52 protein-coding genes and 3 riboswitches (2 of these 55 cut by a window edge) are annotated in these 55,619 nt (G+C 70.4%); of the genes, 17 read left to right on the top strand and 35 right to left on the bottom strand.

Annotation, left to right across the window (positions count from 1 at the left end; genetic code table 11):
* A protein-coding gene (locus DIE12_RS13320) for a D-2-hydroxyacid dehydrogenase (protein ID WP_124521750.1) crosses the window boundary here: on the top strand, nt 1-535 show its 3' portion. The gene continues 431 nt to the left of window position 1, outside the view; only the last 535 of its 966 coding nucleotides appear in the window; its start codon lies beyond the left edge, outside the window; its stop codon occupies nt 533-535.
* Nucleotides 536-877: 342 nt separating this feature from the next.
* On the opposite strand, the gene DIE12_RS13315 is transcribed toward DIE12_RS13320, so the two are convergent.
* From DIE12_RS13315 to DIE12_RS13260, 12 genes are all read right to left on the bottom strand, one after another.
* Nucleotides 878-1,090 carry a hypothetical protein gene (locus DIE12_RS13315; RefSeq protein ID WP_044843526.1) on the bottom strand — a complete coding sequence of 71 codons (213 nt, stop codon included), beginning with the start codon at nt 1,088-1,090 and terminating at the stop codon, nt 878-880.
* 277 nt (nt 1,091-1,367) lie between these two features.
* Entirely contained in the window at nt 1,368-1,805 is a 438-nt protein-coding gene (locus DIE12_RS13310) for a hypothetical protein (protein ID WP_124485474.1), read from the bottom strand.
* Nucleotides 1,806-2,034: 229 nt separating this feature from the next.
* On the bottom strand, nt 2,035-2,958 hold the full coding sequence (locus DIE12_RS13305; RefSeq protein WP_124521752.1) for an ABC transporter permease: 924 nt from the start codon (nt 2,956-2,958) through the stop codon (nt 2,035-2,037).
* Nucleotides 2,958-3,830: an ABC transporter permease gene (locus tag DIE12_RS13300; protein WP_044843529.1), complete on the bottom strand. Its 873-nt coding sequence runs from the start codon at nt 3,828-3,830 to the stop codon at nt 2,958-2,960. The genes DIE12_RS13305 and DIE12_RS13300 overlap by 1 nt, the downstream gene beginning before the upstream one ends.
* A gap of 145 nt (nt 3,831-3,975) precedes the next feature.
* Nucleotides 3,976-5,055: an ABC transporter ATP-binding protein gene (locus DIE12_RS13295; protein WP_124521754.1), complete on the bottom strand. Its 1,080-nt coding sequence runs from the start codon at nt 5,053-5,055 to the stop codon at nt 3,976-3,978.
* Nucleotides 5,056-5,104: 49 nt separating this feature from the next.
* Nucleotides 5,105-6,271: an ABC transporter substrate-binding protein gene (locus DIE12_RS13290; RefSeq protein WP_044843531.1), complete on the bottom strand. Its 1,167-nt coding sequence runs from the start codon at nt 6,269-6,271 to the stop codon at nt 5,105-5,107.
* A gap of 280 nt (nt 6,272-6,551) precedes the next feature.
* Nucleotides 6,552-7,127: an alpha/beta hydrolase gene (locus tag DIE12_RS13285; protein ID WP_124485477.1), complete on the bottom strand. Its 576-nt coding sequence runs from the start codon at nt 7,125-7,127 to the stop codon at nt 6,552-6,554.
* A gap of 22 nt (nt 7,128-7,149) precedes the next feature.
* Nucleotides 7,150-8,478, bottom strand: coding sequence for an MFS transporter (locus DIE12_RS13280; RefSeq protein ID WP_124521756.1), 1,329 nt, complete (start codon nt 8,476-8,478; stop codon nt 7,150-7,152).
* A 164-nt stretch (nt 8,479-8,642) separates the two neighbouring features.
* Nucleotides 8,643-9,698: a 3-keto-5-aminohexanoate cleavage protein gene (locus DIE12_RS13275; protein ID WP_044843535.1), complete on the bottom strand. Its 1,056-nt coding sequence runs from the start codon at nt 9,696-9,698 to the stop codon at nt 8,643-8,645.
* Nucleotides 9,699-9,818: 120 nt separating this feature from the next.
* Nucleotides 9,819-10,667: a TauD/TfdA family dioxygenase gene (locus DIE12_RS13270; RefSeq protein WP_124521758.1), complete on the bottom strand. Its 849-nt coding sequence runs from the start codon at nt 10,665-10,667 to the stop codon at nt 9,819-9,821.
* 10 nt (nt 10,668-10,677) lie between these two features.
* Nucleotides 10,678-11,658, bottom strand: a complete 981-nt coding sequence (locus tag DIE12_RS13265; protein ID WP_124485480.1) for a quinone oxidoreductase — start codon at nt 11,656-11,658, stop codon at nt 10,678-10,680.
* Between the two features lie 33 nt (nt 11,659-11,691).
* The gene (locus tag DIE12_RS13260) at nt 11,692-12,645 is read right to left on the bottom strand and encodes a universal stress protein (protein ID WP_124521760.1); all 954 of its coding nucleotides are present in this window, start codon (nt 12,643-12,645) and stop codon (nt 11,692-11,694) included.
* Nucleotides 12,646-12,899: 254 nt separating this feature from the next.
* Here DIE12_RS13260 and DIE12_RS13255 point away from each other — a divergent pair, with 254 nt between their 5' ends.
* The 3 genes from DIE12_RS13255 (at nt 12,900) to DIE12_RS13240 (ending at nt 18,046) form a co-directional block, all read left to right on the top strand.
* Nucleotides 12,900-15,593: a LuxR C-terminal-related transcriptional regulator gene (locus tag DIE12_RS13255; protein WP_124521762.1), complete on the top strand. Its 2,694-nt coding sequence runs from the start codon at nt 12,900-12,902 to the stop codon at nt 15,591-15,593.
* A 300-nt stretch (nt 15,594-15,893) separates the two neighbouring features.
* A complete protein-coding gene (locus tag DIE12_RS13250) occupies nt 15,894-17,018 on the top strand; it encodes a porin (RefSeq protein WP_124485483.1) in 1,125 nt (374 codons plus the stop codon).
* Between the two features lie 323 nt (nt 17,019-17,341).
* Nucleotides 17,342-18,046 (top strand): glutathione S-transferase N-terminal domain-containing protein, encoded by a 705-nt coding sequence (locus DIE12_RS13240; RefSeq protein ID WP_124521766.1) that lies wholly within the window; start codon nt 17,342-17,344, stop codon nt 18,044-18,046.
* 151 nt (nt 18,047-18,197) lie between these two features.
* Here DIE12_RS13240 and DIE12_RS13235 read toward each other — a convergent pair whose 3' ends face one another.
* The gene (locus DIE12_RS13235; RefSeq protein WP_124520773.1) at nt 18,198-18,704 is read right to left on the bottom strand and encodes a MarR family winged helix-turn-helix transcriptional regulator; all 507 of its coding nucleotides are present in this window, start codon (nt 18,702-18,704) and stop codon (nt 18,198-18,200) included.
* Between the two features lie 135 nt (nt 18,705-18,839).
* Here DIE12_RS13235 and DIE12_RS13230 point away from each other — a divergent pair, with 135 nt between their 5' ends.
* Entirely contained in the window at nt 18,840-20,024 is a 1,185-nt protein-coding gene (locus DIE12_RS13230; protein ID WP_124521768.1) for an MFS transporter, read from the top strand.
* A 264-nt stretch (nt 20,025-20,288) separates the two neighbouring features.
* On the opposite strand, the gene cobM is transcribed toward DIE12_RS13230, so the two are convergent.
* Genes cobM through cbiE form a run of 4 tightly spaced genes read right to left on the bottom strand, consistent with a single transcriptional unit; the run spans nt 20,289 to nt 24,113 of the window.
* Complete coding sequence (cobM, locus tag DIE12_RS13225) at nt 20,289-21,017, bottom strand: precorrin-4 C(11)-methyltransferase (RefSeq protein ID WP_124485487.1); 729 nt, start codon at nt 21,015-21,017, stop codon at nt 20,289-20,291.
* A gap of 44 nt (nt 21,018-21,061) precedes the next feature.
* Nucleotides 21,062-21,793 carry a cobalt-precorrin-6A reductase gene (locus tag DIE12_RS13220; RefSeq protein WP_124521770.1) on the bottom strand — a complete coding sequence of 244 codons (732 nt, stop codon included), beginning with the start codon at nt 21,791-21,793 and terminating at the stop codon, nt 21,062-21,064.
* Nucleotides 21,790-22,878, bottom strand: a complete 1,089-nt coding sequence (locus tag DIE12_RS13215; protein ID WP_124485489.1) for a cobalt-precorrin-5B (C(1))-methyltransferase — start codon at nt 22,876-22,878, stop codon at nt 21,790-21,792. The genes DIE12_RS13220 and DIE12_RS13215 overlap by 4 nt, the downstream gene beginning before the upstream one ends.
* The gene (gene cbiE, locus DIE12_RS13210) at nt 22,878-24,113 is read right to left on the bottom strand and encodes a precorrin-6y C5,15-methyltransferase (decarboxylating) subunit CbiE (RefSeq protein WP_124485717.1); all 1,236 of its coding nucleotides are present in this window, start codon (nt 24,111-24,113) and stop codon (nt 22,878-22,880) included. Before cbiE ends, DIE12_RS13215 begins: the two co-directional genes overlap by 1 nt.
* 226 nt (nt 24,114-24,339) lie before the next feature.
* A riboswitch (cobalamin riboswitch) is annotated at nt 24,340-24,532 on the top strand.
* A 106-nt stretch (nt 24,533-24,638) separates the two neighbouring features.
* On the opposite strand from cbiE, the gene cobG reads away from it, so the two are divergent.
* The 4 genes from cobG to cobJ are packed head-to-tail and all read left to right on the top strand — an operon-like array spanning nt 24,639 to nt 29,086.
* Nucleotides 24,639-26,000 carry a precorrin-3B synthase gene (gene cobG, locus DIE12_RS13205; protein ID WP_260426909.1) on the top strand — a complete coding sequence of 454 codons (1,362 nt, stop codon included), beginning with the start codon at nt 24,639-24,641 and terminating at the stop codon, nt 25,998-26,000.
* On the top strand, nt 25,993-26,619 hold the full coding sequence (locus DIE12_RS13200; protein WP_044843547.1) for a precorrin-8X methylmutase: 627 nt from the start codon (nt 25,993-25,995) through the stop codon (nt 26,617-26,619). The genes cobG and DIE12_RS13200 overlap by 8 nt, the downstream gene beginning before the upstream one ends.
* The gene (locus tag DIE12_RS13195) at nt 26,616-27,350 is read left to right on the top strand and encodes a precorrin-2 C(20)-methyltransferase (RefSeq protein ID WP_044843548.1); all 735 of its coding nucleotides are present in this window, start codon (nt 26,616-26,618) and stop codon (nt 27,348-27,350) included. Before DIE12_RS13200 ends, DIE12_RS13195 begins: the two co-directional genes overlap by 4 nt.
* Nucleotides 27,347-29,086 carry a precorrin-3B C(17)-methyltransferase gene (cobJ, locus tag DIE12_RS13190; RefSeq protein ID WP_124521774.1) on the top strand — a complete coding sequence of 580 codons (1,740 nt, stop codon included), beginning with the start codon at nt 27,347-27,349 and terminating at the stop codon, nt 29,084-29,086. Before DIE12_RS13195 ends, cobJ begins: the two co-directional genes overlap by 4 nt.
* 246 nt (nt 29,087-29,332) lie before the next feature.
* Here cobJ and DIE12_RS13185 read toward each other — a convergent pair whose 3' ends face one another.
* The 4 genes from DIE12_RS13185 to DIE12_RS13170 all read right to left on the bottom strand — a co-directional run bounded on the left by DIE12_RS13185 (nt 29,333) and on the right by DIE12_RS13170 (nt 34,016).
* Entirely contained in the window at nt 29,333-30,076 is a 744-nt protein-coding gene (locus DIE12_RS13185) for an IclR family transcriptional regulator (RefSeq protein ID WP_124520777.1), read from the bottom strand.
* Nucleotides 30,077-30,128: 52 nt separating this feature from the next.
* Nucleotides 30,129-31,295 (bottom strand): acyl-CoA dehydrogenase family protein, encoded by a 1,167-nt coding sequence (locus DIE12_RS13180; protein WP_124485495.1) that lies wholly within the window; start codon nt 31,293-31,295, stop codon nt 30,129-30,131.
* Nucleotides 31,296-31,400: 105 nt separating this feature from the next.
* Nucleotides 31,401-32,702, bottom strand: coding sequence for a CitMHS family transporter (locus tag DIE12_RS13175; RefSeq protein WP_124520779.1), 1,302 nt, complete (start codon nt 32,700-32,702; stop codon nt 31,401-31,403).
* 117 nt (nt 32,703-32,819) lie between these two features.
* On the bottom strand, nt 32,820-34,016 hold the full coding sequence (locus DIE12_RS13170) for a CaiB/BaiF CoA-transferase family protein (protein ID WP_124521777.1): 1,197 nt from the start codon (nt 34,014-34,016) through the stop codon (nt 32,820-32,822).
* 272 nt (nt 34,017-34,288) lie between these two features.
* Between DIE12_RS13170 and DIE12_RS13165 the strand changes: the two genes are divergently transcribed.
* Both DIE12_RS13165 and DIE12_RS13160 read left to right on the top strand, forming a co-directional pair.
* The gene (locus tag DIE12_RS13165; RefSeq protein WP_124521779.1) at nt 34,289-34,531 is read left to right on the top strand and encodes a hypothetical protein; all 243 of its coding nucleotides are present in this window, start codon (nt 34,289-34,291) and stop codon (nt 34,529-34,531) included.
* A gap of 145 nt (nt 34,532-34,676) precedes the next feature.
* Nucleotides 34,677-35,105 carry an NUDIX hydrolase gene (locus tag DIE12_RS13160; RefSeq protein WP_124521781.1) on the top strand — a complete coding sequence of 143 codons (429 nt, stop codon included), beginning with the start codon at nt 34,677-34,679 and terminating at the stop codon, nt 35,103-35,105.
* A 15-nt stretch (nt 35,106-35,120) separates the two neighbouring features.
* Here the strand turns inward: DIE12_RS13160 and DIE12_RS13155 are convergent, their stop codons facing one another.
* The 8 genes from DIE12_RS13155 to DIE12_RS13120 all read right to left on the bottom strand — a co-directional run bounded on the left by DIE12_RS13155 (nt 35,121) and on the right by DIE12_RS13120 (nt 44,484).
* Nucleotides 35,121-35,447 (bottom strand): low molecular weight protein tyrosine phosphatase family protein, encoded by a 327-nt coding sequence (locus DIE12_RS13155; RefSeq protein ID WP_124485499.1) that lies wholly within the window; start codon nt 35,445-35,447, stop codon nt 35,121-35,123.
* Nucleotides 35,448-35,483: 36 nt separating this feature from the next.
* Nucleotides 35,484-36,056, bottom strand: a complete 573-nt coding sequence (locus tag DIE12_RS13150; protein WP_124485500.1) for a DUF1993 family protein — start codon at nt 36,054-36,056, stop codon at nt 35,484-35,486.
* 128 nt (nt 36,057-36,184) lie between these two features.
* Nucleotides 36,185-36,637 (bottom strand): YaiI/YqxD family protein, encoded by a 453-nt coding sequence (locus tag DIE12_RS13145; protein ID WP_124521783.1) that lies wholly within the window; start codon nt 36,635-36,637, stop codon nt 36,185-36,187.
* 93 nt (nt 36,638-36,730) lie between these two features.
* Nucleotides 36,731-37,339, bottom strand: coding sequence for a VWA domain-containing protein (locus DIE12_RS13140; RefSeq protein WP_124521785.1), 609 nt, complete (start codon nt 37,337-37,339; stop codon nt 36,731-36,733).
* A 68-nt stretch (nt 37,340-37,407) separates the two neighbouring features.
* A complete protein-coding gene (locus DIE12_RS13135; protein ID WP_124521786.1) occupies nt 37,408-38,496 on the bottom strand; it encodes an ATP-binding protein in 1,089 nt (362 codons plus the stop codon).
* Nucleotides 38,493-42,305 (bottom strand): cobaltochelatase subunit CobN, encoded by a 3,813-nt coding sequence (gene cobN, locus DIE12_RS13130; RefSeq protein ID WP_124521787.1) that lies wholly within the window; start codon nt 42,303-42,305, stop codon nt 38,493-38,495. The genes DIE12_RS13135 and cobN overlap by 4 nt, the downstream gene beginning before the upstream one ends.
* 6 nt (nt 42,306-42,311) lie before the next feature.
* Nucleotides 42,312-43,400: a cobalamin biosynthesis protein CobW gene (gene cobW, locus DIE12_RS13125; protein WP_124521788.1), complete on the bottom strand. Its 1,089-nt coding sequence runs from the start codon at nt 43,398-43,400 to the stop codon at nt 42,312-42,314.
* A 25-nt stretch (nt 43,401-43,425) separates the two neighbouring features.
* Entirely contained in the window at nt 43,426-44,484 is a 1,059-nt protein-coding gene (locus tag DIE12_RS13120; protein ID WP_124521789.1) for a HoxN/HupN/NixA family nickel/cobalt transporter, read from the bottom strand.
* Nucleotides 44,485-44,668: 184 nt separating this feature from the next.
* A riboswitch (cobalamin riboswitch) is annotated at nt 44,669-44,932 on the bottom strand.
* Nucleotides 44,933-45,063: 131 nt separating this feature from the next.
* A riboswitch (cobalamin riboswitch) is annotated at nt 45,064-45,300 on the top strand.
* A 109-nt stretch (nt 45,301-45,409) separates the two neighbouring features.
* Here DIE12_RS13120 and cobA point away from each other — a divergent pair.
* Genes cobA through DIE12_RS13100 form a run of 4 tightly spaced genes read left to right on the top strand, consistent with a single transcriptional unit; the run spans nt 45,410 to nt 48,538 of the window.
* Entirely contained in the window at nt 45,410-46,219 is an 810-nt protein-coding gene (cobA, locus tag DIE12_RS13115; RefSeq protein WP_185500366.1) for a uroporphyrinogen-III C-methyltransferase, read from the top strand.
* A complete protein-coding gene (locus tag DIE12_RS13110) occupies nt 46,216-46,593 on the top strand; it encodes a cobalamin biosynthesis protein (protein WP_124485507.1) in 378 nt (125 codons plus the stop codon). The genes cobA and DIE12_RS13110 overlap by 4 nt, the downstream gene beginning before the upstream one ends.
* 34 nt (nt 46,594-46,627) lie before the next feature.
* Nucleotides 46,628-47,230, top strand: a complete 603-nt coding sequence (gene cobO / locus DIE12_RS13105; RefSeq protein WP_044843565.1) for a cob(I)yrinic acid a,c-diamide adenosyltransferase — start codon at nt 46,628-46,630, stop codon at nt 47,228-47,230.
* A gap of 3 nt (nt 47,231-47,233) precedes the next feature.
* Nucleotides 47,234-48,538, top strand: a complete 1,305-nt coding sequence (locus tag DIE12_RS13100) for a cobyrinate a,c-diamide synthase (RefSeq protein WP_124521790.1) — start codon at nt 47,234-47,236, stop codon at nt 48,536-48,538.
* A 35-nt stretch (nt 48,539-48,573) separates the two neighbouring features.
* On the opposite strand, the gene bamE is transcribed toward DIE12_RS13100, so the two are convergent.
* Together bamE and DIE12_RS13090 are read right to left on the bottom strand one after the other, a co-directional pair.
* Complete coding sequence (gene bamE, locus DIE12_RS13095) at nt 48,574-49,113, bottom strand: outer membrane protein assembly factor BamE (RefSeq protein WP_124521791.1); 540 nt, start codon at nt 49,111-49,113, stop codon at nt 48,574-48,576.
* Nucleotides 49,114-49,364: 251 nt separating this feature from the next.
* Entirely contained in the window at nt 49,365-50,528 is a 1,164-nt protein-coding gene (locus DIE12_RS13090; RefSeq protein ID WP_124485510.1) for a M20 aminoacylase family protein, read from the bottom strand.
* 354 nt (nt 50,529-50,882) lie between these two features.
* Between DIE12_RS13090 and DIE12_RS13085 the strand changes: the two genes are divergently transcribed.
* Together DIE12_RS13085 and DIE12_RS13080 are read left to right on the top strand one after the other, a co-directional pair.
* Nucleotides 50,883-51,953, top strand: a complete 1,071-nt coding sequence (locus DIE12_RS13085) for a type IV toxin-antitoxin system AbiEi family antitoxin (RefSeq protein ID WP_124485718.1) — start codon at nt 50,883-50,885, stop codon at nt 51,951-51,953.
* Nucleotides 51,922-52,827, top strand: coding sequence for a nucleotidyl transferase AbiEii/AbiGii toxin family protein (locus DIE12_RS13080; RefSeq protein WP_124521792.1), 906 nt, complete (start codon nt 51,922-51,924; stop codon nt 52,825-52,827). The genes DIE12_RS13085 and DIE12_RS13080 overlap by 32 nt, the downstream gene beginning before the upstream one ends.
* Before the next feature lie 42 nt (nt 52,828-52,869).
* Here the strand turns inward: DIE12_RS13080 and DIE12_RS13075 are convergent, their stop codons facing one another.
* The 4 genes from DIE12_RS13075 to DIE12_RS13060 all read right to left on the bottom strand — a co-directional run.
* Complete coding sequence (locus tag DIE12_RS13075) at nt 52,870-53,292, bottom strand: PIN domain-containing protein (RefSeq protein ID WP_124521794.1); 423 nt, start codon at nt 53,290-53,292, stop codon at nt 52,870-52,872.
* A complete protein-coding gene (vapB, locus tag DIE12_RS13070) occupies nt 53,289-53,555 on the bottom strand; it encodes a type II toxin-antitoxin system VapB family antitoxin (RefSeq protein ID WP_124521795.1) in 267 nt (88 codons plus the stop codon). The genes DIE12_RS13075 and vapB overlap by 4 nt, the downstream gene beginning before the upstream one ends.
* A 275-nt stretch (nt 53,556-53,830) precedes the next feature.
* Entirely contained in the window at nt 53,831-54,847 is a 1,017-nt protein-coding gene (locus DIE12_RS13065; RefSeq protein WP_124485515.1) for a GNAT family N-acetyltransferase, read from the bottom strand.
* Nucleotides 54,847-55,619: the 3' portion of a formyltransferase family protein gene (locus DIE12_RS13060; protein WP_124485516.1), read on the bottom strand. Its footprint extends 67 nt past the window's final position; 773 of the gene's 840 nt are visible here — the last part of the coding sequence; the start codon falls outside the window, past its right edge — the gene reads right to left on this strand; its stop codon occupies nt 54,847-54,849. The genes DIE12_RS13065 and DIE12_RS13060 overlap by 1 nt, the downstream gene beginning before the upstream one ends.

Below are 55,619 nucleotides of genomic sequence, written 5' to 3'. Positions count from 1 at the left end.
CGATCATCCGATCCGCGACCTGGCCGGCGCGACGCTCGGGATCGTCGGCGACGGCGTGCTCGGCCGTGCGCTGGCCGGCATCGCCCGCGCGCTCGACATGCGCGTGCTGTTCGCCGCGCACGGCGCTGCGCGGGGCGCCGGGCATGTGCCGCTCGACACGCTGCTGCGCGACAGCGACGTGATCACGCTGCACTGCCCGCTCACGCCGGGGACCCGCGGCCTGATCGACGCGGCCGCGTTCGCGCGGATGGCGCGCCGGCCGCTGCTGATCAACACCGCACGCGGCGGGCTCGTGGATGAAGGTGCACTCGTCGACGCGCTGCAGTCGGGGCAGATTTCGGGCGCCGGCTTCGACGTGGTCACGCAGGAGCCGCTGCCGGCCGCGCACCCGTTCCACGCGATCCTGTCGCATCCGGCGTTCATCCTGACGCCGCATGTCGCGTGGGCGAGCGACGAGGCGATGCGGGCACTGGCCGATCAGCTCGTCGACAACGTTGCCGCGTTTGCGCGCGGCGAACCTCGGCAGGTGGTGTGACGCCGGTCGCTGCGGACCGAACCTGCGGACCGCGCGAATTCGGGCCGTGCAGTCAGGGCCGTGTAAATGGGGCGCGCAGATCGACCGCGCAAATGGAGCGGCCCCGCTCGATTGCTCGAAGCGGGGCCGACGGAATGGGGGCTGCTTACGCCAGCGACTCGGCACGGTACGGGTTCGTACATCCGCCCTGTCTTGCGGCCGGTTTCCGAATTCCTGATGGGCGCTACTTCAAGGAAATCAGGCCGCCAAATCTGTAGGACGAGTCCAAAACTGATGAAACGGTGCCCCGGACACCGTTCGCTGCCGCGCCGACCGGCGCGCGAGCCTCGACGCGAAGATCGATCAGTAAGCGGACATCTCGACGCAAGGATCGACCTTGGACGGCGAGCAGATGACCGAATACTTGGCGCTTTCGCGCATCAGCGCTTCGCCTTCGTGCAGCGCGATCTTGATCTCGGGGTGACGCTCGTACGCGAGGAACGCGGAGCAGAAGACCGCGGACATCACGACCAGGGAAAACACAAATTTTTCAAGGGATTGGAGACGTTCGGGCATGGTTCGACCTTTCTTCTAGGTCGTGATTATAGCTCGAATTAAGGGTTTTCCCTATATTCCGATCCGCATACCGAGGATGGGTTCGGTCGATACCCGGTCGCGTTTGCGCCCTTTTTTGCCGCTAATCCGGGCCCGAGCACGGGTCGAACAAGATGGGGCACCGCCGCGGTCGCGGCACCGTTCGCGCAGTCCGCCAGCGGTCCGTGGAGAACGGTACGGTTCCGCGCGCCGGGAGCGTCCTCTGAAGAAAGCGCGACGAAGCCCGTCGCCGGCCGCGTCACTGCGGCGCTGACGCACCGCTCGCCGCGTTGCCGGGCCACGCCTTGCCGATCCGGTCGATCAGCGATTTGGCGGCGCCGGTCGCGATGGCCGCGTCGACGCCCGAGGTCTGCCACGAACCGTCGGCGGCCTTGACGAAGGTCAGGTTCGCGCGCGACGGCGCGTAATCGTGGTTGCGCCACGTGACCACGACGTCGCACGTGTAGGTCCGTTCGCCGACCTTCCTGCAGTCGCCGTCGGGTTTCGCCGAGATCACGTCGGCCGACACGGGCAGCGGCTGGCCGAACAGCGCGTTCAGGCCGCCGTGGTTTTCCGCTTCGAGCGCGCGGCGCACCGCGGCATCGACGTCGCTCGATCCGGGGCCGTCGTGGAGCAGGTTGCAGGCGGCAAGCAGCGTGGCCGCACAGCCGAGCGTGAGCAGCGTGGGAAACTTCATGGAACTCCGCGAATCGGGTGAACGTCGGGCGGCATGCGGCGATGCGAGCGAACGTATCGCCGGGCCGGTACGCTGCGTAGTCTGCAACGTCCGTGCACGGTTCGCGGTATCCATTTGTAACCAATTGCACGGATGGCGCGCGCAAGCATCGGCAGGACCGCCTGCATCGCTGCGCCGCCGCTGTCCTTCGCGTTGAGTCGCGTTAACGCACGCCGCCACACGTGGACGCCTATTGCCGCTCCTGCTTCACGCGACTCACGAGCTGCGTCGGGCTCACGAACTGCAGCGCGATCACGACCCACACGAGCGTGATGGCCATGTAGATCATCGCCATCGCGTCGATCGACTGCGGCGCGCGCACGCCGGTCGAGAACACCGCGTAATACAGCGCGACGACGAGCGTCTGCGTGCTCGGGCCCGCGGTGAAGAAGGTCAGCTCGAACATCCCGATCGTGCGCACCAGCACGAGCAGCCCGGCCGCGAGCATGCCGGGCACCAGCAGCGGCAACAGCACGTAGCGGAAATAGCGCCACGTGTTCGCGCCGAAGATGCGCGCGGCGGCTTCGAGGTTCGGATCGATCTGCTCGATGAACGGCGTCATCACGAGGATCACGAACGGCAGCGCCGGTACCAGGTTCGCGAGGATCACGCCCGGCAGCGTGCCGGCGAGCCCGACCTTGTACATCACGGTCGCCATCGGGATCCCGTACGTGACGGGCGGCACCATCAGCGGCAGCAGGAACACCAGCAGCGCGAAGCGCTTGCCGCGGAATTGCACGCGCGCGAGCGCATAGGCGGCCGGCACGCCGAGCGCGACCGACAGCAGCACCACCGCGCCGACCACTTCGACCGTCACCCACAGCACGCTCGCGAGCTGGAAGTCTTCCCACGCCTTGGCATACCAGTGCAGCGTGAAGCCCTGCGGCAGCGGCGTGCCGAACCAGCGCGTCGCGACCGAGTTCACCGCGACGGTCGCGATCAGCAGCATCACGTTCAGCAGGAAGAACGCCATCAGCCCCCACACGAGCGCCTTCCATGCACGGCCGGCGAGGCTGCCGCGCAGTTTGCGCGGCTTCATCGCGTTGACCGGCTGCGCGCCGGGCGGGCTGTGCTTCGGCGGCCACGCCGGCGCGGCATGATTGTCGGTCGCCATCAGCCCTTGCCTCCCGTGACCGGACCGGTATAGAAGAAGCGGCGCGCGCCGAGCATCGACGCGACCACCAGCAGCTGCACGAAGCCCATCACGATCGCGATCGCCGACGCGAGCGAATAGTCGTAGCTCTCGAACGCGGCTTCGGCGGCCGCGATCGAGATCACTCGCGTCGGCCCGGCCGGCGCGCCGAGCAGCACGGCTGACGGGAACACCGAGAACGCCTGCACGAACGACAGGCACGCGGCCATCGTGAGCCCCGGCACGAGCAGCGGCAGGTAGATCCGCCGGAACTGCTGCCACGGGTTCGCGCCGAGCGTGGCCGCGGCGCGCGCGAGCGTCGGGTCGATGCCGCTGATGTACGACAGCATCAGCAGGAACGCGAACGGAAAGCCCGACACGATCAGCGACAGCAGCACGCCCCAGTAGTTGTGCGTGAGGCGCACCTCGTCGGTGTACAGGTGCAGCCCTTGCAGCGCCTGCGGGAACCAGCCGTTCGGGCCGAAGTACGTGAGCATCCCGTCGGCGACGAGCACCGTGCCGAGCGTGACGGGAATCACGAGCAGCGTCGTGACGAACTTCTGGTACGGCGAGTTGCGGCGCAGCGCGAACGCGACAGGCACCGCGATGCCGACGTTGATCAGCGTCGCCGGCACCGCGAGCTTCAGCGTGACGAGCACGGTCGGCCACATCGCCGTGTCGGTGAAGAACTGCACGTAGTTCGCGAGCACGCCGCCGCCGTTCGTCGGCTGGAACGACAGCACGAGGCCGTACGCGAACGGATAGATGAACAGCGCGACGATGAACGCGAGCGCGGGCGTGACGAGCCACGCCTTCGCGTCGCGCGGCGCGCCGCCGGTCGCGAGCGTGCTCATGCGGCACCGCCCTTGCAAGTGCTGTTTCGACAGTGCCCGACAGAAGCATTCCGTTGCGCAAGAATGTGCGTCCGGCGGCGATCGGGGATGGTTTTCATGCTGGCCTCCCGGGGGCGCGCTGCCGCGCACGCGGCGCCGCGGCCGTTCATCGCGCGTCTCCCGCATAGACGAGCGTGCGCGCCGGGCTCACGCGCAGCCGCAGCCGTTCGCCCTGCGCGAATTCGCCGGCGACGCGCGCCCAGATCGGGCCGAACGGCGTGATCGCGCGAATGAGCGAGTCGCGGCCGCCGTATTCGACCGTTTCGACGGTCGCGTCGAATGCGTTGTCGGCGCCTGCTTGTGCGCGCTCGATGTCGTCGGGGCGCAGCGCGACCACGACGTCCTTGCCGTCGAAGCCCGCCATCGGCACGCCGGTGATGCGCACACCCGCGGCGGCGACGTTCACGTAATCGCCGGCCATGCCTTCGAGCGTGAACGGCAGCACGTTGCGATAGCCCATGAAGCGCGCGACGTGCAGGTTGTGCGGGCGCGTGTACACGTCCTTCGGCGACGCGACCTGCTGCACGACGCCCTCCTTCATCACGACGATCCGGTCGGCCATCGACAGCGCCTCGTCCTGGTCGTGCGTCACGTAGATCGTCGCGCGTTCGAGTTGCGTGTGGATGCGGCGGATCTCGGCGCGCATCTCGATGCGCAGCTTCGTGTCGAGGTTCGACAGCGGCTCGTCCATCAGCACCAGCGGCGGCTCGATGACGATCGCGCGCGCGATCGCGACGCGCTGCTGCTGCCCGCCCGACAACTGCCCGGGCAGCTTGCCCTCGTGGCCGACGAGCTGCACGAGTTCGAGCGCCTGCTGCGCGCGCCGCCGCGTTTCCTGCTTCGGCACGCCGCGCATCTTCAGCCCGAAGCCGACGTTTTCGAGCACCGACATGTGCGGAAACAGCGCGTAGTTCTGGAACACCATGCCGAAGCCGCGGCGCTCGGGCGGCAGCACGTCGATGCGCGTGTCGTCGAGCCAGATGCCGCCGCTCGTGAGCGGCTGCAGCCCGGCGATGCAGTTCAGCGCGGTCGACTTGCCGCAGCCCGACGGGCCGAGCAGCGCGACGAACTCGCCGCGCCGGATGTCGAGATCGAGCCCGTTCAGTGCGGCGACCTGCGCGCCCTCCGCATTGGTGAAGCTGCGGCACACGCCGTCGAGCCGCAACCGTTCGAAACTGTGCTTCATTACGCGAACTCCGTCGGCGCGGGCGCCGCGGCGCCCGCGGGTTCATCCGTCATTTCGACTTCTGCGACCCGATCTCGCGGTCCCACTTCTGGAACGCGGCCACCATCGCCTGCGCGTTGAGCGGCTGCACGTGCGGACGTTCCGCGAGCAGCTTCGCGTACTCGGGGCGGCCGAACTTCCTGATCACTTCCTGGCTGTGCGCGGGCGCCATCTCGAGCGTCACGCCCTTCACCGCCGGGCCCGGATAGAAGTAGCCGTCGTCGTAGGTCATCGCCTGCTGCGCCGGTTCGAGCAGGAAGTTCATCAGCTTGAACAGCACGTCGAGCTTGTCCTTCGCCACGCCCTTCGGAATCACCATGTAGTGCGCGTCGTTGACCCACGTCATGTTGTCGAACGCCTGGATCCGGAAGTCGGCCGGCACGATGCCGAGCGCGCGCGGGTTGAGGTCCCAGCCGGTGACGGTCACGGTCATGTCGCGCGTGCCTTCGCCGAGCTCCTTCATCACGGCCGACGTGCCGCCCGGGTAGTACGGCACGCAGTCGTTGAGCTGCTTCAGGAACGCCCAGGTCTTGTCCCAGCCGTTGATCGGATCCTGCGGGTTCTTGTCGCCCAGCACGTACGGCAGCCCCATCAGGAACGTGCGGCCGGGGCCCGAGTTCGCCGGGCGCGCGTAGATCAGCTTGTTCGGATGCGCCTTGCACCACGCGAGCAGCTGTTCGGGCGTCTTCGGCGGGTCGGCGACCTTCGCCGGGTTGTATTCGAGCAGCGGGCCGGCCGGCATGTAGGTCACTTCGAGGCCGAAGCCCTGCGCGACATCCTGCATCTTGCGCGGGCCGGGCGCGTACCGGTCGAGCACGCCGGGGAACGCGCCCGCGTTGTCGGGCAGCAGCTTCAGCCACAGGTTCTGCTCGATGCCGGCGGCCAGCGCGTCGGTGCCGGTCAGCACGAGATCGATGTCGGCGCGCCCCGCCGCCTGCATCGCCTTGATCTTGCCCGGCAGCTGCGGCGCGGGCGCGTTCGTGAACGTGACGTTCGCGACGAGATTCGGGTTCTTCTCCTTGAACGCCTCGATGGCCTTCTGCGTGAGCTGCAGGTTGCCCGCGACGTCGACGACGTTCAGCGATACGGGTGCGGCAACGGCTGCCGCGGCCGACAGCGTGAAACCCAGCGCGAGTGCGATCCGGCGGACACGGCGAGCGATCGGGGTGGCGTTCATGTCTCCTCACTTCGGTCGGTGGATGGGACCTTTCTTTTCAGGAAATCATGACGGCGTTATACGATGTCGGTCAACAAAAAACCGACTGGCGCGGGGCGGGAATTTCCCTAACAGAAACCTTCCGTTTCCCGAGGATTTGTAGATTGAACGATTTGGCGCCGCGACACGGCGACGGGCACGCGGCGTGTTAGGACGTCGTATGTCGCTGGGCGCTCAAATGGAATCGGTTCACGTTGACGCGCCGGCAGGGAATTCATGCGCGGCGCGTTGCCGATGGCGCTCAGGCCGCACCGAGCGCGATCACCTCCCCGATCAGCCGCTCCGCATCCCGCCACTCGCCGTACCCGGACGCCGGATTCAGATGCCCGACTTCGCCGAGATCGACGAGCTTGCTGCCCCACCCGGCCGCCAGCAGTTCGACGCGTTCGAAGCGCGCGAGCGGATCGTTGCGGCTAGCGGCCACGACGCTCGGAAACGGCAGCCGCCCGGTCGGTACCGGGGTCCAGCCGTTCGCGGCGATCGCGTCGGGCGCCGGGTAACCGGCGGGCATCGGCGTGTCGAGATCGGCCGGTGCCGCGAGCAGCGCGCCGTGGATCTTGCGCGTGGCCTGCCGTGCCCAGTGCACCGTGATCATCACGCCCGCGCTGTGCGCGACCAGAATCACGGGGCCGTCGATCGCGGCGAGCGCCGCATCGAGTGCCGCGACGCGCGCGGCGCGGCTCAGCTTGTCGGCTTCGAGCGGCGCGACGGACCGTGCGTTCGGCAGGCGTCGTTGCAGATGCGTCTGCCAATGGTCTTCGACGTGATCGCGCAAGCCGGGCACGATCAGGATGGTGGGCGCGGTCGCCAGGGTCATGCAGCCTCCGGGAGGGTTCGGTTCAGGAAAGGTGGGACGCGCGCCGTTCGCGTTCGACGCGCGCGAGATCGGCCGCGTAGCTCGCGCGTCCGATCGCGAACAACACGGCGGCCGCGAGCGGCACGACGGGAATCCATTGCAGTGCGCCGACGAGGCCGGCGCGATCGGCGACCCACCCCGTCAGCAGCGGGCCCGGCGCCATGCCGAGCAGGTTGTTGGCGAGCGTGAGCGTCGCGAACGCCGATGCATGGATCGCGGCGGGCGTCAGGTTCGCGACCATCGCGCCCGATGCGCCGGACGCGCCCGCACCGACCAGCATGCCCGCGCAAATCAGCGCGAGTTGCAGCGGCCCGGGCGGCAGCCGGAACGCGGCCGCGAGGCACACGCCCGTCAGCACGCAATACGCGATCGCGGTCAACCACTTGCGCTTGCCGTCGGTTTTGCCGACACGGTCGGTGACGATCCCGCAGCCGACCATCCCGACGCCCGACAGCAGCACGAAGCCGGCCGCGAGCACCGCGGCGCGGTCCGGCGCCATCGCGTAATAACGGTTCAGGTAGCTCGGCAGCCACGCGAACAGCGCGCCGGGCACGAACAGGTGCAGCCCGCTGCCGACATACGCGCAGATCACCGAACGCGATGCGAACAGCCCCGACATCAGCGCGCGCACGCTGCCGCGCAGGTCGCGCGGCGCATCGGCATGGGGCCGGCACGGTTCGACGCGGCAGGCCGCGAGCCGCCGTTCGGTGACCACGCCGCGGTACGCGACGAGCAGCACGATGCCGAGCGCGGCCATCACGCCGAACGACCAGCGCCAGCCGAGATGCGCGCCGACGAGGCCGCCGAGCGCCATCCCGAACACGGAGCCGAACGCGCCGCCGGCCATGAACGCGCCGGTCAGCGTCGCGCGCAGCCGGGCCGGAAAGATGCTGAGGATCAGTGCGACGCCGACGCTGCCGTACGCGGCTTCGCCGAGCCCGACGAGGCCGCGCGACACGAGCATTTGGGCGTAGTTGGTCGACAGCGCGCAGCCGAGCGTCGCGACGCTCCACAGCGCGGCCATCAGCACGATGCTGCGCACGCGGCCGAAGCGGTCGGCGAGCACCGACAGCGGGAACGTCAGCAGGCCGACCAGCAGCGCGACGACGCCGGAGAGCGAGCCGAGCTGCGTGTCCGACAGTCCCCACGCGTGCTTGAGGAGCGGAAACACGGCATTGAGCACCTGCCGCGACATGTAGTCCGACAGCAGCAGGCCGACGGTCAGCCCGAACACGAGCCAGGCATAGGCCGGCGCGCGCCGCCCGGTGGCCGCCACGTCCTGCAGCGACGGCTCGACGTGATGAATCAGCATGCGTGTCTCCTCCGGCACCGGTGCGGCAACGCGCCGGCGCGGCTTGCGCGGCCCCGCTCCGTTCGTCGGAGCTTGCCTCGCGCACGGCGCGAGGGTGGGTGCCGCGCCACATCGATCGGCGGGCGGCGCTCGCGGGCCGCCCGGTTGCACGGTCGCCCGGTGCGTCAGGCCGCGCGCAGCGGCACGCTCAGCTGGCCCGGCCGGCGGTTCGGCGCCATCCCGAGCTGCGCGAGCGTCTCGTCGACGCCGTCGTACTGCACGCCGATCCGGTAGATCGCCTTCGCCTCCTTGCCGGTGGCGATCTCGCGCCCGAGTTCGCGCGCGATCCGCGCGCACTGCTCGACCTGCTGCACCGACGTCATCCGGTTGCCCTTCTGGTCGATGATCGTGTCCTCGATCCCGCAGCGCGGATGCAGGCCCAGCGCCATCGCGACCGTGTTGATCGGCAGCACGTTCTTCATCAGCGATTCGAGCGTGATGCACGCGCCGTCCGGGCAGCGCCGCACGAATTCCATGAAGTTGTACGGATTCGGGCCGTCGAAGCCGCCGCCGATGCCGACCCACGTGACGTTCAGCGGCCCGCGATAGACGCCGCGGCGGATGATCCGCTCGAGCGTCTCGAGCGCGTGCATGCCGGTGAGCTGGAAATGCGGCTGGATGCCGGCCGCCTGCAGCCGGCGCAGGTGCTCGTCGACCCAGCCGGGGCCGGCCGGCACGGTCATCTCGCGGTACGCGTCCCACAGCGCGGCTTCGTTCAGCGAGGTGCCGGCGATGTCCTTGCGGTTCATCAGCTCGGTGATGTTCATCTGCACGGTGTTGATCGCGACCGTCACCTGGTCGGGCTTCGGCGTCAGCTCGGCGAGCATGTGGCGCGTGTCGTCGGACAGCCATTTCGCCTCGGCGCCGTCGCCTTCCGGCGCGAACGAGATCGAGCCGCCGACCTGCAGGATCATGTCGGGCACCGCCTCGCGCAGCCGGCCGAGCAGCTCGTTGAATTTCGACAGCCGCTTGCTGCCCTTGCCGTCGAGTTCGCGCACGTGCAGGTGCAGCACCGTCGCGCCCGCGTTGTAGCAGTCGACGGCCTTCTGCACGTGCTCGTCCATCGTCACCGGAATGTCTTCCGGAAAGTCGGCGGGCATCCATTCGGGGCCGTACGGCGCGACCGTGATGACTACCTTGTCCTGGTTTTCCGGGTGCAGCGAATCGTCGAGAAATTGCATGTCGTCCTCCAGTGGGAATCGTTTTAGTGCAGGCGTACGGGCGTGCGTATCCCGCCGCGCCGGGCGGCTGGCCTGGCGCGTCGTGTACAGGGTTGCGAGTCGGTTAAGGTGCGGGCGCGCTCAGAACGGCACGTCGCCGACGATGCCCGCGCGCTCCATCCTGCGCACGCACGGCGGGTAGTCCATCACCGCGTAATGCTGGGTGCTGCGGTTGTCCCAGATCGCGACGCTGTTCTTCTTCCAGCGCCAGCGCACCTGGTATTCGGGGATGTAAGCCTGGCTGATCAGGTATTGCAGCAGCTGGCCGGCGCCCGGATTCGCGTCCTGCCCGAAGCGCACGCGCCCGGGCGTATGGAAGTTCGTGAAGTGCGTCGTGAACGCGTTCACGTACAGCACCTTCTCGCCGGTTTCGGGATGCGTGCGCACGACCGGATGCTCTGCGTCCGGATACTGCGCCTTCAGCGCGAGGCGCTTGTCGACCGGCATCGCCGCGCCGAAGCTCGCCTCGATGCTGTGGCGTGCGCGCAAGTCTTCGATCTGCTGCTTCACGTGTTCCGGCAGGTTCTCGTATGCGAGCACCATGTTCGCCCACATCGTGTCGCCGCCAACCGGCGGACCCTCGATGCAGCGCAGCACACAGCCGAGCGGCGGCGCCACGCGCCAGCTCGCATCGCTGTGCCACGCATTCTCGTAGCGGTCGTTCGGCTGGTCGGGCGACTTGTAGATCCGCACGAGCCCCGGGTGCTCGGGATCGCTGCCGGCGACCGGATGATCCTCGAGCTCGCCGAAGCGGCGTGCGAACGCGACGTGCTCGGCGCGCGTGATGTCCTGGTCGCGCAGGAACAGCACGCGATGGCGCAGCAGTTGCGTGCGGATCTCGGCGAACAGGCCGTCGTCGTGCACGGCGTCGGCGAGGCTCACGTCCAGCAGCTCCGCGCCGATCGCACAGGTCAGGGGTTCGACTCGCATGCGCGTCTCCTCAGACGATGAATACCGACGAGCCGGTCGTCTTGCGCGACTCGAGATCGCGGTGCGCCTGTGCCGCGTCCTGCAGCGCGTAACGCTGGTTGATCTCGATCCGGATGCGGCCGGCCGCGACGTGCGCGAACAGCTCGCCGGCTAGGTCGTTCTTCTCGGCCGGATCGGCGATGTAGTCGGCCAGCGCCGGGCGCGTCAGGTACAGCGAACCCTTCATCGCGAGGCGCTGCGGGTCGAACGGCGGGATCGGGCCCGACGCGGTACCGACGCAGACCATCAGCCCGCGCCGCTTCAGCGAATCGAGCGAGCCCTCGAAGGTGTCCTTGCCGACGCTGTCGAACACGACGTCGACGCCCGCGCCGCCGGTCAGTTCGCGCACGCGCTTCGCGACGTCCTCGCGGCTGTAGTCGATCGTATGGTCGCAGCCATGCGCGCGGGCGATCGCGGCCTTGTGCTCGCTCGACACGGTGCCGATCACCGTCAGCCCGAGCAGCTTCGCCCATTGCGACACGATCAACCCGACGCCGCCCGCGGCCGCGTGCAGCAGGATCGTGTCGCCCGGCGCGAACGCGTGGATGCGGCGCAACAGGTACGCCGACGTCAGGCCGCGCATCGTCATCGCCGCGGCCGTTTCGCAGGCGATCCCGGCCGGCAGCTTCACGAGCGGCGCGGCGGCGATCAGCCGTTCGGTGCTGTACGCGCCGAGCGTGTTCAGGAAGCCGGTGTAGGTCACCCGGTCGCCGGCGGCGACGTTCGTCACGCCGGGGCCGACGGCCTCGACCACGCCGGCGGCCTCGACGCCGATGCCGGCCGGCAGCGGCACCGGATACAGGCCGCTGCGGAAATACGTGTCGGCGAAGTTCAGGCCGACGGCCTCGTGCCGCAGGCGGACCTGCCCCGCGCCCGGGTCGCCGACTTCGACCGCTTCCCAGCGCAGCACGTCGGGGCCGCCGGTTTCGTGGAATCGCACTGCATGTGCCATCTGGTTCTCCGTAGGGTTTCAGTCGGATGCGCGTCACGCATCGTCGGGTTCGTCCGCGTCCGGCGTCGTCGCGGCTGAGCCGCTCGCCGGAGGCGCGTCCAGTTCGGTCCAGTCGGCGTCGCTCAAATAGCGCCGCGCGGCCGGGAAAATCACGCCTTCCATGCGCCCCATCTGCTCGAACGCGCCGCGCGCATAGACGGCGAGCGCTGCATCGAACGCGGCCGACGGCAAGCCGTCGGCGGCGAGCCGCGCCAGCGCGTCGAGCGCGTGCGCGTCGCGGCGCCGCTGGCGGTCGAGCTCGTCGAGTTCGGCCGCGGTGCTCTCCGCCCGTCTGCGCAATGCCGCGCACAGGCGTGCTTCGGCGGACGGCCCGGAACGCGCGTCCTGCAGCGCCGCGAGCGACGCCAACGCGGCGTGCACCGCGAGCGCGCGGTCTGCATCGGCGGCCGGCCGCGTTGCCGAGTCCGGGGCTTCGCTCGCGAGCGTCGGCGCCTGCAACTGCGTCAGCGCCTGCAACTGCGCGCCGAGCGCGCGATGCGCGGCGAGACAGCGGGCCATCACGCGCGCCTCTGCCGGCGCACGCCGCGCCGGGCACACGAGCACCGGCACGCCGCTCGTCGCCAGCAGCAACCGCCGTTGCGCGGCCGCGCCGGCATCGGCATCGTGCGGCAGCGCCGCGACGCCGATCAGGTCGCAGCCGAGTTCGCCGGCGAGCGTGGCGGGCGACGTGCCGCCGGCCCCCGGATCGCCGGCCCCCGCGATCGCATGGGACAGGCCCTGCGCCCGGGCGGCGGCTTCCACTTTCGCACCGTGTTCCGGCATCCGCGCTCCGGATAAACGCGAGTCGGAGCCAGGCGATTGCGGCGCCGCGCCGGACAGCACGAACGTGACCCGCGCGCCGACCGCACGCGCCAGTTCGAGCGCATGGCCGATCGCGTCGATGCCGCCGGGCACGCCGTCGACCGTCACGAGCAGATGGCGATACATCGTGCCGCTCCGTTTATCCGGCGCTCGCCGCGCTGCGGCGCGCGCCGGTCGATACGATGTTCATGGCCCCTCCCCGTTGCATTCGTCAATCGCGTTCGTCACGCCTCGGAATCCATGCTATCGGCCGGGAGGCGGCGCGGCCCCACTCGCCGCGGGGGGGATTGACGCGCGAACGCGGTTCGGCCGATCCTTCCCCCCACGCCCACCCCGGACGCCGGCCTGCACGGCAGCGCCGGATTCCGACTGCTGCCCCGATGGCTCACCCACCCGAACGCGCCGACGCGCCCCCGACCGAACTCGTGCTGAAGACGACCGCGCCGCGCGTGCCGGCGCAGTTGCTCGCGCGCGCGCGGCTGAGCCTTGCCGCGGCGGCGTTCGACGCCCGGCCCGTCACGCTCGTGCAGGCGCCGGCCGGCTACGGCAAGACCTCGCTGCTCGCGCAATGGCGGCGCGAATCGCTCGCGCTCGGCCGCGCGGTCGTGTGGCTGTCCGCCGACGAGCGCGACGACGCGCCGCGCCTGCTGCAGGGGCTCGTGCAGGCGGTGCGCACCGGTTGCGCGCGGCCCGCGTTCGGGCGCCTGATTCCGGACGGCGCGGCCCGCGCGCTGGAGGGGCTGACCGCGTGGCTGGCCGAGGTCGCGCAACTGTCGATCGACGCGCTGCTGATCGTCGACGATGCGGAGCGGCTGCCCGCCGCCGGCCTCGACGCGCTGACCTACGTGCTGCACAACGCGCCGCAGAACCTGCGGGTGGTCGTCGCGGCCCGGCGCGGGCTCGATCACGCGGCCGGCGACCTGCTCGCCGGCGGGCAATGCACGCTCGCGGGCCCCGACTGGCTGCGCTTCACGCTCGACGAGACGATCGCGCTGGTCGGCGCGCGCTTTGCGCAGCGGGTCGACGCCGACGCGTGCGCGCGGCTGTTCGAGCGCGTCGACGGCTGGCCTCTCGGACTGCAGCTCGCGATGGCCGCGATGGCGCGCTCGGCCGATCCGCGCCAGGCCGTCGATGCGCTCGCCGCACGCATGGACGGCACGCGCGACCGGCTCGTCGAACTGCTGCTCGCGAATTTGTCGGCCGACGACACCGCGTTCCTGACCCGCACGAGCGTTGCCGACCGCCTGCATCCGTCGCTGTGCGCCGCGCTGCTCGACGACGCGGCCGCCCCCGACCGGCTCGCACGGCTCGCGCGCGACACGCCGCTGTTCATCGCGTCCGACGCTTCCGACTGGTGCCGGCTGCATCCGCTCGTGCGCGATACGCTGCGCGACCGTCTGACGACGAGCGCCGAAGCAGACCGCAGCGCGCTGCACGCACGCGCGGCCGCGTGGCTCGACGCGCACGGGATGACGGAGGAAGCGGCGCGCCACGCGTATGCGGCCGGCCAGTTCGAGACGGCATACGCGCTCGCGCAGCGCTGCCTCGAGGACGCGATCAAGCAGGGCCGCATCAACGACGTGCTCGACTGGCTCGCGCTGCTGCCCGATGCGGAACTCGACAAGCGCCCGACGCTGCGGATCGCGGTCGCGTGGGCGCTGGCGCTCGGCGAGCGCCATGTCGAGGCGCGGCGCCAGATCGCCGGCATCCTCGCCGACCCCGGCACGCCGGCCGCGATGCGCTACGAATGCGCGCTGATCCTCAGTGCGGCGGCCTACTACGCGGACGAAATCGACCATTTCGTCGAGCTGTTCGAACCGTGGGCCGACTTCACGCCGCCCAGGGCGACCTGGCTCGCGCAGATGCATGCGAACCGCCTGTCGGCGCGCGCGATCATCGTCGGCGAACCGGCGCAGGCGCGCCGCTTCCAGCAGGCCGCGCCGCGCGGCGCGACCGCGGCCGGGTTCGGCTACGTCGCGCGCTGGGGCGAGCTGATCACCGGCCTGAGCTACCTGCGCGAAGGCCAGATCCGGCTCGCGGACGACGCGTTGTCGCCGGCGCTCGCCCGCGCGGAAGCCGATCTCGGGCGCCGCCATCCGCTGACCTGCATGCTTGCGGCGATGTGCGCGGCGATCGCGTACGAGGCCGATCGCGTCGACCAGGCCGCCGCGCTGCTCGCGAACCGGCTCGACGTGCTCGAGCACGCGGGCACGCCCGACACCGTGCTGCTCGGCTACCGGACGGCCGCGCGCATCGCGCTGCTGCGCGGCGTCGAGCATCGCGCGATCGACCTGCTCGAGGCGCTCGACGCGATGGGCGTCGCGCGCCGGCTGCCGCGCCTGTCGGTCGCGAGCCTCGCCGAGCAGGTGCGCATTCACGCGGCGCGCTATCGCGAGGCGACCTGCCATGCGCTGGTCGAGCGGATCGATGCGATTGCCGCGGCCGAGTTTCCGTCGCACGGGCCGCTGTGGCGGCGCCCCGTCGTGCTGCTGCAGGCGATGGCGCACGCGGGCGCCGCGCTTGCCGCGCGCCGCTGGGACGATGCGTGCGCGGCGCTCGACGAAGCCGCCGTGCTGGCCCGCGAAATGAGCATGGGACGCGAGCGCATCGAGATCATGGCGCTCAGCGCGTTCGCGCTCGAACAGTCCGGGCACGGCGGCCGCGCGCTGCTCGACGAGGCGATGAACCTCGCGGACATGTTCGGCCTCACGCGCACGCTCGCCGACGCGCATCCGGCCGTCGCCGACTGGGCGCGCCGCATCGGCGACGAGACGGCCGCGGGCGACGGACCCGCCCGGCCCGCACAGCCGCAGCCGCGCATCGTGCCGCCCGCGCCGCGCAGCACGGCCAGCCCGCGCGCGGTGCCGAGCGTCGTGCTGACGCCGAAGGAGCGCGCGATCCTCGAACTGCTCGCGCGCAACCTGTCGAACAAGGAGATCGCGGTGGCGCTCGCCGTCGGCGAGGAAACCGTGAAGTGGCACCTGAAGAACCTGTTCGGCAAGCTCGACGCCAGCTCGCGCAAGCACGCGGTGCGCCGCGCGCTGGTGCTCGGGTTGCTCGAAAGCGCGCCTTGACGCGCGCGTTGCCCGCCTGCGCACGTCCGAACCGGCCTCAACTCGCGTCAACTCGCCTTAACTGGCCTTGATCGGCCTTGCCCGGCCGTTGATGACAACCGCGTCACCAGGGCTTCCCTCCGATTCTCCGCAACCCTGCCCCCCGCGCATGGGGGGGAGCGGCCGCGCGCCGTTGCGTAGTCTTTCCGCACGGCTCGCACCGGCGTCGCACCCGGCGCCCTCCCGCCTGCCTCGATGCTTCCCCTGCTGCACCCGCCCGGGCTCGATCCCGTGCGGTCCATTACGATCCTGGAGACTTCGATGAAGACGAAACTGGCCGCGCTCGCGGCGCTTGCCGGCAGTGCGGCGCTCGCGCACGCGCAATCCTCCGTCACGCTGTACGGGGTGGTCGACACGGGCCTGCTGTACCAGAGCACGTCGGCCGCGTCGTTCGGCCCGAGCGCGCCGAACACCGGCAAGGTGTTCCGCATGAAGGACGGCGGCATCTATTCGAGCTTCTGGGGCATCAAGGGCAGCGAGGACATCGGCGGCGGCTACAAGGTCAACTTCAAGCTGCAGGGCTCGTTCGACAGCGGCACCGGCAGGATGCAGCTGAGCGACACGCCGGGCGCCGTCGCGATCTTCAACCAGGTTGCGTCGCTCGGCGTGTCCGGGCCGTTCGGCACCTTCACGGCCGGCCGCCAGATCGTGCCGATGATCTACGCGATGGCCGACACCGACGTGCGCAACGCGCAGTTCTTCGGCAGCGTGCTGACCGCGTGGCTCGGCCTGAACACCGCGGCCGGCTGGCCGGGCACGAGCACCAACGGCGCGATCGGCGCGCTGTACGACAGCAATGCGCTCGTCTATCAGTCGCCGACCTTCGCGGGCGCGTCGATCGCGCTCGAATACGCGCCCGGCGGCGTCGCCGGGCAGTTCCAGGGCGGCACGCGCGAATCGGTCGTGCTGCGGTATTCGAACTACGGGCTCAACGCGTCGGCCGTCTACTACAACGGCCACGACACGAATCCGGCGCCGGGTGTCGCGCCGACCGGCGTCGACAACAACCGCTTCATCTACGTCGGCGCGAAATACACGATCCGTGACTTCTCGGTGTCGGCGTCGTACGGCAACGGCAGGAATCCGTCGCATGCGGACAAGGTGAACCTCGACATGCTGTCGGCCGGCGTCGGCTATCGCTTCACGCCCGCGTTGCAGGTGACGTCGGCGGTGTATTACCTGAAGGACCGCAACCGTTCGGAAAACCGCTCGACGGCCGTCGTGCTCACGGCCGACTACAGCCTGTCGAAGCGGTCGATGGTCTATGCGCAGGTCGGCCACGTGAACAACCGCGGCACGATGAACCAGATGCTCGTGTACGGGCAGCCGGTCGCGCCCGGGGTCGGCACGACCGCGGCGATGGTCGGGCTGCGGCACAACTTCTGACGATGCGGTGCGGTGTGGCACGGGTGCCGCAGCGCGCAGGGCCTGGCGCGATGTCCACAGGCACCCGTTCGCGACACGTCGATGCGTCGTCTGTTGAGGCGACTGACCGAAACAGGCAGGCGCGCTGCGCGCGGCGGCGCACGGACACGACGCGTGGCCGCCGTCTGCAGCGATCGCGGGGATCGGCTACAGTGGGCGTCTTCGGCGCGCCCCGCCCGCCGGTCGATGCGTTCGTCCCGTTCCTGCCGCCGTGTCAGCGGCTGCCCGGCGACGCGTAGCAGGCCGGCGGGGCGCGGATCCTCAACGTTGACGAACGAACCCCCATGCCCGATCTGTCCGCCTTCCCGATCACGAAAAAATGGCCGGCCCAGCATCCCGACCGTCTCCAGCTGTACTCGCTGCCGACGCCGAACGGCGTCAAGGTCTCGATCATGCTCGAGGAAACCGGCCTGCCGTACGAGCCGCACCTCGTGCGCTTCGACACGAACGACCAGCTGTCGCCCGAATTCCTGTCGCTGAACCCGAACAACAAGATCCCGGCGATCATCGATCCGAACGGCCCCGACGGCCGGCCGCTGGCGCTGTTCGAATCCGGCGCGATCCTGATCTATCTCGCGGACAAGACGGGCCAGTTGATCCCGAAGGATCCGGCGGGCCGCTACGAGACGATCCAGTGGGTGATGTTCCAGATGGGCGGCATCGGCCCGATGTTCGGCCAGGTCGGCTTCTTCCACAAGTTCGCGGGCCGCGACTACGAGGACAAGCGTCCGCGCGACCGCTACGTCGCCGAATCGAAGCGCCTGCTCGGCGTGCTCGACGCGCATCTCGCGAACCGCAAGTGGGTGCTGGGCGATTCGTACACGATCGCCGACATCGCGATCTTCCCGTGGGTGCGCAACCTCGTCGGCTTCTATGAAGCGGGCGACCTGGTCGGCTTCGGCGAATTCAAGCATGTCGCGCGGGCGCTCGACGCGTTCGTCGCGCGTCCGGCCGTCGCGCGCGGGCTCAACATCCCGGCACGCGGCTGAGCCGCGCGGCGGGCGCACCCGGTGCGGCCCGCCGTCTGTCCGGCCCGCCGCATCGCGCGGCGGGCGGTTCACGCGCTGCCTTTCGCGCGTTTTCTTTCGGTGTTTCCATGTCCCGCTCGTCGCGTTCGTTCGACGTGACGATGCGGCGGCGCTACCTTTCGGCCGACGCTTCTCCTCCCAATCCCGCCAGCAGCTTTTCGAGCAACGCCGCAAGTTGCGCCTGCTCCGCCTCCGACAGCGCGGCCAGCATCGCGCGCTGATTGTCGACGTGCGCGACCACCGCATCGTCGATCAGCGCGCGGCCGGCGTCGGTCAGCGCGACGAGCGTGCCGCGGCCGTCGGCCGGGTTCGGCCGGCGCTCGACCCAGCCGGCCTTCTGCAGCCGGTCGATGCGCGCGGTCATCCCGCCCGACGACATCATCAGCGCGTCGTACAGGGCCGTCGGCGTCAGCGCGAACGGCGCGCCGCTGCGCCGCAGCGTCGCCAGCACGTCGAACTCGCCCGGCTGCATCCCGTAGCGCGCGAACAGCGGATTGAGACCGTCGCGCGCGATCACGAGCGCGGCTTCCTGCAGCCGTCCCATCACGAGCATCGACGACGCATCCAGATCCGGACGCTCGACGCGCCATTGCGCGAGCGCATGCGCGGCTCGATCCATTAACCCTCCTCGGCTCACCAGTTATCTTGACGTCGAGATAAATACGCATTTATCTTGATGTCGAGATACTTTACATGAAAATGCACGGCACGCAGGACGGAGGTGTCGTGCACCGATATCGAGGGCCACTCCATCATGAATCGCTCCACTTCCCCCGGCTGGCGGCTGGCCGCCGTCGTACTGGTCGGGTTGAACCTGCGGCCCGCGCTGGCCGCGATCGGTCCGCTGCTCGACATGATCCAGCGTGCGACCGGCATCGGCGATGGCGCGGCGAGCCTGCTGACCACGATCCCGATCCTGCTGATGGGCCTGGGCGCGCTCGGGGCGCGGTGGCTGCAGCGCGTGACGGGGATCGCCGGCGGCGTGTGGCTCGGCGTCGTGCTGATCGGGCTCGCGTGCGCGTCGCGCTTCGGCGCGCAGCACGCGTGGCTGCTGCTCGCGAGCGCAGGTTGCGCGGGCATCGGGATCGCGATGGTGCAGGCGCTGCTGCCGGGGTTCGTGAAGGCGCATTTCGCGACGCGCATCGGCGGCGCGATGGGCGTCTATTCGACGTCGATCATGGGCGGGGCGGTGCTCGCGAGCGTCGTCGCGCCGTTCGCCGCGGCCCGCTGGAGCTGGCTGGTCGCGCTCGCGGGCTGGGCGCTGCCGGCCGCGGTCGCGGCGCTCGCGTGGCCGCTGGCCAGTCGTGGCGGTGACGCACCGGCGTCCGGGCCGACGGCTGCGCCGCCGATGCAGGCGCGACCGTCGCGCTCGCCGCGGGCCTGGCGGCTCGCGATGTTCTTCGGGATCGCGACGGGTGCCTACACCCTCGTGCTCGCATGGCTGCCGCCGTACTACATGCGGCTCGGCTGGTCGCCGACCGCGGCCGGCAGCCTGCTCGGCGGCGTGACGCTCGCGGAAGTCGTCGCGGGGCTGGCGATCTCGGCGACGATCGACCGCCTGCCCGATCGCCGGCCCGCGCTGCACGCGGCGATCGCGTCGCTGTTCGCCGGATTGCTGGTGATGCTGGCCGCGCCGGACACGCTCGCGATGCCGGCCGCGCTGCTGCTTGGCGCGGGGATCGGCGCGCTGTTTCCGCTGTCGCTGATCGTCACGGTCGATCATGCGGCGACGCCGGCCGATGCGGCATCGCTGACCGGGTTCGTGCAGGGCGTCGGCTATCTGGTCGCCGGGTTGTTTCCGTTCGCGGCCGGCATCGTGCGCCAGCATCTCGCGGATCTGACGCCGGCATGGATCGCGATGGCATGCCTGTGCGTCGTGCTGTTCGCACTGGCGGCGGGCTTCGCGCCGCAGTTTGCGCGGCGTGTCGCGCGTGCGTAGCGCCGTTCAGAAGCGGCGCGTGAAGGCGTCGACCCGGTTCGTGGCCGGCGCGCGGTTGCCCGTTGCCGGTTCATGCAGTGCCGTTCGACGATGGACATCGATCGGCGGCCCGGTTCGCGCGGTTACCCGTTGTCACCCGGTCGCGCCGGTTCACGCGGAGAGCGCCGCTCGACGATGGGTATTGATCGGTTGCCCCGCTCGCGAGGCAACCCATTGTCGCGATGCCTCGCAACGCGAAGTGCGTTGCGTTCGGTACACGCGTCATCACCCCCCGCTCGCGTACAGCGTCGAATCCGCGAACCCTTCCGCATCGAGCACGCGCCCGATCAGGATCAGCGCGGTGCGTTCGATCTGCGTGCCCTGCACCTTGCCGACGATGTCGGCCAGCGTGCCGGTCACGCGCTCCTCGTCGGGCCAGCTCGCGCGATAGATCACGGCGACCGGGCACGCGGGCCCGTAATGCGGCAGCACTTCGTCGACGATCCGCGCGAGATGCCGCACGCCGAGGTGAATCGCGAGCGTCGCGCGATGCGCGGCGAGCGCGCCGAGCGCTTCGCCTTCCGGCATCGTCGTCTTGCCCGCGAAGCGCGTGAGGATCACCGTCTGCGCGACACCGGGCAGCGTCAGCTCGACCCCGAGCGTCGCCGCGCAGGCGGCCGTGGCCGTCACGCCCGGCACGATTTCATAGGGAATCCCGAGCGCTTTCAGCCGGCGGATCTGTTCGCCGATCGCACCGTACAGCGACGGATCGCCCGAATGCACGCGCGCGACGTCCTGCCCTTTCGCATGCGCGTCGGCGAGCAGCGCGACGATCGCGTCGAGGTCGAGCTCGGCGGTATTGACGACCCGTTCCGCACGATGGCCGTCAAGCACGGCCGGCGGCACGAGCGACCCTGCATACAGGATCACCGGGCACGTGCGCACGAGGCGCTGGCCCTTTACCGTGATCAGCTCCGGGTCGCCGGGGCCCGCGCCGATGAAATACACCGTCATCGAAAAATCTCCGTCAATTCATGGGACAGCCGGGTTGCGTGGCATCAAGCACGCGCGGCCGGGTCGAGCGCATCGAGCAGCGCGGCGGCCGAGTTGAACGCGCGGTCGGCGTCAGGCAGCGGCGGCCGGCGCAGCATCACGACCGGCAGCCGGCGTTCGCGCGCGACGTCGAGCTTGGCTTCGGTCGCGGCGCCGCCGCTGTTCTTGCTGACGACGACGTCGATGCCCGCGAGCGCGAACAGCGCGCGCTCATTTTCGAGCGTGAACGGCCCGCGCGCGGCGACGATCTGCGCGCGCGCGTTGCCGGGATGCGCATCGAGGCAGCGCACCAGCCAGAACTGGTGCGGCGGGATCGCGTCGAGATGCGCGAGCGGTTCGCGGCCGAGCGTGAACAGCGGCCGCCGGAACGGCGCGAGCGCGGCCTCGATGCCGCCCCAGTCGTCGACCATCCGCCAGTCGTCGCCGGGTTGCGGCGCCCACGGCGCGCGGCGCAGCGCCCACAGCGGCACGCCCGCGTCGCGCGCGGCGGCCGCCGCGTTCGCGCTGATGCGCGCGGCATACGGATGCGTGGCGTCGATCACGAGGCCGATGCCGGCACCGCGCAGATACGCGGCGAGCCCCGCCGCCCCGCCGAAGCCGCCGACGCGCACGTCGCAGCGCAGGTCGTCGGGCACCTTGCCGAGACCCGCGAGGCTATAGACGTGCCGCGGACCGAGCGCGCGTGCGATCTTCAGCGCGTCGCCGGTGCCGCCGAGCACCAGGATGCGCGCGCTCATCGTGCGATCCCGACGAAGCGGCCCTGCCGGTCGATCGCGAACATCTCGACGGCGACCGATGGCGGCACGATGTCGCGCGCGACCCGCAGCGCGTGCGCGCAGACGAGGTCGCCGAGCGGCACGCCTTCGGCCTGCGCGAGCTTCAGCGCTTCCTGGCTGGTGTTCGCCGCGCGCATCGCGGCCTGCAGCGCGTCGTTCGCGCCCGCCTCGGCCGCCCACTGCGCGAGCAGCGGCAGGTCGATGCTCGAATGGCGGCTGTGCAGGTCGAGATGGCCGGCCGCGAGCTTGCTGAGCTTGCCGAAGCCGCCGCACATCGACAGGCGCGCGACCGGCGCGCGGCGCAGGTGCTTGAGCACCGCGCCGGCGAAATCGCCCATTTCGATCAGTGCCATGTCGGGCAGGCCGTAGTGCGCGCGCATCGCATCCTCGCTCGCGTTGCCGGTGCACGCGGCGATGTGCGCGATCCCGTTCGCGCGCGCGACGTCGATGCCCTGATGGATCGACGCGATGTACGCCGAGCACGAGAACGGCCGCACGATGCCGGTCGTGCCGAGAATCGACAAGCCGCCGACGATGCCCAGCCGCGGGTTCATCGTCTTCAGCGCGAGCGCCTCGCCGCCCTCGACACCGATCGTCACGTCGAAGCCGCCCGTGTAGCCGTATTCGGCCGCGAGCGCGTCGAGGTGCGCGGTCATCATCTGGCGCGGCACCGGATTGATCGCCGGTTCGCCGACCGGCAGCGTGAGCCCCGCGCGCGTGACGGTGCCGACCCCCGGCCCCGCGTGAAAACGCACGCCGGGCACGGCGGCGAGCGCGACCCGCGCGAAGATCAGCGCGCCGTGCGTGACGTCAGGATCGTCGCCGGCATCCTTGATCGTGCCGGCTTCCGCGCCGTCGGCCGTGGCCCGGCAGAACGCGAGCCGCATCATCACGCGCTGCCCCTTCGGCAACACGATCTCGACCGCATCGTCCGCGCGGCCCGCGAGCAGCACGCGTGCGGCGGCGAGCGACGTCGCGGTCGCGCAGCTGCCGGTCGTGTAGCCGAACCGCAGCGGTGCCGGTTGTTCGGGGGTTTCGTCGCGCATCAGGCAGGGTCCGCGAGGTCGGTCGCCGTGGAAGCGGGCTTGTGCACGTCGTACAGCGTGACGGGCAACGGCTGCCGCCACGTGTCGAAGCGGCCGAGCGGCTCGGCGTGCGCGAGCGATACGCGCGTGAGCGTGCCGCCGTGCGCGTCGCGCCACGCGGCGAGCGCCAGCTCGCCCTGCAGCGTGACCGCGTTCGCGACGAGCCGGCCGCCGGGCTTCAGTGCCGACCAGCACGCGTCGAGCACGCCGGGCACGGTCGCGCCGCCGCCGATGAAGATCGCGTCGGGCGCGGCGAGCCCCGCGAGCGCATCGGGCGCGCGCCCGGCCACGAGTTGCAGGCCCGGTACGCCGAGCGCGTCGCGGTTGTGCTCGATGTAGCGCTGCCGCTCCGCATGCGACTCGATCGCGATCGCCTGGCACGACGGATGCGCGCGCATCCACTCGATGCCGATCGAGCCGCTGCCCGCGCCGACGTCCCACAACAGTTCGCCGGGGGCAGGCGCGAGGCGTCCGAGCGTCAGCGCGCGCATGTCGCGCTTGGTGAGCTGGCCGTCGTGGCGGTACGCGTCGTCGGGCAGGCCGGGCGTGAGCGCGCGGCGCGGCGCATCGGGGCCTGCCTGGCAGTCGAGTGCGACGAGATTGAGCGCGGCGGTTTCGTCGATGTGCCAGTCTTGCGCGAGCCCGTCGATGCGCCGCTCGAGCGGGCCGCCGAGGTGCTCGAACACGCTGATGCGCGTCGGGCCGAAGCCGCGCGCGGCGAGTTCGGCGGCGACCGTGGCCGGCGTGCGGCCGTCGGCGCTCAGCACGAACAGGCGCCGGCCCGGCAGCAGGTGACGCGCCAGCGTCGCGAGCGGCCGGCCGACGAGCGACACCGCGCCGACGTCCTGCAACGCCCAGCCGAGCCGCGCGGCCGCCAGCGACAGCGACGACGGTGCGGGCAGCACGCGCCATTCGTCGGGGGACAGTTCGCGCGCGAGCGTCGCGCCGACGCCGAACAGCATCGGGTCGCCGCTCGCCAGCACGCAGACGGGCGAACCGCGCTGCGCGAGCAGGCCCGACAGGTCGAACGGCGACGGCCACGCGGCGCGTTCGGCCGGCAGCCGCGCGGGCAGCATGTCGAGGTGCCGCTTCGCGCCGATGACCCGCTTCGCCTCGAGCAGCGCGCGCCGCGCGCCGCGCCCGAGCCCCGCGTAGCCGTCGTCGCCGATGCCCACTACCGTCAGCCACGCCGTCATGCACCCTTCCCCTTCGTCCGATTCCATCGAGTCGCCGCACGGCGGCCGTGAAGGCGCCGGTGCGGCCGTCCGCATTGCGAAAGTCGGCATGGTACCGTGTTCCACCGCGCGTTTCATCTGCGAGCCCGCCGACGCCGGGCCGCGTTTCGCGTCGGCCGCGGCGCCTGCCCGACGGTCGCCCGGCGGTCGCCTGGGGGGCCCGAAACGCCGGTGAAATCGGGTATCCTACGGCCGTTCGTTCGCCGGTGCCCTTCGGGGCCGAAGAGGGAACACAGGGCGCGCCTCGCGCCGCTGTGGCTGCCCCCGCAACTGTAGACAGCGAGCCGATCTCCCCCCTCATGCCACTGGTTTCACCGGGAAGGCCGGGAGCCGGCGCCGACCTGTCAGCCAGGAGACCTGCCGGCCTGAAAGTGCGTGCGTGCCAGTCGGCGTCGGGCGGGGTGTACCGATGCGTTGGCCGCGGCGCGACACTGTCCCGGTATCCCGTTGAGATCCGCCCCCGATTCGAATCCTGCTTCGCCCGTCGTGCGCCCTTCGGCTTGCCCGGGGCTCGTGCGCGTCGTCGCGGCCGCCGACGGCGGGCTGTGCCGGATCAAGCTGCCGGGCGGCCGGCTCGACGCGCGGCAGGCGCGCGCGATCGCCGCCGTCGCGCGTGCCTGCGGCTCCGGCGCGATCGACGCGACCAATCGCGCGAATCTCCAGTTGCGCGGCATTCGCGACGGCACGGCCGATACGCTGGTCGACGCGTTGCTCGACGCGGGCCTGGGCCCACGCATCAACGCGGGCGAGGCCGCTGACGACCGCGCCGCGCTCGCCGCAAGCGACGACGTCCGCAACCTGATGCTCAGCCCGCTTGCGGGGCGCGATCCCGACGCGCTGCTCGACAGCCGCACACTCGCGCTTGCGCTGCTCGACATGCTGACGCACGAGCCGCGCCGCGGCGAACTGTCGCCGAAATTCTCGATCCAGCTCGACGGCGGCGAATCGGTCGCGGCGCTCGATCATCCGCACGACATCTGGCTCGCCGCGTGGCGTCGCGGCGACGGCGCGGTCCGCATCGCCGCGGGCCTGGCCGGCTGTCCGCCGGTCGCGCCCGGCGATCCGCCCGCCGCGTTCGACGTGGCGCCGGACCAGGCGGTCGCGCTCGTGCGCGCGTTGCTGCTGGCGTTCCTCGATCTCGCGCCGGCCGACGTCACGCGGATGCGCGCGTGGCTCGCGACCGGCGGCGCACGCGCGTTGCGCGAGCGTGCGCAGCATTACGTACCGTTCCCGCTCGAAGCCGATCCGGCACTGGCCGGCTGGCGGCGCACGCAAGCGGATGCCGCGCTGCGTTTCGGCGCACGGCCGTCGCGCGACGCGGATCGCTGCAGCATCGGCGCGCAGTTCGTGCTCGGCCGGCTCGACGCGTCGCAACTGGAACGGCTCGCGGCACTGGCCGACGCCGACGGCGACGGCACGCTGTCGATGACGCCGTGGCAAGGCGTGTTCGTGCACGGCGTGCGGCACGAACGTGCGCCGGCCGTGCTCGACGCGCTGGCGTCGCTCGGGCTCGTGTGCACGACATCCGACCCGCTGGCGGCGCTGGTCGCCTGCACCGGCAGCGCGGGCTGCGCGAAGTCGCGTGCCGATACGAAACGCGATGCGCTCGCGCTGGCCGCGCGCGTCGGCCATCCGGTCGACGTGCACCTGACCGGCTGCGAGCGCCACTGTGCGCTGCCGCACCCCGCGACGCATACGCTCGTCGCGGTCGCGCCCGCGCGCTACGACCTTTACCGGCGCGACGCCGCCGCGGGCCTCGGCGCCCCGCTCGCGCGCCATCTGACGATTGACCAGGCCGCGGCCCGACTGACGGGCGCGCGCCACAGCCAGGACACCACCGATGCTTGACTACATTCGCGACGGGCAGGAAATCTACCGCCAGTCGTTCGCGACGATCCGCGCCGAGGCCGACCTGTCGCAGGTTCCGCCCGATCTCGAGAAACTCGCGGTGCGCGTGATCCACGCGTGCGGGATGGTCGATGTCACCTACGACCTGCGCTTCTCGGCCGGCGCCGGCACGGCGGGCCGTATGGCGCTCGCGGCCGGCGCGCCGATCCTGTGCGACGCGAAGATGGTTGCCGAAGGCATCACGCGCGCGCGGCTGCCGGCCGGCAATCGCGTGATCTGCACGCTCGGCGAACCGGAAGTACCCGACCTCGCGCGGCATCTCGGCAACACCCGCTCGGCCGCGGCGCTCGAACTGTGGCGCCCGCATCTGGCCGGCAGCGTCGTCGTGATCGGCAATGCGCCGACCGCGCTGTTCCACCTGCTCGACATGATCGACGCCGGTGCGCCGCGTCCCGCGTTGATCCTCGGCTTTCCGGTCGGCTTCATCGGCGCGGCCGAATCGAAGGCGGCGCTCGACGCCGACAGCCGCGGCGTGCCGTACGTCGCGCTGCTCGGCCGGCGCGGCGGCAGCGCGATGGCGGCCGCCGCGGTCAACGCACTCGCGACGGAGGCCGAATGACGGCCCCGCGCGGACGCCTGTTCGGGGTCGGCGTCGGCCCAGGCGATCCTGAACTGATGACGATCAAGGCGCTGCGCGTGCTGCAGGCCGCGCCGGTGGTCGCGTATTTCGTCGCGAAGGGCAAGAAGGGCAATGCGTACGGAATCGTCGAGGCGCACCTGCGCGACGCGCAGACGCAATTGCCGCTCGTCTATCCGGTGACGACCGAGGCGCTGGCGCCGCCGCTTTGCTACGAGACCGTGATTGCCGACTTCTACGACACGGCGGCCGAGATCGTCGCGTCGCATCTCGATGCCGGGCGCGACGTCGCGGTGATCTGCGAAGGCGACCCGTTCTTCTACGGGTCGTACATGTACCTGCACGATCGCCTCGCGCCGCGCTACGACACCGAAGTGATCCCGGGCGTGTGCGCGATGCTCGGCGGCACGGCCGTGCTCGGCCAGCCGCTCGTCTATCGCAACCAGAGCCTGTCGGTGCTGTCCGGCGTGCTGCCGGAGGACGAATTGCGCGCGCGGCTCGCGCAGGCCGACGCGGCCGTCGTGATGAAGCTCGGCCGCAACTTCGACAAGGTGCGGCGCGTGCTCGACGAACTGGGGCTCGCGAAGCGCGCGCTGTACGTCGAGCGCGCGACGATGGCGGCCCAGCGCATCGTGCCGCTCGACGAAGTCGATCCGATGGCGTCGCCGTATTTCTCGCTGCTCGTCGTCCCGGGGGAAAAATGGCAAGGATGACGACTCCGCCCGCGATCGTGATTCTCGGCGCGGGCGCGCTCGATACCGCGCGGCGCATCCAGGCGCGTTATCCGGGCGCCGCCGTGCACGGGCTCGCGTCGCGCGTCGAGGCCGACGTGTCGTTCGACGAACTCGGCGCGCACCTGCGCGAACTCTACGCGCGCGGCTTGCCGATCGTCGCGCTGTGCGCGGCCGGCATCGTGATCCGTTGCGTCGCGCCGGCACTCGCCGACAAGGGTGTCGAACCGCCGGTACTCGCGGTCGCGGAAGACGGGTCGGCCGTCGTGCCGCTGCTCGGCGGGCTGACGGGCGTCAACGTGATCGCGCGCGAAATCGCCGAATGCCTCGGCGTCGCGCCGGCGATCACCACGAGCGGCGAACTGCGCTTCGGCGCATGCGTGCTCAACCCGCCCGACGGCTATGCGCTCGCCGATCTCCAGCAAGGCAAGCGCTTCGTGTCCGACCTGCTCGCGGGCGCGGCCACGCGCGTCGACGGCGCGGCGCCGTGGCTCGACGATGTCGCGCTGCCGCGCGACGGCGCGGCCGCGCATGCGATCCGCGTGACGCCCGATGCGTGGCGCGGCGCGCGGGACGAACTCGTGATCCATCCGCGCAGCGTGGTGGTCGGCGTCGATGCGCGCGGCGTGCGGGCCGATGCGGCGCCGTCGCTTGCCGAACGCATCGACGCGCTGCTCGACACGCACGGCCTCGCGCGGCTGGCGCTTGCCGCGCTCGTCGCACCGGCGACGTTGCTCGGCGATGCACGGGTCGAAGCCGCCGCACGGATGCTGGAGGTGCCGCTGCGCTTCGCCGATGTCGAAGGCGATGGTGATGGTGATAAGGCCCGCGCTGGCAACACCGCTGCCGCCACCCTGCTCGCCCGCACGTTGCGCGTCGCGCATACGCTGCGCGCAGCGACCGATGGCCTCGCGTGCGCGGTCGCTGCCGAGCCCGTCGATCCCGCCACGCTCGGCCGTGCACGCGGCCGCCTGACGGTGCTCGGCCTCGGCCCCGGCGACGCCGCATGGCTCACGCCCGCGGCGCGCAGCGCGCTCGCGGACGCCACCGATATCCTCGGCTATACGACCTACGTGACGATGGCCGGCCCGTTCCGCGCGGAGCAGCGCGTGCACGGCACCGACAATCGCGAGGAAATGCAGCGTGCGCGTCATGCGTTCGAACTGGCGGCCGAGGGCCGGCGCGTCGCGGTCGTGTCGTCGGGCGATCCCGGCGTGTTCGCGATGGCCGCGGCCGTGCTCGAAGCCCTCGACGAAGCGCGCGATCCGCGCTGGGCCGCGGTCGAACTGCGCATCGAACCCGGCGTATCGGCATCGCTCGCGACCGCCGCGCAGGCCGGCGCACCGCTCGGCCACGATTTCTGCGCGATCTCGCTGTCGGACAACCTGAAGCCGTGGGACGTGATCGAGACGCGCCTGCGGCATGCGGCCCAGGCCGATCTCGTGATGGCGTTCTACAACCCGATCTCGCGTGCTCGGCCGTGGCAGCTCGATCGTGCGCTCGATGCGGTGCGTGCGCACCGCGCGGCCGATACGGTCGTCGTGCTCGGCCGCGACATCGGCCGGCCCGGCGCGACGCTCGCGACGACGACGCTCGGCGCGCTGCGCAGCGATCAGGTGGACATGCGCACGATGGTGATCGTCGGTTCGTCGACGACGCGGCGTTTCGCGATCGGCGACGGGCGTGAGTGGGTGTATACGCCGCGCTGGTATCGCTGAACTTTGATGCGGATTGAGCCACAGTCCAGCCTTGCTGGCCGGGGCGGTGGCGTGGTTCGGGCGTCGAGCTGCCCGGATATCGCGCGGCAGCCGTACGCGTTCGCAGCGACCTTCGGGAAGCTCGACGGCGAGCGGCGTACCGGCACGTGATGCGATGCGGCCGTTCCCGGTCGCTATCCGGCATTCGCCATCGCGGCGAACGGACGCGAAGCGAAGCAGGCGCCCCGCCCCGCTTCGCGGCCTTTGCTACCCGCGCCCCTGCTCGGCCAGCAGCCGCGCCTTCGCATCGACCAGCAGCGCTGCATGCGTGTCGCGATGCTGGCGGATCCGCTCGGTCGGCCCGACGACCGACAGCCCGTACCAGTCGCCGTCGAGCGTCAGCGCGACCGCGATCGCCGACAGCTCGGGCGCGCTCTCGCCGAAGTTCTCGGCCCAGCCGAGTTCGCGAAACCGCGTGGTTTGCGCGACGAGCGCCGGCAGGTCGGCCACCGTCGCATCGGTGAAGCGCTCGAACGACAACTGCGCGCCGAGCGCCTGCTGCGCATCGCTCGCGAGTTCCGCGAAGATCGCCTTGCCGATCGAGTTCGCATGCAGCGGGCGCAGCTCGCCCGGCTGGCGCGTATAGCGGATCGCCTGCTCCGACTCGACGACGTCGAGATACGTGACCGACGCGCCCTGGATCTTGCCGAGCACGGCCGTCTCGCGGCTCGCGTCGCGCAGCGCGACGAGACGCGGATGCACGATGTCGACGACGGGATCGGTCGCGTCGATCGCGGCGGCGATCGTCTGCAGGCGCCGCGTCGGATAGTAGCCGCCGCGCTTGCGCACCTCGTACAGATAGCCGCGGCTCACGAGCGTGCGCGCCATCGCCAGGCAGCTCGACGCCGGCACGTTGAGCAGGCGCGCGAGTTCGGTGAGCGGCAGCGGCCGCCGTTCGGCGGCGAACAGCTCGAAGAGATCGAGCGTGCGGGCAACGAGTTTGACGTCCATGACGAGCGCTTGATTCGGAACGGGAAACGCGCGCCGGGCGAGCCGCCGCGTGTCAGTACGACTTCGGCAGCCCGAGCACCTTCTCCGCGATGTAGCACAGGATCAGTTGCGGACTCACGGGCGCGAGCCTCGGAATCATACACTCGCGCAGGTAGCGCTCGACATGGTATTCCTTCGCATAGCCCATCCCGCCGTGCGTCGCGATCGCCGTCTGGCAGGCCTGGAACGCGGCTTCCGCGCCGAGGTACTTCGCGGCGTTCGCCTCCGCGCCGCACGGCTGCCCCGCGTCGTAGCGCGTCGCGGCCTTCATCACCATCAGCCACGCGGCCTCGAGCTGCATCCACGCCTGCGCGAGCGGATGCTGGATCGACTGGTTCTGCCCGATCGGCCGGCCGAACACGACGCGCTCGCACGCATACTGCGTCGCGCGTCGCAGCGCGGCCTGACCGAGGCCGATCGCCTCGGCGGCGATCAGGATCCGCTCGGGGTTCAGCCCGTGCAGCAGGTAGCGGAAGCCGTCGCCTTCGTTGCCGATCAGGTCGTCGCGCGGCACGCGCAGGTTGTCGATGAACAGCATGTTCGAATCGACGGCCTTGCGGCCCATTTTCTCGATCTCGCGCACCTCGACGCGCGCACGGTCGAGGTCGGTGTAGAACAGGCTCAAGCCGTCGGTCGGCTTCGCGACCTGGTCGAGCGGCGTCGTGCGCGCAATGATCAGCATCTTGTTCGCGACCTGCGCGGTCGAGATCCAGATCTTGCGTCCGCTCAGCACGTAGTGGTCGCCGTCGCGGCGCGCCTGCGTGCTCAGGTGCGTCGTGTCGAGGCCGGCGTCGGGCTCGGTCACCGCGAAGCAGGCCTTGTCGCGCCCGGCGATCAGCGGCGGCAGGAAGCGCGCCTTCTGCGCGTCGTTGCCGAACACCTGCACCGGGTTCAGCCCGAAGATGTTCATGTGGACGGCCGAGGCACCCGACAGGCCGGCGCCCGACGCGCTGATCGTGCGCATCATCAGCGCGGCCTCGGTCATCCCGAGCCCGGCGCCGCCGTGGGCCGGATCCATCGCGATGCCGAGCCAGCCGGCCTCGGCGAGCGCCGCGTGAAAGTCGGACGGAAATCCGCCCGCGCGATCGCGCTCGAGCCAGTAATCGTCGCCGAAGCGTTCGCAGATTTTCTCGATCGCGCTTTCGATCGCGCGCTGGTCGTCGGTCAGGTCGAACTGCATGGATTGCTCTCCAGGAAACGTGAACGGCCGCGCCGCGCTCGAGACGATGTCGGCCTTCGAGGGGTGTCGGTGGCGGCCGGCGCGGCGCGACAGGCACGCGGACGCTCACAACGGAAACACGCCCGCCACGACCGCGGCGAAGACCATCAGCACGGTGGCGGCGAACAGGAACGGGATCGTGAACTTCTGGTGCTCGGCCAGCTCGACGCCGGTCAGGCCGACGATCAGGAACGTCGCGGGCGTGAGCGGACTGACCGGGAACCCGGTGGTCATCTGGCCGAGCAGCGCGGCCTGCGCCATCTGGATCGGCGGTACGCCGAGCAGCTTCGCGCTTTCCGCGAGCACCGGCAGCACGCCGAAGTAGAACGAATCGGGATCGAACAGCAGGCTGAGCGGCATCGACAGCAGGCCGAGCACGAACGGCATGTGGCGCGCATGCTCGACCGGCACGTGCGCGACGACGACCTCGGCCATCGCCTTCAGCATCCCGGTGCCGGACATGATCCCGGTGAACGCGCCGGCCGCGAGCAGCACGCTCGCCATCATCAGCGCGGCCTTCGCGTGCGCGTCGATCCGCTCGCGCTGCGCCTGCACGTCCGGATAGTTGATGACGAGCGCGGCGACCGTGCCGAGCATGAACATCACCATCGGGTCGACGATGCCTGACACCAGCGTGCCGAGCACGACGAGCGTCAGCGCCAGGTTGATCCGGAAGCGGCCGGGCCGGCGCAGCACGCGCTCGGCGTCGGTCAGCTCGCGCGGCGCGACCGCGAGCGACGCCGCGCCGGCGCGATCGAGCCCGAGCCGCTTGGCCTCGCGCACGCCGAGCATGTAGGCGGTGCCGAACACGAACGCGAGCCCGACGATCTGCACCGGGATCATCGGCATGAAGATCGCCGAGCCGGGAATGTGCAAGGCCGCCGACGCGCGCAGCATCGGCCCGACCCATGGCAGGAAGTTGACCCCGGCCGCCATCGACGCGACGCACGCGAGAATCCGCCGGTCCATGCCGAGCCGCGTATAGAGCGGCATCATCGCGGGCAGCGTGACGAGAAACGTGACGGCGCCCGAGCCGTCCAGGTGGATCAGCAGCGCGAGCAGCGCCGAGCCCGTCACGATGCGCGGCGGATGGCAGCCGATCACGCGCAGCACGCCCGCGATGATCGGGTCGAGCATCCCCGCATCGGTGAGGATTCCGAAAAATAGAATCGCAAAAACGAACATCCCGGCGATCGGGCCGATGTTCTGCACGCCGCGCACGATGAACGTGCCGGTCGAGAGTCCGAAGCCGGCCGCGAGCGACGCGGCCACCGGCACGACGATCAGTGCGACGAGCGGCGACAGCCGCTTCGTGATGATCAGGCCGAACAGCGCGACGATCGCGATCGCGCCGATCCATGCGAGCATGATGTGTCTCCTCTGGCGCCGGCGCGCGTCGGGCGCGGTGCGGCGCGATGTCCGAAGCGGCGTGCGGGCGTGCGGCGGCGTCGGGCGCCTTCGCACGGCCGCCGGCCGCCAGGCGTGTCAGTTGCGGCGCGTGCGGCCGGCGTTGTCGTTGGTGTCGTTGGCGTGGGCGGCGTCGCATGCATCCTCGGCAAACACCTGAGCCGCGTGTTCGTTCAGCGCCGGCGGCGGCCGCCGGTACGTGGCCGGTGTGCGGCCGAGCTTGATCGGCGACGCGATGCCGCGATGCCGGCCCAGTTCGACCTTCATCTGCCGATGCGCGACGTGCGGATGGTCGAGCGCCGCATCGAGCCCGAGCACCGGCGCGCACGGCACACCGCGGCGCATCAGCTGCTCGGCGAGCGCCGCGCCGTCGTGCGCGGCCAGCGCCGTTTCGAGCAGCGCGCGCAACGCGGCGCGGTTCGCGCTGCGCGCGCGGTTGTCGGCGAAGCGCGGATCGGCGGGCCAGTCGCGCGTGCCGAGCACGTCGCACAGCGCGGCGAACTGCCCGTTGTTGCCGACCGCGAGAAAGATGTCGACGCTCGCGGTCGGAAAACTGTCGTACGGCGTGATGTTCGGATGCGCGTTGCCGGTGCGCGCCGGCGCCTTCCCGGAATGGAAGAAATTCGGCGTATGCGGATGCAGGATCGACAGCGCGCAGTCGAACAGCGTCGCTTCGACGAACTGGCCGCGCCCGCTCGCATCGCGTTCGCGCAGCGCCATCAGCACGCCGAGCGCCGCGTTCAGCCCGGTGACGAGATCGACGATCGGCACGCCGACGCGTAGCGGCGCGCCGCCCGCCTCGCCGTTCACGCTCATCAGCCCGGCCAGCGCCTGCACGGCCGCGTCGTAGCCGGGCAGGCCGCCGAGCGGGCCGTCCGCGCCGAAGCCCGACACGCGGCAATGGACGAGGCGCGGAAAGCGCGCGTGCAGCGTGTCGAAGCCGAGGCCCCAGCGCTCCATCGTGCCGATCTTGAAGTTCTCGACCAGCGCATCGGCGTGCTCGAGCAGGCCGAGCAACCGCTCGCGATCCGCCGGCTGCGTCAGGTCGAGCGCGATGCCGAGCTTGTTGCGGTTCACGCCGAGGAAATACGACGCCGTGTCGCCGTCGAACGGCGGCCCCCAGGTGCGCGTCTCGTCGCCCGACGGCGGTTCGACCTTGATCACCTCCGCGCCGTGGTCGGCGAGGATCTGCGTCGCGTACGGGCCGCCCAGCACCCGCGACAGATCGATGATGCGCAACCCCGCCAACGCGCCCTGCTGCTTCAGTTCCGCCATGCGTCTCGCTCCTGCTTCCGGTTGATCGGACCGCCGGTTCCGCCGGGCCGACAGCAGCGGCACGGTTGTCCGGACTCGAAGAATAATTCTTGGGTGTGAATTTATATTCACACTCGAGAATTTCATTGTCAAGCAGGAGATGCCCCGGCGGCCGCGCCGAGAACGCGGCCGGCCGCAAGTGGGGACGCCACCGAACGCCGGCCGGTTGCCGCGCCGGGCCGCGATTCGCTAAGCTGGCGGACGGTGCTCAACTGAAGAAAGGCGGAGATTTCATGAAACGCATGCTGCTCGCGGCCATCCTGCTGGCGTCGACGCTGGGCGTCGCCCGCGCGCAAACCCAGACCTTCCATTTTGGCGAGGGACAATTACAGCCGCGGGCCGCCGCGCCGGTGGCACGACCCGCGCCGGTGCGCCCGCACGTGACGCCGCCGCATCACCACCGGCGTACCGTCCACAAGCAGCGCCACGGGCGGTCCGGAAAGCCGGCGCGCGCGGGGATCGACACGCACGCGTGAGGTGATCCGCGTTGCGCGCGACAACGCACGGAACTGTCACGAACGGCCGGTATGATCGGCGCGGCGGCTTGCATGCCGTCGTGCCCGGCGATCGGCCGACGTGTATTTCCCTTCACGATTGAGCACCAGTTTTGTTTTGCCGAACATGAATACCGGGCCGGATACCGTCGTCAGCATCAAGGAACGCGCCACGATCGTGTGCCGCCAGCGCAGCAGCGTGCTGCTGGTCGCCCGTACCGCGGCGCGCTGGTCGCTGCCGGGCGGCACGATCCGGCGCGGCGAGACGCCGCTGGAGGCCGCGCAGCGGGAACTGGCGGAGGAAACGCGGCTGGAGGGGCTCGCGCTCGACTACGCGGTGCAGTTCGGCGGCCTCACGAAGCTCCATCACGTGTTCGTGGCCGACGTGCCGAAACACCTGACGCCACGCGCGAGCAACGAGATCGCGCGCTGCAAGTGGTTCGACGTCGAGCGGCTGGAGACGCTGCGTGCGAGCGTGCCGACCCGCAAGATCATCGAGCTGCTGCACCTCGACCGCTTTTCCGCGCTCGCGGACGGGCCGCTTCGCCCGCGCTGAACCGGCCCGCGCGGCTCACGCGCGCAGCAATGGCCCGGCCTTGCGCTCGAGCAGTGCGACCAGCTCGGGCTGCATGTAGGCGTAGCGATCGGGGATGTCGAGACAGACGATCTTCTTTTGCTTCAGCCGGGCGCCGAATCGGGCGTGTAGCTTCGCCTGGTGCGCGCGTTCCATCACGAACACGATCTCGGCCCATTCGAGCTGTTCCGCGGACAGACGCGTTTCCGCGTCGGGAGCGAGGCCCGCGGAGTCGGTTTCGACGCCCGGCCAAGCGGCGAACACCGCCTCGGCCGTCGGGCTGCGCAGCCGATTGCGGCTGCAGATGAACAGGGCGCGTGTCATGCCGGTGCGCGGCGGCGGGATCGTCCGCTCGACCGTTCAACCCTGCGGAATCGTGCCGGGCCGCACGTAGGCCAGCATGTGCGGCACGTAGTCGGCCTTGCCCAGCTCGACGCCGTGATGGCGCAGGATCGCGTACGCAGCGATCGAATGAAAATAGAACTGCGGCAGCGCCCAGTCGCGCACGTACTGCTCGCCCGTCATGTCGAACGCGATACCGTTCGGCAGTGCGAGCGCGATCGGCAGCGCGGCGCCGCCGTCGAGTGCGTCGGGCGCGAGTTCGCCGAGGAACGCGATCGTGCCGGCGAGGATGCCCTGCGCGTCGCCCAGCGTGCCGGGCTGCGCATCGGCATGCCAGCCGGCTTCCCGCAACGCCAGCAGCGCGTCCGGCAGCGGTTCGCCGCGCAGCCGGTAGACGGGTTCCATCGCCTGGAAACACGAAAACCGCACCTGGGCGGCAAGCGGATACATGTCGGGTGCGAGCTTCAGCGCGAGCACCGCATCGGGCGCGTCGCCGGCGGCCTGCCGGTGCGCCACGGCCTTGTCGAGCCACGCGGATTGCGCGCGCAGCATCTGGGTGAACGTTGGAACGAGAAGTTGAGTCGGTGACATCCATGCCCTCCGGTGGGTCGTTCGCGCCACGACATCGATGCCGGGGCAGCATCCGTATTCTGCCGTAGCGGACGGTTCGACGCGAAACCGGTGACGTATCGCACGATCGACGCGCGGGGCCTGATGTGTCACGGCTTGCCGTGGCGTGCCAGGAACCGGTCGAGCTGCGACGCGAACGTCTTGCCGTCGCGTGCGCTGAACGGGGCCGGCCCGCCCGTGTCGATGCCCGCGCTGCGCAGCTGATCCATCATCGCGCGCGTCGACAGGCGCTCCTCGATGTTCTCGCGGCTGAACCAGTTGCCGCGCGGGTCGAGCGCATGCGCGCCCTTGTCGAGGACGGCGGCGGCCAGCGGGATGTCGGCGGTGATCACGAGATCGCCGGCTGCCGCGAGCTCGACGATCCGCGCATCGGCCACGTCGAAGCCGGCCGGCACCTGCAACGCCTTGATGAACGGCGACGGCGGCGTGCGCAGGAACTGGTTCGCGACCAGCGTCACGCAGATCTCGGCGCGACGCGCGGCGCGAAACAGCATGTCCTTGATGACGGCGGGACACGCGTCGGCATCGACGAGTACTTGCATGGAAGGCATTCCGGTGAGTAGAAACGGCGATCATAGCGCAGCGCCGGCAATCGGCCCGCCCGGCCCGCCCGGCCCGCGCGCTCGATCACCGGATCAGCCGGCCAGCCGTGGGCACAGCGACGCGGCCGTCATCCATTGCGCGCCCCATGCATCGGCGAGCCGCCTGCCCTGCCCGATCCGCACGGCTGCATCGTCGAAATCGACGAACACGACGTGATCGGCGGCCGCCGGTTTCGGCGGTGTTTCGCGCGTGCGCCCGTCGGACAGCACCCACAGCCAGCGCTGCTGGTCCGGCGTGCGCCGTGCGGCGCCGGCGAGCAAGTGTCCGGCGGCGGCGATGCCGTCCGCAAGCGGCGTGCCGCCGCCGCCGTCCACCGGATCGAGCCAGCGCGCATTCCACCAGCGCGGCACGGCCGGGCCGAAGCGCCGCTCGGCGCCGTTGCCGCCGAAACAGATCAGCGCGGTTTCGACGCGGTCGCGCGCGGCCTGGTCGAAGTACGCGACGATCAGCCCTTTCGCGAGCGCGAGCCGTTCGTGCGACAGCATCGACGCCGAACAGTCGAGCACGAAGCAATGGAGTGCGCGCGGCGTGCCGGCCTGCTTGCGAAAACGCAGGTGGTCGGCGTGCAGCGGGCCGCCGCGCTTCGCGGCGAGCGTCGCCGGCCATGCAACGGCCGTGCCGGCACGCACCGTACCCGGCACGCGCGCGGCGGCGCCTGGCAGCCATCGAGGACCGCGAACGGTGTTCGCGGCGGCGTCGGCTCGATGGCTCAGCGTTTTTTTAGCGGCAGCGGCACCACGCCTTTCACGTCGCGCAGTCCGGCGGGCTCGGGCGGCAGGTAGCCCCAGTCGCCTTGCGACGCCATTGCATCGTTTCGTGCCGTGCCCGGTCGATGATCGGGCTGCCGGCGCAGGTCCGGCGGCGCAGGGTCGTCGCGGTCGCCGCCGCCCTCTGCATTCGACTGCGACGCGCCCGACGACGGCGGCGCACCCGCATGACGCCGATGCCGCAGCACCGCGTCGGCCACGCGTTCGACATGTGACACCGTCACCGCGTCGGCCTGTTCCAGCGCCGCGAGTGCGCGCGCGGCGCGCAGCATCACGAGGTCGGCGCGCAGGCCGTCGACGGCCGCGTCGATGCACAGCGCGCTGACGCGCGCGTGAACCGCATCGTCGAAATCCAGCGTCGACAACTTTGCCCGCGCCGCGTGGATGCGGTCGCGGAGGTCGCGCTGTGCCGTCGCGTGACGTGCGCGAAACGCATCCGGATCGAGATCGAACGCGAGGCGCGCCTTCACGATCTGTTCGCGCTGCGCGGCGTCGAAGCAGTTCGCGAGTTCGACCATCAGCCCGAAGCGGTCGAGCAATTGCGGGCGCAGTTCGCCTTCCTCGGGGTTCATCGTGCCGACCAGCACGAAGCGCGCGTCGTGCGCATGCGACACGCCATCGCGCTCGACCACGTTTACGCCGCTCGCGGCGACGTCGAGCAGCGTATCGACGAGCCCGTCGGCGAGCAGGTTCACCTCGTCGACGTACAGCACGCCGCGATGCGCGCGCGCGAGCAGGCCCGGCCGGAAGCGCACGCCGTTTTCGGCGAGCGCATGCGCGAGATCGAGCGTGCCCGTGACCTGCTCGTCGCTCGCCGACAGCGGCAGCGTGACGAATGCCCCTTCGGGCAGCAGCTCGGCGAGCGCGCGCGCGGCGGTCGATTTCGCGGTGCCGCGCGGCCCGCTGACGAGCACGCCGCCGAGCGACGGGTCGATCGCCGCGAGCAGCAGCGCCTGCTGCAGCGGTTGCTGCGCGACCAGCGCCGCGAACGGGAATACCGCGCGTGCGTGCTGCGTCGTCGGATAGGTCATCGCCGTCCTCCTTCCTGAAGTTGTTCGCTGTCGAGCCAGACCGCTTCGATCCGCTCGCGATAGTCGCCCGGCTGCTGCCACAGCCCGCGCTGCATCGCTTCGACGAAGCGTTCGCAGATGCCGTGCAGCGCCTTCGGGTTGTGGCGTTCGAGGAACGCGCGCGTGTCGTCGTCGAACAGGTACGCGTCGGCGACGAGCGCGTACTGGTGGTCCGACAGCACGCGCGCGGTCGCGTCATAGCCGTACAGGTAGTCGACGGTCGCGGCCATTTCGGCCGCGCCCTTGTAGCCATGGCGCTTGACGCCGTCGAGCCATTTCGGATTGACGACGCGCGAGCGGATCACGCGCGCGATCTCCTCGCGCAGCGTGCGCATCTTCGGCGCGGCCGGGTTCGCATGGTCGCCGTGATAGATGCTCGGCTGCTGCCCGGACAGGTGCCGGACGGCCGCCGTCATCCCGCCCTGGAACTGGTAGTAGTCGTTCGAATCGAGGATGTCGTGTTCGCGGCTGTCCTGGTTCTGCACGACCACGTCGATCGTCGCGAGCCGCTCGCCGAACACGTCGGGCGCGGGCTCGCCCGCGCTGTTCTGCGCGTATGCGTGGCCGCCCCACTGGCGGTACGCATCGGCGAGATCGGCGTCGCTCTGCCAGTGGCGCTGGTCGATCAGGTCCTGCAGGCCGGCGCCGTAGCTGCCCGGCCGCGCGCCGAACACGCGCCAGCCGGCACGGCGTCGCGCTTCGTCCGGCGCCACGCCCCGCTCGATCCACGTTGCGCGTTCGCGCTCGACGCGCGCGCGGATCGGGTTCAGGGCCTCCGGCTCGTCGAGCGCGGCGACGGCCTGCACGGCGGCGTCGAACAGGTGCATCAAGTTCGGGAACGCGTCGCGGAAGAAGCCGGACACGCGCAGCGTCACATCGATGCGCGGCCGGTCGAAGATCTCGATCGGCAGGATCTCGAAGTCGGTCACGCGATGGCTGCCGTGCGCCCATTTCGGCCGCACGCCGAGGAGCGCGAACGCCTGCGCGATGTCGTCGCCGCCGGTGCGCATCGTGGCCGTCCCCCAGACCGACAGCCCGATCGCGCGCGGATAGTCGCCGTGATCCTGCAGATGACGTTCGATCAGCTGCTGCGCGGATTTCAGCCCGAGCGACCACGCGGCCTGCGTCGGCACCGCGCGCGTATCGACCGAATAGAAGTTGCGGCCCGTCGGCAGCACGTCGGGGCGGCCGCGCGACGGCGAGCCGCTCGGCCCCGGCGGCACGAAGCGGCCATCGAGCCCGCGCAGCAGCTGGCGCATTTCCTCGCCGCCGCACGCGTCGAGCGCGGGCATCAGCGTCGCGCGCACGCGTTCGATGACGGCGAGCGTATGCGGCCAGTCGCCGGGCGGCGTCGTGCCGATCCCGGAAGCGCCGGACGTGCCGGCCGCACACACGCCGTCGAGCCACTGCTGCGCGAGCCGTTCGAGCCGCTCGCGCGTGTCGCCCGCATGGCGCCACGGCGATGTGTCGAGCGCCTGCAGCACGGCCGGCCGCGGGCCCGTCCACGGCGCGGCCCAGTCGGCCGCGAGCGGATCGAAATCGTCGCCGAGCGCGAGATCGCGCGCGAGCGCGCCGATCAGCCCCGCACGTTCGCCCTTGCCGTCGCCGACCGGAAAGCGCGCGAGCGCGAGCAGCGTGTCGCGGCGCTGACGCTCGGCCGGCGACGCGCCGAACACATGCAGCCCGTCGCGAATCTGCGCTTCCTTCAATTCGCACAGCCACGCGTCGACGCGCGTCAGCAGCGCATCTTCGTCGCCCGCATCGCGCGGCGGCGACACGCTCAGTTCGTCGTGCAGCCGGTGTTCGGCGATCGTCGCGAGGATCGTCTTGCGCAGCAGCTTCGCGCGCCGCGCATCGACCATCAGCGCCTCGTAGTATTCGTCGACCTGCCGTTCGAGATCCTGCAGCGGGCCGTAGTTTTCCGCGCGCGTGAGCGGCGGCATCAGGTGATCGATGATCACCGCCTGCGCGCGGCGCTTCGCCTGGCTGCCCTCGCCCGGATCGTTGACGATAAACGGATACAGGTGCGGCAGCGGCCCGAGCGTCAGGTCGGGCCAGCACGCGTCGGACAGCGCGACGCTCTTGCCCGGCAGCCATTCGAGGTTGCCGTGCTTGCCGAGGTGGATGACCGCGTCGATGCCGAACGCATCGCGCAGCCAGAAATAGAACGCGAGGTACGCGTGCGGCGGCACGAGATCCGCGTCGTGGTAGCTCGCATAGTCGTTCTCGCCGCGCGAACGCGACGGCTGGATGCCGACGAACACGTTGCCCGCGCGCCAGCCGGCGATCGTGAAGCGCCCCTGCCGCAGCGTCGGATCGGCTTCGGGCGGGCCCCAGCGTGCGTTCAGCGCGTCGCGCACGGCGGCCGGCAGTCGCGCGAAATGCGCAATGTAATCGGCCAGCGCGAAACTCTGGAACGCCGGGCGCAATGCGCGCACGGCCGGGTCGTTGGTCACGCCTTCGGTGAGCCGCGCGATCAGCGCGTCGCCGTCGGCCGGCAGGTCGGCCACGCTATAGCCCGCGTCGCGCAGCGCCGCCAGCACGCGCAGCGCGGACGCCGGCGTGTCGAGCCCGACGCCGTTGCCGATCCGCCCTTCGCTTTGCGGATAATTCGCGAGGATCAGCGCGATGCGCTTGTCGGCAGGGTCGAGCGTGCGCAGCCGGCACCAGCCGCGCGCGAGCGCCGCGACGAACGCGATCCGTTCGGCGTCCGGCTGGTAGCGCACGACGTCGACCTCGGTGTGCGGACAACGATATGCCAGCCCCTTGAAGCTCACCGCGCGGGTGACGATGCGCCCGTCGACTTCGGGCAACGCGATGTGCATCGCGATGTCGCGCGCGTGCAGCCCCTGGTTGTCGGCCACCCACGCGTCGCGGTTGCCGCCGGACAGGATCACCTGCAGCACCGGCGCGTCGCCGGCGAGCACGTCGGGCTCGGGGCTGTCGATCGCGCCGGCCGCGAAGGCCGTGGTGTTCAGCACGAGCGCGACACCGTGCGTGTCGCACAGCCGCGTGATGACCTCGCGGCTCACGGCATCCTTCAATGACGTGACGGCGATCGGCAGCGGATTGAGCCCTTCGCGCACGAGCGCATCGGCCAGCGCGTCGAACACGGCGGTGTTCGCGGCCTGCCAGTGCGCGCGATAGAACAGGATCGCGACGACGGGCGCGCCGGGCGTCCAGCGCGGACGCCAGTCGTCGACGCTCGCCGGGTCGCGCGCCGGGTGATACAGCGCGGCGGCCGGCAGCGGGCGCGGCAGCTCGGGTTCGTCGCCGACCCCGAGCGTATGGAACGCGATGCTGCGCAGCAACGCTTCGGCGTTGTGCATCCCGCCTTCGCGCAGATAGCGCCACCACAACCGGCACAGGTCCGGCGCGACCGTGCTCTTCGCGACGAGGTTCGGATCTTCCTGCAGGTCGCCCGAGAACATCGCGAGCTGCTGCCTGCGTTTCGACGCGAGCGACACGGCCTGTTCGATCCCGTACGGCCAGTACGCTTCGCCGCCCAGATGATCGATCACGACCGTCTTCGCATGACGCAGCACGTCGTCGACATAGAAATCGACCGACGCCGGCTGCCGCAGGAACGTGACGTTCGCGAGCCGCACGCTCGGAAAGCCGGCCGGCAGCTTCGGCACGACGCTGGCCAGCAGCGACAGCGTCGTGTCGGCCGAACTCAGGATCACGATGTCGGCCGGCTGCTGGTCGATCCGGACGACACCCTGCGTATCGTCGACGAAGCCGCCCGGCGTGGTGCGCAGCAGATGCATCGTGCGTTACGCCTGTTGCGGCTCGGCCGCGCACGCGACGTCGAACGCGCGCTGCAGCGCGGCCGCGTCGAGATCCTCGCCGATCAGCACGAAGCGGCTCGCACGCGGTTCGCCGTCCTGCCAGCGACGGTCGAAATAGCTGTCGAAGCGGCGGCCGACGCCCTGGATCACGAGCCGCATCGGCGCATCGGGCAGCGCCGCGAAGCCTTTCGCTCGGTAGATCGTGTGCGTCTCGACGACACGCTGCAGCGCGGCGATCGTCGCCTCGCGCGAGCCCGCGTCGCCCGACACCACCACCGAATCGAATTCGTCGTGGTGATGGTCGTGATCGCCGTCGTCGGCCGAGCCGTGATGGTCGTGCCGCAGGTGGATCGTTTCCTCCGATGCCGATTCGAGGCCGAGCAGCATCGCGAGGTCGAGCTCGCCGCGCGTCGCGCGCACGACCTTCACCTGCGGCGGGATCTCCTCGCGAATCGCGGCTTCGACCGCGGCGAACTGCGCGTCGGCGACGAGGTCGGCCTTGTTCACGATCACGAGATCGGCGGACGACAGCTGGTCGGCGAACAGTTCATGCAGCGGCGATTCGTGGTCGAGGTTCGGATCGGCGCGGCGCTGCGCGTCGACGGCCTGCGGGTTATCGGCGAACTGGCCGCTCGCGGCGGCCGGCCCGTCGACGACGGTCACGACCGCGTCGACCGTGAAGCTGTTGCGGATCGTGGGCCAGTTGAAGGCCTGCACGAGCGGCTTCGGCAGCGCGAGGCCCGACGTCTCGATCAGCACGTGATCGATGTCGGCGCGGCGCTCGACGAGCGCTTCCATCACCGGATAGAACTCCTCCTGAACGGTGCAGCACAGGCAGCCGTTCGCGAGTTCGTACAGCTGGCCCGACGCTTCGGTGCGGGCGCCCTCGGCATCCTCGCAGCCGATCCCGCAGCCCTTGAGGATTTCGCCGTCGATGCCGAGCTCGCCGAATTCGTTGACGATCACCGCGATGCGGCGGCCTTCTGCATGCTGCAGGATGTGGCGCATCAGCGTGGTCTTGCCGCTGCCGAGAAAGCCCGTGACGATCGTGACGGGAAGCTTGCGTAGGGTCATGGTGGGTCCTGTGTCTAAGAGGGAGTCAGGCCGAGAGCGTCACGTCGATCTCGTCGTAGCGTTTGAGGCGGTAGATCGCGGCCGATACGATCCAGCACGCGACGAACAGGCCGATCACGACGTAGCCGAGCATGCCGAAATGCGATGCGACCATCGTCGCGAAATCCCATACCGGGCCCTGCAGCGAGAGTTTGTCCGCGAGCAGCGCGAGCACCTCGATGCCGCCGATCAGCGCGGCAACCAGCACCGACACGAACGTGATCGTCATGTTGTAGTAGATCTTGCGGATCGGCCGCACGTACGCCCAGCGGTACGCGCCCATCATCAGGATGCCGTCGGTCGTGTCGACGAGCGTCATGCCCGCGGTGAACAGCACCGGCAGCACCATCACCGACCAGAACGACAGGCCGCCCTGCACCTGCGTGGCCGAAATGCCGAACAGCGCGATCTCGGTCGCGGTATCGAAGCCGAAGCCGAACAGGAAGCCGACCGGATACAGGTGCCAGCTGCGCGACACGAGGCGGAACAACGGCCGGAACAGGCGGGCCAGCACGCCGCGCTGGTTCATCAGCATGTCGAGGTCGGCGTCGACGATCGGCTCGCCGCGGCGTGCCGCGCGAAACGTCCGGTACACGGAGATCAGGATCAGCAGGTTCGCGGCCGCGAGCACCAGCAGGAAGAACGCCGACACGCTCGTGCTGATCACGCCGCCCCAGGTCTTCATGCTCTCGAAGCGCGCGAGCGACGCCGCGGTCAGCGCGACCGCGACCGACATCACGATCACCACCGTCGAATGGCCGAGCGAGAAGAACAGGCCCGCGCCGAGCGGGCTGCGGCCCTCCTGCATCAGCTTGCGCGTGACGTTGTCGATCGCGGCGATATGATCGGCGTCGACCGCGTGGCGCAGCCCGAACACGTAGGCGAGCAGCGCGGTACCCAGCAGCACGGGCTGGTCGCGAAACGCGATGAAGGCCCAGATCCACGCGCCGACGTTGAATGCGACGAGCAATGAATAGATCGCGGCGATTTTGCCGCGCAGCCCGGACGGGCTGTCGTTGAACAGGCGGAAGAACGAGTCGAGCATGATGCTCCTTTGCGAACGGTCGACATGATGTATGCCAACACGGCCGTCGTCGGCCTGCCCGCGGAGCTGGCCGTTCTTCGCCCCGGCCCGCACGCGTGCAGCGGCTGACGGATCGGCGAAGGAAGGGCAACGCCCGGGCGTCCGGCGAACTGCGGCCGTGGACGATGCGCCGCCTCCCCGCGGCGCTGAACCCCAACGTCTCGGCCGGTATCCGGGCTGACGAACACGCCGCTTCGCCTTCCCGGATGCGCGGCATCCAGTGGCGGTCGTCCGCATGCGGCAGGCATGCGGCGAAGCGGCGCTGCATCGCGCTGGGCGCGACGCGTTCGCTTACCGTTGCGGGGGCAGCACAGGTTGGTCCGACTGCGGCGCAGGCAGGCTCCCTGTTTCCCGTTTAACTGCGCGCGCCGGAGGAGCGCGCGCGAGCACCGAAACGCGTGCGAGTGTAGGCGGCGGTGCGGGGAGCGTCAAGGTAAAGGCGGAACGGCCTGCCGCGGCGCGTCCGGCGTGGTGGCGGCATCGCACCGGGGGCGCTTGCGGCGCTCGCGCGGCGGGTTCGCGCGGGCCGACCGCTGTGCTATCGTATGCGCCGCGTTCGGTGCTCGCATGCGCATTCCGCGCACGCAGTTAAACGGGAAACAGGAGGCGGAAGTCCGCCCGGCCTGTGCTGTCCCCGCAACGGTACGCCGCCCGCGCGCCGCGGTTCCCCCCGCACGCGCCCAGGCCGCCCGCGATGCCACTGCCCTTCAGCGGGCGGGAAGGCTGCGGCCTGGCAAGCGGCCAGCCCGGATACCGGCCGACGCAAGGGGCGAGCCCGCTGCTCGCCGAACGCCCGATCCGCGGGGGACGGATGGGGTGCGCTTTCCGCCCGCGTTCGCGCGGGCTTCGCCCGATCCGTCATGCCTTGCCTGTCCGCCGGCCGCCGATGCGCCGCTCGCTGTCCCCTTTCCACTGCCACGACACGGTGTGCGCCGTGCCGCGCCCGATGAGCCGCGCCTGGCTCGTCGGCGCCGGCCCCGGCGACGCGGATCTGCTGACGCTGAAGGCCGTGCGCGCGATCGCCGCGGCCGACGTGCTGCTCGTCGACGATCTCGTGAACCCCGATGTATTGCGCCATGCGCGCGCCGACGCGCGCATCGAGCACGTCGGCAAGCGCGGCGGCCACGCGTCGACGCCGCAGGAAACGATCGTCGCCGCGATGCTCGCGCACCTGCGCGCGGGCCGCAGCGTCGCGCGGCTCAAGGGCGGCGATCCGTTCGTGTTCGGCCGCGGCGGCGAGGAGCTGCTCGCGCTCGGCGCGGCGGGTTTCCCGGTCGAGGTCGTGAACGGCATCACGGCAGGTATCGCGGCGCCGGCCGCACTCGGCATTCCGGTCACGCATCGCGGCGACGCGCAGGGCGTGATCTTCGTCACGGGCCACGGCGCGGGCGCCGACGAGCCCGACTGGCGCGCGCTGGCCGCGACGCGGATGACGATCGTGATCTACATGGGCATACGCCGGCTCGACACGATCGTGGCCGCGCTGCGTGACGGCGGCGTGCCCGGCGACATGCCGTGCGCGGCGATCGAGAACGCGACGCGCGACGGGCAGCGGCACGCGCTCGCGACGCTCGACACGGTCGTCGAACGCGTGGGCGCCGCCGGTATCGGCTCGCCCGCGATCGTCGTGATCGGCCGCGTCGCGGCGCTCGCCGGCGATCCGGCGGTGCGCGCGGCGCTCGGCGGCAGCGCATGATGCGCGTCGCGCTCGGCGTCGGTTTCCGCGCGGGCGTGACGGCCGCGCAACTCGATGCCGCGATCCGCGCGGCGCTGGCGCGCTACCCGGACGCCGAGCCGGCCGTCGTCGCGACGCTCGCCGACAAGGCGCGTGCCCGGCCGCTGCGCACGCTGTGCGCACGCCGCGGCTGGCCGCTCGTCGCGTTCGACGCGGCGCAGCTCGCGCGGTGCCCCGAACCGGCCTTGAGCGGCCCGTCGGCTGCGGCGCTCGCGCGTTTCGGCGTCGCGGGCGTGGCCGAGCCGTGCGCGCGGCTCGCGGCGCCCGATGGCCGGCTGCTCGGCCCCAAATCCATCCGGGACGGCGTGACGGTCGCGCTCGCCGGCCCGCTCTGAACCTTTTGTTTCGCTTTCGACAGGACGATTCCCGATGAAGACCGATGCCGAATCCCATCAGCGGATGACCGAACGCCGCCGCGCCGGCCATGAAAAGAAGCAGGCTGCCGCTACCCAGGAAAAGGGCCTGCTGATCGTCAATACCGGCAACGGCAAGGGCAAGAGCACGGCCGCGTTCGGCATGGCCGTGCGCGTGCTCGGCCATGGCATGCGGCTCGGCGTCGTGCAGTTCATCAAGGGCGCGCTGCACACGTCCGAGCGCGACTTCCTCGGCGCGGTCGCGCAATGCGACTTCGTGACGATGGGCGACGGCTATACGTGGAACACGCAGAACCGCGACGCCGACATCGCGACCGCGCGCAAGGGCTGGGACGAGGCGCGCCGGATGATCGAAAGCGGCGAGTACCGGATGGTGATCCTCGACGAGCTGAACACCGTGCTGAAGTACGAATACCTGCCGCTCGACGAAGTGCTCGCGACGCTCGTCGCGCGCCCGGAATCGGTGCACGTCGTCGTCACCGGGCGGCATGCGCCCGATGCGCTGATCGATGCGGCCGACCTCGTCACCGAAATGCGTCTCGTCAAGCATCCGTACAAGGAGCAAGGCGTGAAGGCGCAACCCGGCGTGGAGTTCTGAGTGATGCTGGCCTGCCCCGCGCTGTTCGTCAGCGCGCCCGCGTCCGGCCAGGGCAAGACGTCGGTGACGGCCGGCCTCGCGCGGCTGCACCGGCGGCTCGGCCGGCGCGTGCGCGTGTTCAAGACCGGGCCGGATTTTCTCGATCCGATGCTGCTCGAACGCGCGAGCGGCGCGCCCGTGCACGCGCTCGACCTCGGCATGGTCGGCGAAGCCGGCTGCCGCGCGCTGCTCGCCGATGCGGCGCGCGACGCGGACCTGATCCTGATCGAAGGCGTGATGGGGTTGTTCGACGGCACGCCGAGCAGCGCCGATCTCGCGGTCGCGTTCGGCGTGCCGGTCGTCGCGGTGATTGCCGCGAAGTCGATGGCGCAGACGTTCGCGGCGATCGCGTTCGGGCTCGCGCGGTTCCGGCCGGAGGTGCCGTTTCACGGCGTGCTGGGCAATCGTGTCGGGTCGCCGCGACATGCGGAACTGCTGCGGCAGGCGCTGCCGGACGACCTGCGCTGGCTCGGGCACGTGCCGGCCGATGCGGGCATCGCGCTGCCGGAACGGCATCTCGGCCTGCACCAGCCGGCCGACATCGACGATCTCGACGCGCGGCTCGAGCGTGCGGCCGACGTGCTCGCGCGGACGGCGCTCGCCGAATTGCCGCCGGCCGTCGCGTTCGCGGAACCGGACGTTCACGCCGCGCTGCCGCGCGTGCTCGCCGGCAAGCGGATCGCGATCGCGCGCGATGCCGCGTTCTCGTTCATCTATCCGGCCAATCTCGCGCTGCTCGACGCGCTGGGTGCGCAGCTGCGGTTCTTTTCGCCGCTTGCGGACGAACCCGTGCCCGACGATTGCGACGCGCTGTTCTTGCCGGGCGGCTATCCGGAACTGCATGCGGCGACGCTCGCGGCGAATGCCGTGACCGCGCGGACGATTCGCGCGCATGCGGCGGCCGGCCTGCCGATCGTCGCGGAATGCGGGGGGATGGTGTATCTGTGCGAATCGCTGACCGACGTGGACGGCGCGACGACGCCGATGCTCGGACTGTTGTCAGGCCATGCGACGATGCAGCGCCGGTTCGCGGCGCTCGGGATGCAGCAGCTGGACACGCGCACCGGGCCGATGCGCGGTCATACGTTTCATTATTCGCGGCTCGATACGCCGCTGGCGCCGGTGGCGACGGCTGCGCGGCCCGACGGCGCGCCCGGAAGCGGCGAAGCCGTATATCGCGCGGGCCCGATCGTCGCGACCTACATGCACATGTACTGGCCATCGAATCCGGAGATGGCGGCCGCGCTGTTCGGCGGCACGGTATTCTGACGAAAAATACCCCGGGACACCGCGCGGCCGCGCGGTCAGGGTTTTTCGCGGCCCGGCGCTTCCGAGCGCGAAGTCCGGATCACGGTGCCGTCGGGGGAGAAATGCGCGTTGAACATCGCGTCGCCCGATACGCCGCCCTCGGCCCAGTGCCAGCTCCACACTTCCTCATGGCTCAACGCGTATTGCGCGACCTCGGTCGGCTTGCCGAGCAGTTGCCGTACGTCGTCCTTCGACATCCCCGGCACGACCTTCGCGATGTTCGCCGCCGTCAGCGCCTGCGTGATCGACACGAGCCGGCCGTCGGGCCCGAAATCGAGCATGTACGTGCGCGTGCCGTACGGGCCGCGCGGATATTCGAAGCGCTGCGAGCCGTCGTCGCCCTGCCGGACCATCTCGGGCTTGCCCGCCTGGCGCAGCACGTCCTCGGTCGTCGAGACGCCCGGCTGCAGATTGCCGAACGCCATCGGATCGGGCTTGATCGCATTCACCGCGTCAGCCACCTTCTGGTCGTCGCATCCGGCCGCCAGAACGCCGACCGCGCAAGCCGTCAGCACGGTCAGAAACTGTTTTCGCATGTCGTCCACACCTGTATTCATCGAGCCGATCCGGCGTCGCGCGCAGCGTAGCACGCGGCCCGTGCCGTCGATGTCAAGGAGCGTCAAATTCAGCGCGTGAGCGCTTTCCAATGGAACAGGAGCCTGGGCGAGGGTTGGCGGTAGCTCTTGTGTAGCGCCTTTGGCGCGTTTCCAATGCGTCCCGCGCGGCCGGTGTCATGGCCGCGCGGGCGCTCACCGGGCGGCGGTGCCCACGTCGATGCGCCGCGGCGTCACACCAGGAAAGTCTCCGCCAGCTTGACCCAGTACGACGCGCCGATCGGCAGCGCCGCGTCGTTGAAGTCGTAGCCGGGGTTGTGCACCATGCAGCCGCCCTCCCCGTCGCCGTTGCCGATGATCAGGTAGCAGCCCGGCCGCTTCTCGAGCAGGAACGCGAAATCCTCGCTGCCGGTGAGCGGCACCATCCCGTCGATCAGGTTCGCTTCGCCGACCCACCCGCGCGCGACGCCCCGTGCGAACGCGGTCATCTCCGCATCGTTGACGAGCACCGGATAGCGACGCTGGTAGTCGATCGTCGCGGTCGCGCCGAACACGGCCGCCTGCGCATGAACGACTTCCTTGATGCGTGTCTCGAGCAGGTCGCGCACCTCGGGCTTCAGCGCGCGAACGGACAGGCGCATCTGCGCACGGTCGGGAATCACGTTCGGCGCCTCGCCCGCGTGGATCGCACCGACCGTGACGATCGCCATGTCGAGCGGCGATACGTTGCGCGAGACGATCGTCTGCAGCGCGATGACGATCTGCGCGCACACGACGACCGGGTCGATCGCCTTGTGCGGCACCGCGCCGTGGCCGCCGCGCCCCTGCACGTCGATGGTCACGGTATCGGACGACGCCATGAACGGCCCCGGCAGGAAGCCGAACTTGCCCGTCGGGAAGCCCGGCATGTTGTGCATCGCGAAGATCGCGTCGCACGGGAACTGCTCGAACAGCCCGTCGTCGAGCATTTTCTTCGCGCCGCCGAGCCCTTCCTCGGCCGGCTGGAAAATCAGGTTCAGCGTGCCGGAAAAGCGGCGCTCGCGCGCCAGGTGCTTCGCGGCCGCGAGCAGCATCGCCGTGTGGCCGTCGTGACCGCACGCGTGCATCTTGCCGGGGATCGTGCTCTGGTACGGCAGGCCGGTCGACTCGTGGATCGGCAGCGCATCCATGTCGGCACGCAGGCCGAGGCGCTGCGTGCCATTGCCCACCTTCAGCTGCGCGACGACGCCCGTGCCGCCGAGCCCGCGCTGCACCGTGTAGCCCCACGCCTGCAACTGCCCGGCGACGAGATCGCTCGTCGCGAATTCCTCGAAGCCCAGTTCGGGGTGGGCATGAATGCGGTGCCGGATCTCGATCATTTCGTCGGCGAGGCCTGCGGGGATCACGCTGTGCGTCACGGTGTCGTCTCCTGGGTTCCGTGGGGAATGTGCAGGCAAGGATAGTCGGTTGAGCGGCAACCGGACAGACAGAAAGTCGTCGCGGCGACAACCTGGAGTTGCCAGTCTGCTCGCCGGCACACGACGAATCGCACGGCGGGAGGAAGCTGGCCATTCGGGTGACTGCCGGCCACGATCGGGATGCGCGACACTGCGAGTTCGTCTTGATTTCTCAGGTGGGAGTGCACGTTGAGTTCCGTTCGTCATTCCGGAATAATCTCGCCTTATCAAAGAGTTGAGCGTTCGTGTTCATTTTTTGACGGTTGTACATTTTTTGTGTACGCTGGCAGAAAAGTGAACAAGCGATCCATCCCGATGCCCGAGAACGCCACCCTGCCGATAGCGGAACAGCACGTGCTCGACGAAGCCTGCGCCGCGTTCGAACGCGCGACCCGGCACTTCCATGCGCGGCCCGTGCGCGTGCCGGCCGCCTATGAAGCGCATGCCGACGCGATGATCCGTTTCGCCATTGCCGGGCAGGCCTTCGAGATGCCGGCGGCGGTGAGCATCGGGGTCGAATCGGTGCAGGACGCACGCGCGGCGCTGCGCCGGCGCGGCGGCGCCCCGCTGCCCGGCGAGCGGCCGCTGATGCTGGTTGCGCCGTACGTATCGGTCGAGCTGGCTGCCCGCCTGACCGATCAAGGCATCCCGTTTCTCGATACGGCCGGCAATGCGTGCCTGATCCAGCCGGAAGCGACCGTGATGATCGCCGGCCGGCCGAAACCCGCCCGCACGCCGCGCCGGCAGGCATCGCGCGCGACGACGCCCAAGGGGCTGGCCGTGATGTTCGCGCTCGCGACGCAGCCGGGCCTCGTCGCGCAACCGTACCGGGCGATCGCTGCCGCGTCGGGCGTCGCGCTCGGCACGGTCAATCTCGCGATGGACGACCTGCTCGCGCGCGGCCTTGTCGCGCAGCGGCGCAACGGCGAACGGCTGATACCCGACTGGCCGCGCTTCATGCAGGAATGGGTCGCGCTGTATCCGAGCCGCCTGCGCGCGAAACTGCCGGCCCGGCGGTTTGCCGCGCTCGCGCCCGACTGGTGGCGCGGCTTCGATTTCGCGGCATTCGACGCGCGGCTGGGCGGCGAACCCGCGGCCGACTTGCTGACGCACGACCTGAAGCCGGCCGCGATCACCGTCTATACGCATGGCGCCGTGTCGAACCGCCTGCTGCTCCAGGCACGCCTGCGCCCGGACGAGCGTGGCGACGTCGAGCTGCTCGAAGCCTTCTGGCCGCCGTCGCCGGCGCTCGACTGGCGCGAGCAGGACGTGCCGCTCGTGCCGCCGCTGCTGATCTACGCGGATCTCGTCTCGTCCGGGGACAGCCGCAATCTCGCCGCCGCCGAACACATCCATGACCGATACCTCGCCCGCCCGCCCGCTTGAAGTCGACGCGCGCCGGCCGCTCGAGCCGGCGGCGGTCGCGCTGCTGCAGGCGGTCCGTGCGGCCTGCGCGCAGCTCGACGCGGCATTCGTCGTCGCCGGTGCGACCGCGCGCGACATCCTGATGTGGCATGTCCACGGCATCCGCCCGGTGCGTGCGACGCGGGACGTCGACGTCGCGGTGTGCGCGGTGAGCTGGCCGTTTCACGAACGGCTCGTCGATGCGCTCGTCGCGACCGGGCAATTCGCGCGTGCGCCGAAGCATCAGCAGAAACTGCTGTTCGACAGCGGGACGCAAGGCTTTCGCACGGAACTCGATCTCGTGCCGTTCGGGCCGCTCGAAACGCCGCCCGGCGAAATCGCTTGGCCGCCTGGCGGCGATTTCGTGTTGAACGTGCTGGGCTTTCAGGAGGCGATCGATACGGCGCTGGTCGTGTCGATCGCGGCCGACGTCGCGGTGCCGGTGGCGAGCCTGCCCGCCCTTGCGCTGTTGAAGTTGCTCGCGTGGAAGGACCGGCGCGCGCGCCAGAACAGCGACGCGTACGACCTGTTGTTCCTGCTCACGCATTTCCACGACGCAGGCAATCGCGAGCGCATCTGGGAGGTGGCGCCCGACCTGCTCGAGCAGCACGGTTTCCAGCCTGAGGTGGCGGCGGCTGCGCTGCTGGCGCGCGATGCGCAGCGGATTGCTTCGCCGCAGACGTACGATGCGATCCGCGCGCTGTTGTCCGACGAAGCAATCTACGCGACGCTCGGGCAGGATCTGCAGGCCCGCGCGTTCGCGCTGCTGCCGGGGGAATTCAGCGCGGACGCCGACCGGTATCTCGACGCGTTCCGCAGCGCCTTCCTCGCGGATCCGCCTGTTCCTCGCGCGTGACGTGCGACCGCGCGGGCGCCACGCCATCGCGCATTCACGACCTCAGGCCGAGGCCGCCCAGTCTTCGAGCGACAACCCCGCGACGCGGCCGAACTCGCGACGATTGTTCGTGACGAGCACGGCACCGGCCGCGATCGCGTGACCGGCGATCGACGCATCGTTTGCGCCGATCGGCGTGCCGCGCGCGGCGAGGTCGGCGCGAATCGCCGCCGTTGCATCGACCGCCGCGGTATCCCGCGACAGCACGCCGTCCAGCCGAGCGACAAAGGCCGTCACGAGTTCCGCATGCTTCGGCGATGCCTTTCTGCCGACCGCGCCGAACCGCATTTCCGCATAGGTAATCGCCGACACGACGATCCGGTGCTGCGCATTGACGCACGACTGCAGCCGGGACAACACCACGGACGGTCGCTCGCGCATGATCAACGAACAGATGTTCGTATCGAGCATGTAGAGCGTGGTCACCGGCCCGACTCCGTCGGTGCGGCGTCATCGGCGCCGGACAAGTCGAAACGGCCGGATTCGACGACAGCCTGGCGCTCGACGAGGAAGTCGGCATCGGCCAGCGGTTCACTCGCGAGCGACAGCCACGTCGGCCGCACCGGCCGCAGCAGCAACGTGTCGCCCTCGCGGCGGATCTCGAGTTCCGTCACCCCCTCGAATTCCATGTCCTTCGGGATGCGGATTGCCTGGTTACGGGCGTTCTTGAAAATGGAAACGGTGCGCATGAGCCACTCCAATGGAGTACGATGCACCCACTCTAGGCATATGCCGGCATATGTCAATATCGGGCGGCGCTGATGCGGGATCGCGCCTGATGCTGTCGTGGGTGTGCTTGCCATGTCGTCACGACCTGTCTGCGATGAGGGAGCGACCATTCTTCCTCATGCCGCCCACCCGATCCATATCCCGAACGGCCGATGCGCGCCCCCTGCAAGCCGCGCGAAACGTCCACGCTTGCGAATCGACGTATCGACGCCTCGCGTCCCCGTCCCCGTCCCCGTCACGGCAACCGGAAAGTGTCGAAGAATGTTTCGCGCTCCATCACGGTAAGCGCCGCGCGCTTGTGCGGGAAATCGAACTCCTTCAACGTATGGAACCCGAGCCGGTGCATGTACGCGATATGCCGCACGTGATCGACGCGCGGCTCGCCGACGAGCCGCTGCGTGCGCGGTTCGTCGACGAACATGTAGTGCAGCACCCCGCTCCACCATGCATGCAGCTTGCCCGCGCTCTGGAAGCGTGAGTCGCCAATCAGCAGGTGCAGCCCGCGATCGTAGTCGTGCGCGTCGTAGAACGGCGCGAGGCGGTCCTCCTTCGCCCAGTAGAACTCGAAATAGCCGAACGGCGTGTCGTCGAAATAGCCGATCATCGGATGCATGTGCGGATCGGCGAGCCGCTCCGCGAGATACGCGGCGTGCTCGTCGAGCGTGCCGCGCTGATCCCAGAAATGCGCGACGCGATCGAGGTTCATCCAGTCGCTGAACAGCTGCGCATGTGCAGCGATGTCGACGGTGCGCAGGCTGAACGTCATCCCGACCTGCGGCATGTAGCGCGCATAGATCTCGCCGGCCGGCGACGGCGGCCGCACCGGGTGCCGATGGCCGTTCGTGATCGTGTAGCGCAGCGGCATCCCGCCCGACGCGGGGGCCTTCAGCCACGGCCGCGGGTTCTGCCAGAACGTCGCGCGCGATGCGGTGACGCGCAGCCGGTCGCCCGCGATCCGCGCGCCGTCGATCACGCCTTCGCGCACCGCGCGCGCGACGTACGACGCGATGGCCGCCGGATCGGCGCCGCCGAGCGGCACCGACACCGTCGCCGCGTCGTGCCGCGTGTCCGTGTTGAACAGCGCGACGAATTCCGCGAGCAGTGCCGCCGGCGGATCGCCGGGCCGCCACGCGTCGAGCGTGCGCTCGACGGCGGGCGGCTCCTGCCCGTGCGCGGCGCCGTCGCGTGCCGCGGCCACGTGGCCTTCGACCGCGTCTACCGCGTTGGCCGGTTTCGTCAGCGTGTCTTCCATCACAGTGCTCCCGCGTCGTGGCGGTCGGCGAGGATGTGCAGCCCCCGCTCGAGCGCCGGAAACAGGCTGCGCTGGAAGTTGTTCCAGCGCAGTTCGAGAATCGTGTCGTCCGGCGCGATCGGCGTGTCGAGCACGTCGCAGATCACCTCGCCGGAATCGATGCCGTTGTCGACGTAGTGGAACGAGGCGCCCGTCATCGTCACCGGTTCGACGCGCGAGGTCGCGCCGCTCGCCCAGTCGACCCGTTCGCCGCGCGCGCCGTGCAGCGCGTCGAGCGTCGCCCACGCACCGCGCCGCTGGTACGGCGAAGCGTCGGCCGTAATGCCGGGGTGGATGTTCGCGATGCGGCGGTGAAAGCGCGCGCCGGGACGCACGAGCTCGTCGAGGATCACGAGCAGCCCGTCGAGCACGACCACGTCGGCGTCGAGTTCGAGCAGGCGTTCGAGCAGGCGGCGCTCGAACGCTTGCTTGCCCGTCACGCGCTCGCGTGCGTCGCGCGGCAGCCGGCGGTACGTCGATGCAATCGTGCAGAACAGTTCGTCGACCGGCCGGCCCTGCACCGTCAGCCCGTCGGGCAGGATCCACGGGCGGCCCGGCGTGCGCGCGAAGCCGTAGTCGGCGACCTTCGCGCGGTCGGCCGGCGAGCCTGCGTCGTCGTCGACGATCACGCCCTTGAGCGCATAGCGTTCGCCGAGCGGCGAGTCGTTCAGGCGCTCGACGAGGAATTCGAGCGGCGCCTTCATGTAGCGCGTGCCGCCCCGGTAGGCGACCG

It is taken from the genome of Burkholderia sp. Bp9015, from assembly GCF_003853505.1.
GTDB lineage: Bacteria > Pseudomonadota > Gammaproteobacteria > Burkholderiales > Burkholderiaceae > Burkholderia.
Note: the sequence above shows the minus strand (reverse complement) of the source record. Positions and strands in the feature narration are given on the sequence as shown.

Coding starts and splice junctions, on each gene's coding strand:
- DIE12_RS13315 (WP_044843526.1), bottom strand. CDS start 1,090: ATGCCCGAACGTCTCCAATCCCTTGAAAAATTTGTGTTTTCCCTGGTC.
- DIE12_RS13310 (WP_124485474.1), bottom strand. CDS start 1,805: ATGAAGTTTCCCACGCTGCTCACGCTCGGCTGTGCGGCCACGCTGCTT.
- DIE12_RS13305 (WP_124521752.1), bottom strand. CDS start 2,958: ATGGCGACCGACAATCATGCCGCGCCGGCGTGGCCGCCGAAGCACAGC.
- DIE12_RS13300 (WP_044843529.1), bottom strand. CDS start 3,830: ATGAGCACGCTCGCGACCGGCGGCGCGCCGCGCGACGCGAAGGCGTGG.
- DIE12_RS13295 (WP_124521754.1), bottom strand. CDS start 5,055: ATGAAGCACAGTTTCGAACGGTTGCGGCTCGACGGCGTGTGCCGCAGC.
- DIE12_RS13290 (WP_044843531.1), bottom strand. CDS start 6,271: ATGAACGCCACCCCGATCGCTCGCCGTGTCCGCCGGATCGCACTCGCG.
- DIE12_RS13285 (WP_124485477.1), bottom strand. CDS start 7,127: ATGACCCTGGCGACCGCGCCCACCATCCTGATCGTGCCCGGCTTGCGC.
- DIE12_RS13280 (WP_124521756.1), bottom strand. CDS start 8,478: ATGCTGATTCATCACGTCGAGCCGTCGCTGCAGGACGTGGCGGCCACC.
- DIE12_RS13275 (WP_044843535.1), bottom strand. CDS start 9,698: ATGCAATTTCTCGACGATTCGCTGCACCCGGAAAACCAGGACAAGGTA.
- DIE12_RS13270 (WP_124521758.1), bottom strand. CDS start 10,667: ATGCGAGTCGAACCCCTGACCTGTGCGATCGGCGCGGAGCTGCTGGAC.
- DIE12_RS13265 (WP_124485480.1), bottom strand. CDS start 11,658: ATGGCACATGCAGTGCGATTCCACGAAACCGGCGGCCCCGACGTGCTG.
- DIE12_RS13260 (WP_124521760.1), bottom strand. CDS start 12,645: ATGTATCGCCATCTGCTCGTGACGGTCGACGGCGTGCCCGGCGGCATC.
- DIE12_RS13255 (WP_124521762.1), top strand. CDS start 12,900: ATGGCTCACCCACCCGAACGCGCCGACGCGCCCCCGACCGAACTCGTG.
- DIE12_RS13250 (WP_124485483.1), top strand. CDS start 15,894: ATGAAGACGAAACTGGCCGCGCTCGCGGCGCTTGCCGGCAGTGCGGCG.
- DIE12_RS13240 (WP_124521766.1), top strand. CDS start 17,342: ATGCCCGATCTGTCCGCCTTCCCGATCACGAAAAAATGGCCGGCCCAG.
- DIE12_RS13235 (WP_124520773.1), bottom strand. CDS start 18,704: ATGGATCGAGCCGCGCATGCGCTCGCGCAATGGCGCGTCGAGCGTCCG.
- DIE12_RS13230 (WP_124521768.1), top strand. CDS start 18,840: ATGAATCGCTCCACTTCCCCCGGCTGGCGGCTGGCCGCCGTCGTACTG.
- cobM (WP_124485487.1), bottom strand. CDS start 21,017: ATGACGGTGTATTTCATCGGCGCGGGCCCCGGCGACCCGGAGCTGATC.
- DIE12_RS13220 (WP_124521770.1), bottom strand. CDS start 21,793: ATGAGCGCGCGCATCCTGGTGCTCGGCGGCACCGGCGACGCGCTGAAG.
- DIE12_RS13215 (WP_124485489.1), bottom strand. CDS start 22,878: ATGCGCGACGAAACCCCCGAACAACCGGCACCGCTGCGGTTCGGCTAC.
- cbiE (WP_124485717.1), bottom strand. CDS start 24,113: ATGACGGCGTGGCTGACGGTAGTGGGCATCGGCGACGACGGCTACGCG.
- DIE12_RS13200 (WP_044843547.1), top strand. CDS start 25,993: ATGCTTGACTACATTCGCGACGGGCAGGAAATCTACCGCCAGTCGTTC.
- DIE12_RS13195 (WP_044843548.1), top strand. CDS start 26,616: ATGACGGCCCCGCGCGGACGCCTGTTCGGGGTCGGCGTCGGCCCAGGC.
- cobJ (WP_124521774.1), top strand. CDS start 27,347: ATGACGACTCCGCCCGCGATCGTGATTCTCGGCGCGGGCGCGCTCGAT.
- DIE12_RS13185 (WP_124520777.1), bottom strand. CDS start 30,076: ATGGACGTCAAACTCGTTGCCCGCACGCTCGATCTCTTCGAGCTGTTC.
- DIE12_RS13180 (WP_124485495.1), bottom strand. CDS start 31,295: ATGCAGTTCGACCTGACCGACGACCAGCGCGCGATCGAAAGCGCGATC.
- DIE12_RS13175 (WP_124520779.1), bottom strand. CDS start 32,702: ATGCTCGCATGGATCGGCGCGATCGCGATCGTCGCGCTGTTCGGCCTG.
- DIE12_RS13170 (WP_124521777.1), bottom strand. CDS start 34,016: ATGGCGGAACTGAAGCAGCAGGGCGCGTTGGCGGGGTTGCGCATCATC.
- DIE12_RS13165 (WP_124521779.1), top strand. CDS start 34,289: ATGAAACGCATGCTGCTCGCGGCCATCCTGCTGGCGTCGACGCTGGGC.
- DIE12_RS13160 (WP_124521781.1), top strand. CDS start 34,677: ATGAATACCGGGCCGGATACCGTCGTCAGCATCAAGGAACGCGCCACG.
- DIE12_RS13155 (WP_124485499.1), bottom strand. CDS start 35,447: ATGACACGCGCCCTGTTCATCTGCAGCCGCAATCGGCTGCGCAGCCCG.
- DIE12_RS13150 (WP_124485500.1), bottom strand. CDS start 36,056: ATGTCACCGACTCAACTTCTCGTTCCAACGTTCACCCAGATGCTGCGC.
- DIE12_RS13145 (WP_124521783.1), bottom strand. CDS start 36,637: ATGCAAGTACTCGTCGATGCCGACGCGTGTCCCGCCGTCATCAAGGAC.
- DIE12_RS13135 (WP_124521786.1), bottom strand. CDS start 38,496: ATGACCTATCCGACGACGCAGCACGCACGCGCGGTATTCCCGTTCGCG.
- cobN (WP_124521787.1), bottom strand. CDS start 42,305: ATGCATCTGCTGCGCACCACGCCGGGCGGCTTCGTCGACGATACGCAG.
- cobW (WP_124521788.1), bottom strand. CDS start 43,400: ATGACCCTACGCAAGCTTCCCGTCACGATCGTCACGGGCTTTCTCGGC.
- DIE12_RS13120 (WP_124521789.1), bottom strand. CDS start 44,484: ATGCTCGACTCGTTCTTCCGCCTGTTCAACGACAGCCCGTCCGGGCTG.
- cobA (WP_185500366.1), top strand. CDS start 45,410: ATGCGCCGCTCGCTGTCCCCTTTCCACTGCCACGACACGGTGTGCGCC.
- DIE12_RS13110 (WP_124485507.1), top strand. CDS start 46,216: ATGATGCGCGTCGCGCTCGGCGTCGGTTTCCGCGCGGGCGTGACGGCC.
- cobO (WP_044843565.1), top strand. CDS start 46,628: ATGAAGACCGATGCCGAATCCCATCAGCGGATGACCGAACGCCGCCGC.
- DIE12_RS13100 (WP_124521790.1), top strand. CDS start 47,234: ATGCTGGCCTGCCCCGCGCTGTTCGTCAGCGCGCCCGCGTCCGGCCAG.
- bamE (WP_124521791.1), bottom strand. CDS start 49,113: ATGCGAAAACAGTTTCTGACCGTGCTGACGGCTTGCGCGGTCGGCGTT.
- DIE12_RS13085 (WP_124485718.1), top strand. CDS start 50,883: ATGCCCGAGAACGCCACCCTGCCGATAGCGGAACAGCACGTGCTCGAC.
- DIE12_RS13080 (WP_124521792.1), top strand. CDS start 51,922: ATGACCGATACCTCGCCCGCCCGCCCGCTTGAAGTCGACGCGCGCCGG.
- vapB (WP_124521795.1), bottom strand. CDS start 53,555: ATGCGCACCGTTTCCATTTTCAAGAACGCCCGTAACCAGGCAATCCGC.
- DIE12_RS13065 (WP_124485515.1), bottom strand. CDS start 54,847: ATGGAAGACACGCTGACGAAACCGGCCAACGCGGTAGACGCGGTCGAA.